Raw genomic sequence first — 57,671 nt, 5'->3', positions numbered from 1 at the left:
GCCGAAGCCCATCACCCGGTCGCCGGAGAGAACCTGGTCCCGCACCCACTGCTCGGCCTTGTCGGGCGAGCCGATCGCGTCCAGCGTGTCCAGCGCGCGGCTCGGCGCGCCGCCGTGCAGCGGGCCGGAGAGCGCGCCGAGCGCGCCGGTCAGGCAGGCGGCCAGGTCGGCGCCGGTGGAGGCGATCACCCGGGCGGTAAAAGTGGAGGCGTTGAAGCCGTGGTCGATCGTCGATATCAGGTACTGCTCGATGGCCCGGGCGTGCTCGGCGCTCGGCTCCTGGCCGGTCATCATGTAGAGGTAGTTGGCGGCGAAGCCGAGGTCGTCCCGGGGATCGACCGGCGCCAGGCCCTGGCCGACCCGGTACAGCGCCGTGATCAGGGTCGGGGCGAGGGCGCTGATGTACAGCGCGTCGGCCCGGCGCCCCGCCGCGTCGATGTCGTACACCGGGCGCAGCCCGTGCAGCGCGCCGGCGACCGGGAGCAGCGCGCGCAGGCCGGCCAGCGGGCCGCCGGCGGCGGTGGCGCGGGCGACCGGCTCCAGCAGCGGACGCAGCTCCTCGGGCAGGCGGCGCAGCGGGACGGTCTGGGCGGCGAACGCGGCGCGCTCGGCGGCGTCGGCGGGCAGCGCGCCGTCCAGCATCAGCTGCCAGACGTCCTCGAAGCCGCGCTGCTCGGCGAGGTCGATCGCCGAATACTGGCGGTAGTGGTAGAAGCCCTCGCGGCCGCGGACGTCGCCGATCCGGGTCTCGGTGACGACCACGCCGCTCAGCCCGCGGGGGACGTCGATGGTGGTGATCTCGCGACGGGCGGGGGCTGCCTCGGCGGCGGTGGTGGGCTCGACGTTGGTGGCCTGGGGCATGGGTGCAGCGACGCTCATGACGGTCTTCTTTCGCACACTCAGAACGGCTCGGTAGTTGCTAATCTCCACCTACTCGTCAATGCTGTCAATGTTGATCCAATCAATGTGGATGAGAGAGTCCAGATGCCCCGCGATCCCGAAGAACCGCTGCTCACGACGCAGCAGGCCGCTCGCCGCCTGGGCGTCAAGCCCGAGACGCTCTACGCGTACGTCAGCCGCGGGCTGATCGAGCGGGTCCGCTCGGCCGACGGCAAGGGCAGCCTCTTCCCGGCCGCCGCCGTCGAGGCGCTGGCCGCCCGCGGCACCCGCACCGGCGGCCCGCGACCGGCGAACGCGGCCGAGCCGATCCGCACCGGACTGACCCTGATCGAGGACGACCGCTTCAGCTACCGCGGCCGCGACGTGGCCGAGTTGGCGGACGGCTCCGACTTCGAGGCGGTGGCCGAGTGGCTCTGGCACGGCCGGGAGGTGCCGGACGGCACCCGGTTCACGGCGCCCGCCGCCGTGTCGGCTGCGGCGCGCGCGGCGGCCGCGGCACTGCCGGAGCGGGCCCGGCCGGCGGACCGGTTCCGCGCGGCCGTGACGGCGGCGGCGGTGGCGGACCCGCTGCGGGTGGACCTGCAGCCGGCCGGCGTGGCGGCGACCGCGCGGGCGCTGATCGCGGCGATGGTCGCCGCCGCGCCCCGCCTCGACGAAGGAGACGACCTCGCCAGGGCCTCGATCGCCGAGCTGCTCTGGCCCCGGCTGACCGTCAACTCCCCGACCCCCGAGGCGATTCGGGCGCTGAACGGCGCCCTCGTGCTGATGGCCGACCACGACGTCGCCGCCTCCACCTACGCCGCTCGCATCGCCGCCTCCACCCGCGCGCACCCGTACTCGGTCGTCTCGGCCGGCCTCGCCGTGCTGGAGGGCCCGCTGCACGGCGGCGCGGGCGCGCTCGCCTACCGGCTGATCGGCGACGCGGTGACCGGCGGCGACCCGCTCGGCGCCCTCGCCGAACGGCTGCGCACCGAGGGCTGGGTGCCCGGCTTCGGCCACCGGCTCTACCAGCGGCACGACCCACGCGCCGAAGCGCTGCTGCGGCTGCTCGCGGCACTCCCGGACCCGGGCGGCGTCCGGCCCGCGGCCGAGGCGCTGATCGGCGCGGCGGGCGAGCGGCTCGGCACCTTCGCCAACTCCGACTTCGCACTCGCCCTGCTCGCGCACCTCGCGGGCATGCCGGCGGACGCGACCGAGGCGATCGTGGCGGTGGCCCGCTCGGCCGGCTGGATCGCACACGCGCTGGAGGAGTACGAGGCACCGGCCTCCCGCCACCGCCCGCGCGGCCTGTACGTCGGCGGCAGCCCGGAGCACTGAGCACCCCGGAGCACTGGGCGGCGCTGCACCGCCACGCCACTCGGCTGACCTGGCACGCAGCCGTCACCTTCCCGCCCTAGGATGCGGCCTGACAGCGCATCAGGACGGGACAACAGCACGGGGGCAGTCATGACCGGTCAGTGGGAAGCTCTTGGTGACAGTGACAGTGACAGTGACGGTGGCGCGGACGCGCACGCCGAGGCGTACGTCGTCCAGCCCGACGGGCCGGTGCGCGGGGCGGTGGTGGTCTGCCCCGAGCTGTACGGGGTGAACGCCTACGCCCGCACGGTCTGCGCCGAGTTGGCGCAGGCCGGGTACGTCGCGGTGGCTCCCGACTTCTACTGGCGCCAGGCCCGGCGCACCGAGCTCGGCTACACGCCCGAGGAGCGCGAGGCCGGCCTGGTGCTGATGCGCGCGCTGGACCGCGACGAGCTGGTCGCGGACGCCACCGCGGCGCTGGCCGTCGCCCGCCGGTACGCGGGCGACCGGGGCGTCGCGTTCATCGGGCTGAGCATGGGCGGCCACATCGCGGTCCGGGCGGCGACGGAGCTGAAGTTCGAGCTGGCCGCCGTCTTCTACCCGGGCTGGCTGCTGAACACCGACTTCCCGCTGGTCGGCCCGGTCCCGCCGCTGGCGGACGCCGAGCGGATCGCGGCGAACGGGGTCTTCATGCTCGGCTTCCGGGGCGATCTGGACCACATCATCACCGCCGAGGAGTGGCAGCAGGCCGAGCAGCGGCTGGTCGAGGCCGGTGTCGCGCACCAGTTGATCACCTACCCGGCCGCCCGGCACGGCTTCGCCTGCTCCGACCGGCCGGCCGACTACGACCCGCGGGCCGGCGCCGACGCCTGGCAGAAGGTCCACGAGGCGCTCGCCAAGCACCTGTGAGCAAACGGGGCCCCGGGGTTGACCAACAACCCCGGGGCCCCTCCGTTACCGCGTCTCAGTTACCGCGTCACGCCCCGCGCAGCACCGCGCCGGTCGCCGCGAGCGCCGCCGCCACCGCGCTCTCGCGGGCGGCCGAGGCCTCGTCGGCGGTCAGCGTGCGGTCGGTGGCACGGAACCGCAGCGCGTACGCCAGCGACTTCTTGCCCTCGCCCACCTGCTCACCGGTGAAAACGTCGAACAGCCGCAGCGACTCCAGCAGTTCGCCCGCGCCGGAGCGCAGCGCCGCCTCCACCGAGGCGGCCGGCACCTCGGCGTCGACGATCAGTGCGACGTCCTGCGTGGCCACCGGGTAGCCGGAGACCGGCGGACCCTCGACCGGCAGCTCGCCATCGGCGGTCAGCAGGTCCAGGTCGAGCTCCATCACGCAGGTGCGCTCGGGCAGGTGCAGCGCCTTGACCACCCGCGGGTGCAGCTCGCCGGCGTGGCCGACCACCCGCTCGGTGCCGGCGACCACCAGCTCGGCGCAGCGGCCGGGGTGCCACGGCTCGTACTGGGCCGAACGCACGGTCAGCTCGACACCGGCCGCGTCGGCCACCACGCGGGCCGCCTCGACGGCGTCCGCCCAGCCGCCCTGACCACCCTTGCCCCACCAGCCGGACGGCAGCCGCTCACCGGCCAGCGCGACGGCGATCCGGCGCGGCTGGAGCGGCAGCGCCGCGTTCAGCCGGGCCAGCTCCTCCTCGCTCGGGCGGCGGTCGACGGCCGGGCGGGGGGCCACCTTCGGCTCGGCGTCGGGCAGGAAGACCAGGCCGGTCTCGAAGATCGCCAGGTCGGTGTTGCCACGCCCGACGTTGCGCCGCACCGTGCCGAGCAGGCCCGGCAGCAGCGTGGTGCGCAGCGACGGCTCCTCGTCGTTCAGCGGGTTGACCAGCTTGACGGTCCGCCGGCGCGAGTCGCTGTCGTCCAGGCCGAGCGCGTCGAACGCGGGCTCGCCGAGGAACGGGTAGTTGATCACCTCGACGTAGCCGGCGGCGGCCAGCGCCCGGCCGACCCGGCGGAACATCCGCTGGTCGGGGGTGAGGCCCTGGCCCGGCGGCACGATCGGCATCCGGGCGGGGACGGTGTCGTACCCCTCCAGCCGGATGACCTCCTCCACCAGGTCGTTCGGGTCGGTCAGGTCGAGCCGCCAGCTCGGCGGGGTGACCTCCAGCACGTCGGAGCCGGCCACCGTGCAGCCGACCTCCTGGAGCCGGCGGGCGACGGTCTCGCGGCCGTACGCCATGCCCGCCACCTTGTCCGGCAGGTCCGCGGCGATGCTGATGGTGCGCACCGGGTGCGGCGCGGCGATGTCGGTGACGCCCGCCTCGGCGGTGCCGCCGGCGATCAGCACCAGCAGGTCCACGGCGCGCTGCGCGGCCGCGCGGGCGGCCTCCGGGTCCACGCCGCGCTCGAAGCGCTTGGAGGCCTCGGACGGCAGCTTGTGCCGCTTGGCGCTGCGGGCGATCGCGACCGGGTCGAAGTGCGCGGCCTCGATGATCACCTCGGTGGTGCCGGTGACGACGCCGCTCTCCTGGTCCACGACCGGGTCGAGGATCTCGGTGGACTGGCCGCCCATGACGCCCGCCAGGCCGATCGGCCCGGAGTTGTCGCAGATCAGCAGGTCCTCGGTGGAGAGCTTGCGCTTGGTGCCGTCCAGCGTGGTGAGCACCTCGCCGGACTCGGCCCGGCGGACCTGGATCGGCCCGTCCACCCGGGCGCGGTCGTACGCGTGCAGCGGCTGACCGACCTCCATCATCACGTAGTTGGTGATGTCGACGGTCAGCGAGATCGGCCGCACGTGCATCTTCTGCAGGCGGCGCTGCAGCCAGATCGGCGACTTCGCGGCCGGGTCGATGCCGGTGACCGTGCGGGCCACGAAGCGGTCGCAGCCGGCCGGGTCGGCGACCTTGACCAGGTAGCCGTACGAGTTGGCCGGCGGCACGTCGAGCAGCGCCGGGTCGGCCAGCGGCAGGCCGTACGCGGTCGCGACCTCGCGGGCCATGCCGCGCATCGACAGGCAGTAGCCGCGGTCGGGGGTGACCGCGATGTCCAGCACCTCGTCGACCAGTTCGAGCAGCTCGATCGCGTCGGTGCCGGGGGCGTACTCCGGCGGCAGCACGATGATGCCGTCGTGGTCGTCGCCCATGCCGAGCTCACGGGCCGAGCAGATCATGCCGGCCGAGGTGTGGCCGTAGGTCTGCCGGGCGGCGATCGGGAACGGGCCGGGCAGCACGGCGCCCGGGAGCACCACGACGACCTTGTCGCCGACCGCGAAGTTGCGGGCACCGCAGACGATCTCCTGCGGCTCGCCGGTGCCGTTCGCGTCGCCGACGTTGACGAAGCAGTGCCGGATCGGCTTCTTGAAGCCGGACAGCTCCTCGATCGACAGCACCTCGCCGACCACCAGCGGGCCCTTGAGGTCGGCGCCGAGCTGCTCGACGGTCTCGACCTCCAGGCCGGCCCGGACCAGCTTCTCGCCGACCTCACGGCCGGTCACACCGGCCGGCAGGTCGACGTACTCACGCAGCCAGGAAAGCGGGACGCGCATCAGATCTCCATCCCGAACGGGAGAGTGAAACGCACGTCACCCTCGACCATGTCGCGCATGTCGGCGACGTTGTGACGGTTCATCAGGATCCGCTCCAGGCCCAGGCCGAAGGCGAATCCGCTGTAGCGGGCGGGGTCCACCCCGGCGGCGACCAGCACCCGCGGGTTGACCACGCCGCAGCCGCCGAGCTCGATCCAGCCCTCGGAGGAGCAGGTCCGGCACGGGCGGTCCGGGTTGCCGACGCTCTCGCCCCGGCAGACGAAGCACTGCAGGTCGATCTCGGCGCTCGGCTCGGTGAACGGGAAGTACGACGGCCGCCAGCGCAGCTCCAGGCCGTCGCCGATCAGCGAGGAGACCAGGTGCTCGATGGTGCCCTTGAGGTCGGCGAAGGTGATGCCCTCGTCGACCGCGATGCCCTCGACCTGGCGGAAGACCGGGGTGTGGGTGGCGTCCAGCTCGTCGGTGCGGTAGACCCGGCCCGGGCAGACCGCGTACAGCGGCGGCTCGCGGTCGAGCATGGTGCGGATCTGCACCGGCGAGGTCTGGGTGCGCAGCACCATGCCGGAGTCGGGCGAGCCGTCGGCGGCCGCCACGAAGAAGGTGTCCTGCATCGAGCGGGCCGGGTGGTCCGGGCCCAGGTTGAGCGCGTCGAAGTTGAGCCACTCCGCCTCGACCTCGGGGCCGGAGGCGATCGAGTAGCCCATCGCGACGAAGGTGTCCTCGATCCGCTCGGCCAGCGTGGTCAGCGGGTGCCGGGCGCCGCGCGGGGCGCGGTCGTACGGCAGCGTGACGTCCACCGCCTCCTCGACCAGCACCCGGGCGTCGCGCTCGGCCTCCAGCTCGGCCTGACGCTTCGCCAGCGCCTGGTTGACCGCGCCGCGGGCCTGGCCGATCAGCTTGCCGGCCGCGGCCTTGGCCTGCGGGGGCAGCGCGCCGATCTCGCGGTTCGCGAGCGAGAGCGCGGAACGGTCGCCGGTGTGCGCGACCTTGGCCTGCTTCAGCTCGTCCAGGGTGCCGGCGGCGGCGAAGGCCGCGACGGCCTCGTCGCGGGCGCGCTCGACCTCTTCGGGCTTCAATGCCTCAACCTCTACCGGGTCGTAGGACTTGTTGGGTGCCGACATCTCTATCTTTCCCGTGCTCCTGCTCGTCCGTGCTCGGATACCGCGGATGGGCGACCACCGCGGATATGCAACCGCCACGCCCTGCGTGGCCGGGCAACGGGCACGCCGACTCCGGAAGGTGGAGCGGGAAGGGTGTCCGCGGCTCAGCCGCACAGGGCGTTACACCAGGTCGAGTGTAGTCGCCTGACACGCACCGCCCCTTTTCGAGGCTCGGTTCGCCTCCGGGCGCTTTGACCCGGTGCCGACACTCCTCGCTCCGGCGCTCCCTCGTTCCTCGGTCGCTTGTCGCTCGTCGCTTTCGGCACCGGCGCGCCCTTCGGCTCACTCGCACGCGCCCTCGGTGTCGCCTGGTGGCCCTCTCGGCTCGCCCGCCGGGCCCCTGCTGGTCGTCTCAGACCATGTAGTCGGGCACTCCGGCGGGCAGGATAAATCGGAACCGCGCGCCGCCGCCGGGCGCCCGGTCGATCCGGATGGCGCCGCCGTGGGCCTCCACGATCCCCTTGACGATGTAGAGGCCGAGGCCGGTCCCGCCGCGCTTGCTGCCGCGCCAGAAGCGGGTGAAGACGCGCGGCATCGACTCCTCGGGGATGCCGCTGCCTTCGTCGCTCACGGTGACCGCTGTCCCTTCCACGACCCGGGGCGGGGTGCCCGGGTGCTCCCAGCGCGCCGGCTCGACGAGTTCCTTGGCCGGCGCCACCTCGATGGTGACAGTTCCCTCGCCATGCCGCACCGCGTTTTCCAGCAGGTTGCCGAGCACCTGGTCCACCTTGTCCGGGTCGGCCCACTGCTGCGGCAGACCCTCGGCGAGCCGGATGTCGAAGCGCTCGGCCGGGATCCCGGCCGCCACCCGCCCGGCCACGTGCCGGCGCACCGCGGCGGCCAGGTCGACCACCTGCTTGCGCAGCTCCAGCCGGCCCGCGTCGATCCGGGAGATGTCGAGCAGCTCGGCGATCAGCCGGGTGACCCGGTCGGCGTCCGCGTTCACCGTCTCCAGCATCACCCGCTTCTGGCCGTCGGTGAACCGCTCCCACTTGTTCAGCAGCGTCGCCGTGAAGCCCTTGACGCTGGTCAGCGGGGAGCGCAGCTCGTGCGCGACGGTCGCGATCAGCTCGGCGTGCGCCCGTTCGGTGCGCAGCCGGGCCTCGGTGCCGCGCAGCGCGACGACGAGCTGGCGCACCGGCCCGCGCGGCACGGTGCGCACGAAGCGGGCGGAGACCAGCACCTCGCGCCCGGTGCCGGGCAGCAGCAGGTTGCGCTCGGGCTGCCGGGTGCGGATCGCCAGGCCGCCGTACGGGTCGGTCAGCTGCCACCAGCGGCGGCCTTCGAGGTCCTCCAGCGGCAGCGCGTCGTCCAGCGGCCGGCCGAGCACGGCGGCGGGCAGGATGCCGGTGAGCCGGCCGGCGGCGCGGTTGAAGCAGACCACGAGGCCGTCACCGTCGGCGACCACCAGGCCGTCCGGCAGGTCGTCAGGATCCAGCGGCAGCCCGGCCACCACGGCCCCCGGCCGATCCTCGCTGCCGACCATGGGTGTCCTCCTGATTCGACCGGCCCGTCCGGCCGGCCGCTGCCCCATCCCCGTCTGTTCCCGTCGGCACCGACCCTAGCGCTCCGTACCCGGCTCGCGACAGCCTGCGGGCGAGAGAGTAGCCCCAGGGCCGACCGGACGACCTACCGCTGCGCCCGGGCGGAGGCGTAGAGGCAGACGGCGGCGGCCGTGGCGAGGTTGAGGCTCTCGGCGTGCCCGTGGATCGGCACGCGCACCACCTCGTCGGCGAGTGCGCGGGTCTCCTCCGGCAGGCCCCAGGCCTCGTTGCCGAAGACCCAGGCGGTCGGCGCGCCGAGCGTGCCCTCGTCCAGCTCCTGGTCCAGGTCGCGCTCCCCCGCGCCGTCGGCGGCGAGCACCCGCACGCCGCTCTCGCGCAGCCGGGCGACCACCGTCTCGATCGGCACGCCGACCGCCACCGGCAGGTGGAAGAGGCTGCCGACCGAGGCCCGTACGGCCTTCGGGTTGTAGACGTCGACCGAGGCGTCGGTGAGCACCACGGCGTCCGCGCCCGCCGCGTCCGCGGTGCGCAGCACGGTGCCGGCGTTGCCGGGGTCGCGCACGTGCGCGAGCACCGCGACCAGCTTCGGCCGGGTCCGCAGCACCTCCTCGAACGGGGTGTCCAGGAACCGGCAGAGCGCGACGATGCCCTGCGGGGTGACGGTGTCGCAGATGTCGGCGATCACCTCGTCGGTCGCGGTCAGCACCGGCAGACCGGCCTCCCGGGCGGCCGTGACGATGTCCTCGTGCCGCTCGGCCGCCTCGACGGTCAGGTAGATCTCGACCACCGCGTGCTGGTTCGCGTCACCGCCCGCGCCGCCCGGCAGCAGCCCGAACGCCACCGCCTCGCGCACCGCCTGCGGGCCCTCGGCCAGGAAGCGCCGGTCCTTGCCGCGCTGGGCCCGGCGGGCCAGCTTGCGCGCGGCGATCACCCGCGGCGAGCGGAGCGAGCTGAGCTGGGGGATGTCGGTGCTGGCCATGGTCTCTTTCGCACGGGGTGGCTTAGCGGTGGGTGACGCGTACCGGTGGATAACGACGGACCCGCAGGCTCACGGGGAGCCTGCGGGTCCGGGTGCTACGTCGATCAGGCGGCGTCGGCGGCGGCCTTCGGCGCGTTGACGTCGGTCGGCAGCGCCTTCTGGGCAACCTCGACCAGCGTCGCGAACGCGTTCGCGTCGTTGACGGCCAGGTCGGCCAGCATCTTGCGGTCGATCTCGATGCTGGCGGCCTTCAGGCCCTGCACGAAGCGGTTGTAGGTCATGCCGTTGGCACGGGCCGCAGCGTTGATGCGCTGGATCCAGAGCTGACGGAAGTCGCCCTTGCGCTTCTTGCGGTCGTTGTAGTTGTAAACGAGCGAGTGGGTGACCTGCTCCTTGGCCTTGCGGTACAGGCGCGACCGCTGGCCGCGGTAACCCTTCGCCCGCTCAAGGATGACCCGGCGCTTCTTGTGGGCGTTCACTGCCCGCTTGACGCGTGCCACTTCATTACTCCTAGGGGTTGGACCACGGACTACTTCACGTGGTCCGTCAATCGAATCGGTCGGGAAGGATCAGCCGGTCTCCGCGGCCTGACGGCCGCGGCGGGCGATCACTTACCGAGAAGCTTCTTGATCGTCTTGGTGTCGCCGGGGGCCATCTCGGCGGTGCCAGTCAGACGGCGGGTCACCCTGGAGGACTTGTGCTCCAGGAGGTGGCGCTTGCCAGCGCGCTCGCGGAGCACCTTGCCAGAGCCCGTGATCTTGAAGCGCTTGCTGGCGCCACTGTGCGTCTTCTGCTTCGGCATGTCGCCGTATCTCCTCGTCGGTCCGCCCTGGCCCGCGTGTCACCACGCGAGCCCGGGCGCTGGGTGTTCTCCGGTCCCGGGGCGGGAGCCCTGGAACCGTGGTGGCCGGATCACTCACGGACCGACCGGAGCCCTGGTGGACTCAGGCGTCCTGAGCGACCTCGGCCGGCTCCTCGGTCTCGGCAGCGCTCTCGGCGCCGGCCTCGACCTCGTCCTCGTCCACCTCGGCCTCGTCGGCTTCGGCCTCAAGGGCGGCGTTCTCCGCCTCAAGGGCGGCGTCGTCAGCCTCGGCGGTGTCATCGGGGCCAGTGGTGCGACCCTGGCGCTCGGCCTTGCGGGCGTCCTGCGCCGCGCGGGCCTCGGCCATCGCCTCGGTCTTCTTCTTGTGCGGGCCGAGAACCATGATCATGTTACGGCCGTCCTGCTTGGCCGAGCTCTCCACGAAGCCCAGGTCCTGGACGTCGTTGGCGAGCCGCTGGAGCAGTCGGAAGCCCAGCTCGGGGCGGGACTGCTCGCGACCACGGAACATGATCGTGATCTTGACCTTGTCGCCCTGCTTGAGGAACCGAACGACGTGACCCTTCTTGGTGTCATAGTCGTGCGGGTCGATCTTCGGCCGGAGCTTCATCTCCTTGATGACCGTGTGCGCCTGGTTCTTGCGCGCTTCACGGGCCTTCATGGCCGACTCGTACTTGAACTTGCCGTAGTCCATGAGCTTGCACACCGGCGGCCGGGCGGTCGCCGCGACCTCGACCAGGTCGAGGTCGTACTCCTGCGCAAGCTCCAGCGCCTTGGCAAGCGGCACGATGCCGACCTGCTCGCCGCTGGGACCGACGAGTCGCACCTCAGGGACGCGAATCCGGTCGTTGATGCGGGGCTCGGTGCTGATGGGGCCTCCTTGGTTGCACCTTCTGCGATGCGGCCGTCAGGGAGGCGGTCGCACGTAGTGGACTTCGACCACTGGGCGGGGCTTCATTCGTGCCGCGCTGCCCCTGGCACCGCCGCACGAAAAAAGCCCCGCTCGATACAAGCGGGGCTCCACACAACCGGGGGACGGCACCCGGTGAGGGGTGCTGCGGCGACGAGCTCGCCGAATGGCTGCCGTCGCGGACCGGGACCCGTCCACCGTGAGGTCGATCGGGTGGGAGACTTTCGCGGTTGCCCTCTCGGGCCTCCCGTGGTGGAGCCTCCACTTGCTGGCCGGGCACGATGAAGCGCCTGGCCGGTCATTAGGAACTTTACACTACCGGTCCCGGTGACGTCGCCGGGTACGCTCCGGAGGGTACGGATCCACCTTATGGAATGAGCCTCCCTTGAGCAGCGAGCCCACTCACGAGCCCACCGGCCACGACGACGAGGCGATCGGCTTCGACGACCTCACCCGTGACATCGCCGAGGTGCCGGCCGTCGAGGTGATCACCACCGTCGCGGTGCACCTGATGAGCGCGGCGGCCGTGAAGTGCGGCCTCGCCGAGGGCGGCGAGAAGGACAAGGACCTCGACGAGGCCCGCAAGCTGATCACCGCGCTCGCCGGGCTGATCACCGCCGGCGCGCCGGAGGTCAGCAACTTCCACGCCGCCCCGCTGCGCGACGGCCTGCGCTCGCTCCAGCTCGCCTTCCGCGAGGCCTCGCTGGTGCCGGACGCGCCGGGCGCCGGGCCGGGCGAGAAGTTCACCGGGCCGGTCTACTCCTGAGCCTGCGGCTCCTGAGTTCCTGAGCCTGCGGCTCCTGAGTCAGGACCGCAGGTAGAAGCCGTTCCCCGCGGGCTGCGCGTCGGCGGGGAGCAGCGCCAGGTCCAGGCCGCGGGCCAGCCGCACCCGCAGCACCGGGTCGGCCGCGATCGCCCCGGCCAGCCGCTGGGCCAGCTCCTGCACCGGCGCGCCGGGGGCCGGGGCGAGCGCCAGCACGGCGTCCGTCTCGGTTCCCGGGCGCAGCTCGGCGCGCAGCACCTGCGGCTCGGCCGCGAGCAGCGCCGTCACCGCCGCGCGGACGTCCGGGTCCTCGACCGGCGGCAGCCAGACCCGGTTCTCCGCCACCGCGCGCATCCGCGCGCCGGTCAGCTCGTAGGTCACCGGCCCGGCCGGGTCGATCAGCAGGGTGTCGGCGCGCTCGGCGTACGCCGTCATGACGGCCTGCGGGGCGGCCACCGGCGCCGGGCGGGCGTCGGCCTGCCAGGCGGCCAGCGAGGCCAGCGAGGTGAACGCGGGCAGCGCCCGGCGGCCGTCCGGCGCCTGCAGCACCGGGACCGCCATGTCGCTGGTCTTCTCGTGCTTGAGGCCGTTGGCGTCGGTCTCCACCTCGCCGAGCAGCGCCACGATCGGCACCATCAGCCGGGCACCGGTCAGCGCCGCCAGCAGCGGACCCTCGGCGGACCGGTCGGTCGCCCAGGCGGTCAGCGCCCGGGCCAGCGCCGGGTCGGCGGTGCCGTCGTCCTCGGCGAATCCGGGGTTGGGGATGTTCTTCCGCGCGCCCGGCAGTTCCTTGTTGCTCTCCACCCGGCGAGCCTAGCCGCTGGCGTCCGACGCTCCGCGCACAGTGGAAGCATGACCGAAGTACTGCTGGCGGTCGGGACGCAGAAGGGCCTCTTCCTGGGGCGCAGCCGGGACCGGCTCGACTGGGAGTTCTCCGGGCCGCACTTCCCGATGAACGCCGTCTACTCGATCGGCATCGACCGGCGCGGCAGCGCGGGCACGGGCGGCGGGGGCGGCGCGGACGGGAGCGGCGCGGGCGCCGGCGGCACCCGGCTGCTGGTCGGCGCCGACAGCAGCCACTGGGGGCCGTCCGTCTGGCACTCCGACGACCTCGGCGCGTCCTGGCGGGAGCCGGCCCGGCCCGCGGTGCGGTTCCCCGAGCACACCGGGGTCGCGCTGACCCGGGTCTGGCAGCTCCAGCCGGCCGGTCCGGAGGCACCCGGCGTGGTCTACGCCGGCACCGAACCGGCCGCGCTCTTCCGCTCGGCCGACGGCGGCGAGAGCTTCGAGCTGGTCGAGGCGCTCTGGGCGCACCCGCAGCGCGAGCAGTGGGGTGCCGGCTTCGGCGGCCAGGGCCTGCACACGATCGTGACGGACCCCCGGGATCCGGCCGCGCTGACCGTCGCGATCTCCTCCGGCGGCGTCTACCGCACGGCGGACGGCGGGCGCAGCTGGGCACCGTCCAACACCGGCATCCGCACGAGCTTCCTCCCCGACGAGTACCCGGAGTTCGGCCAGTGCGTGCACAAGATCGCACCGGATCCGACCGACCCCGACCGGCTCTTCCTGCAGAACCACGGCGGCGTCTACCGCAGTGACGACGCGGGCGCCCACTGGTCCCCCGTGGAGACCGGCCTGCCGGCGGTCTTCGGCTTCGCCGTGGCCACCCACCCGCGCCGCGCCGACGTGGCCTACCTCGCCGTACTGGAAGCCGACTTCATGCGGATGCCGCCCGACCACCGGCTGCGCGTCCACCGCACCGAGGACGGCGGCAAGAGCTGGCACCCGCTCGGCGCCGGCCTGCCCGAGGGCGACCACTACGGCGTGGTGCTGCGCGACGCGCTGCGCACCGACGACGCCGACCCGGCCGGCGTCTACTTCGGCACCCGCACCGGCGAGCTCTACGCGAGCGCGGACGAGGGCGACAGCTGGCAGCTGATCAACGCGCACCTGCCGGACATCCTCTGCGTGCGGGCCGCCGTCATCTGATGGCGAAGACGTCCTGAGCGAGCCCTACCCATCGGTAGCGCCCTGTGGCAGTGTGCCGCCCATGACGAGCTCCCCCGCGGCCGACCGGAGCCGCTACGACCGTGCCACCGCACACCTGGACGCTCCCCTGGCGATCGTCGATCTGGCGGCGTTCGACGCGAACGCCGCTGATCTGGTCCGCCGGGCGGGCGGGAAACCGATCCGGGTGGCCAGCAAGTCCGTGCGCTGCCGGGCACTGCTGGACCGGGTGCTGGCGATGGACGGGTTCGCCGGGGTGATGTCCTTCACGCTCGCCGAGTCCGTCTGGCTGAGCCGCTCGGGGGTGGCGGACGTGCTGCTCGCGTACCCCTCGGCCGACCGGGCGGCCTTCGGCGAGCTCACCGCCGACCCCAAACTCGCCGCCGGGATCACGGTGTTGATCGACGACCCGGCCCAGCTCGGGCTGATCGACGGCGCGCGGCAGGGCGGCGAGGAGGTCCGGGTCTGCCTGGAGCTGGACACCGCGCTGCACCTGCTCGGCGGCCGGATCCGGGTCGGCGCCCGGCGCTCGCCGCTGCGCACGCCGGAGCAACTGCGCGAGCTGGCCGCACTGGTGCAGCAGCGGCCGGGGTTCCGGGTGGTCGGGCTGATGGCGTACGAGGGGCACATCGCGGGGGTCGGCGACACGATCGCCGGGCGGCCGGTGCGGTCCCGGATGATCCGCGCGATGCAGGCGAAGGCCCGGAGCGAACTCGCCGAGCGGCGCTCGGCGGTGGTCCGGGCGGTGCGCCAGGTCGCGGACCTGGAGTTCGTCAACGGCGGCGGCACCGGCAGCGTGGAGAGCACGGTGGCGGAGGCCGCCGTGACCGAGGTGGCGGCCGGGTCCGGGCTCTTCGTGCCGCGGCTCTTCGACAACTACCGCTCGTTCCACGGCCGGCCGGCGGCGCTCTTCGCACAGCCGGTGGTCCGCCGGCCCGGGGTGGGGGTGGTCACCGTGCTCGGCGGCGGCTACCCGGCGTCCGGCCCGGCGGGCGCCGACCGCTCGCCGGTGCCGTACCTGCCGCAGGGCCTGCGCTACGACCCGCAGGAGGGCGCCGGCGAGGTGCAGACACCGCTGCTCGGCTCCCCGGCGGACGACCTGCTGATCGGCGACCGGGTCTGGTTCCGCCACGCCAAGGCGGGCGAACTGTGCGAGCGCTTCGCCGAGTTGCACCTGATCTCGGGCGACGTGGTGGTGGAGTCGGCGCCCACCTACCGCGGCGAGGGACGCACGTTCCTCTGACTCTGAACGGACGAGTGCCACCCTGTCGCCCGCGTGGGCGACAGGGCGGCACTCGTGCACCGGTGGCGGGCCGTCAGGTGTTGGCGCCGCCGGCACCGCCGCCGCTGCTGCCGGTACCCGCGCCGGTGTAGTCCTTGATCCCGCTGATGATGGTGTCCATCACCGAGACGCTCGGGGCCTTGGACGCGATGTCGAAGCCGAGCCGGACCGAGACCAGGCTCTTGCCGTCGGCCGTCGGGAAGACCACCGACTCCACCGTGCCGTCGTTGCCCTGCGACGCGCTGACCTGCCAGCGGACCAGGTAGCCGCTGCGGCCGTCCACGGTGACCGGCTCGGACTTGAGCTCCTGGTGGGACTTGCTGTTCGGGTAGGAGGCGTTGGCCGCGTCCACGATGTCCTTCTTGGCGGCGGCCTGCGGGTCGGTGCCCTGGATCTGGCCGGTGTTGACGCCGCCGAGCGAGCAGGTGGTGCCGGCCGAGCCGCCGCTGCCGCCACTACCGCCGGAGCCACCCGAGCCACCGCTGCCGCCGGACCCCGTGCTGCCCGGGCACTGGTACTCGCCGATGACCAGCTCGGCCGAGCCGGTGGTGTCGGTGCCGCCCTTCCAGCCGGCCGGGATCGGGAGCGCGATGCCGCTGTTCAGGTCCGCGGCGACGCCGCTGCTGCTCAGGCCACCGCCGCCACCGCCACTGCTGCCGCCGCTGCCGCTACCGCCGCTGCCGCCGCCGAGGCCGGGGATGTTCGGGAAGCCGGGGAAGGCGTTCCCGCCATTGCCACCGCTACCGCCCGAGCCGTCGCCGGAACCGCCGCCGCTGCCGTTCTGGCCGCTGCCGCCGTTTCCGTTCTGATTACCGTTACCGTTCCCATTTCCGCCACCGGGGAACTGGCGCTTGTGGCCGGGCAGATTGCCGTTCTGCGGCGCGGCGACGGCCTGGGCCTGCTGGTTGTGGTGATCGGTCGCGAGATAGGTCACACCGGAGCCGATTCCCAGGCCGAGCAGACCGGCCACGGCGGCCGCGATCACCACCGACTTGGACATCCGCTTGAAGACGGACGGCTTCTTCGGCCGGGCATACGGATCGGCGTACGGTCCGGCGCCGTACAGCACGTCGGCCGGGCCGCCCGCCGGGAAGCCGGCCGCCGACTCGTACGGCGCGCCGCCGGGTGCGCCCTCGGCCCCAGGCTCGACCGCTTCGACCGGCCCGACCGAGTCCCCAGACTCCGCCGCCGCGCTCGGCGCTGTCGGCGCGGTCGGCGGCGCCGGGAACCGGACGGTGCCCGGGTCCACGATCTCGCCCTCGATCACGTTGCCGGTGGTGGGCAGGACGGCGGTGTGCTCCAGGTCCGGGTCCGCGGCCTCGCCGGGCGCGGCGGGGCCACCGGCCGCGCTGCTCGCCCGGGTCTCGGCGGTCCAGCCGGTGCCGTCCCACCAGCGCTCGGGCCGGGGGTGCGTGGTGGTGTCCTGCGGGTCCGGGTACCACCCGGCCGGAATCTTCGAATCGCTCACACCAGGAAATGTAGGCGGCCACGGATAAACGCGATATCAACTGAGCGGTCCAATCGGCCTATTTCGGATGAGATTCCGGTGAGAGTTGACGATCAGGGGCCGGATCGGCCCGCCCAAGGTGGAATGACAACGGTCACCAATGCAGCCTTTGGATCTTCCTCCGATCTGGGGTTCACTTCCCTTCAGGGCATCCGTCCTCGACCCCACCTGCGCTCAGGAGACGACCGCGATGGCCGGCCACACGGACCAGCAGCACGACCATGACCACGGCCACGAGCCCGGCCACGAGCACGAGCACGGGTCGGCAACCGCTCACGGCGACCACGGGCACGCCCACGGTGGCCACGGTCACAGTCACGGTCACGGCGGCCACTCGCACGGCGTGGCCGCCGATGCCGACCGCCGCTGGCTGACCAGTGCGCTCGCGTTGATCGTGGCCTTCATGGCCGCCGAGGTCGTGGTCGGCTTCGCCGCCAAGTCGCTCGCGCTGATCTCCGACGCCGCGCACATGCTGACCGACGCCGCCTCGATCGTGCTCGCCCTGATCGCGATGCGGCTGGCCGCCAAACCGGCTCGCGGCGGCTACACGTACGGCCTCAAGCGGGCCGAGATCCTCTCCGCCCAGGCGAACGGCGTCACGCTGCTGGTGCTCTCCGTCTGGCTGGGCTACGAGTCGATCGGCCGGCTGATCGAGCCACCGAAGGTCCAGGGCGGCCTGGTCCTGGTCACCGCGCTGGTCGGGATCGTCATCAACATCGCCGCCGCCTGGTGCATGTCCAAGGCGAACCGCAGCTCGCTCAACGTCGAGGGCGCGTTCCAGCACGTGGTGACCGACCTGTACGCCTTCATCGCGACCGCGGTGGCCGGCGCGATCATGCTGACCACCGGGTTCCTGCGGGCCGACGCGATCGCCTCGCTGATCGTGGTGGCGCTGATGCTGCGGGCCGGGATCGGGCTCGTCCGGGCGTCCGGGCGGATCTTCCTGGAGGCCGCACCGGCCGGTGTCGACCCCGACGCGCTGGCCGACCGGCTCGTCGTCGCGCCGCAGGTGGAGGAGATCCACGACCTGCACGTCTGGGAGATCACCTCCGGCCAGCCCGCGCTCTCCGCGCACATCCTGGTCGCGCCCGGCGGCGACTGCCACGCCGTGCGCCGTGACCTCCAGCGCCGGCTGCGCGAGGAGTACCAGATCACCCACGCCACGCTCCAGGTGGACCACCTCGGCGAGGACGACGACCAGCAGCTGCTCCAGATCACCGACGCGGCCGACGTCGTCGCGACCGTCGAGCACTGCGCCGACTCGCACGGCCCGGTCCACCGGGCCGGCCCGCACACGCACTGACGGCGCACGTACGGACGGCGCACGCACCGCACCGACCACACGCCCCCGGTGACCGGAATTCCCGGCCCGGACCGGGCGTTGCGACGATCATGACCACAGTGCTGCGGTACACCGCGTTCACCTGTTCCCCCGACGGCGGCAACAAGGCGGGCGTGGTGCCGGACGCCACCGGCCTGACGGACCAGCAGATGCTGGCCACCGCGGCCGAGCTGGGCTACTCCGAGACCGCGTTCCTCACCCCCGACCCGCAGGGCCGCGAGCGCACCTACCTGGTCCGCTACTTCGCGCCGACGCTGGAGGTGCCGTTCTGCGGCCACGCCACCATCGCCGCCGCGGTCGCCGTGGCCGACCTGACCGGCCCCGGCGATCTGGTCTTCGAGACGAAGGCGGGCACCGTCCCGGTCACCGTCGCCGCCGGTCCGGACGGCGTCCTGCGCGCGACGCTGACCAGCGTCGAGCCGCACGTGCTCGACGTCCCGGAGGCCGACGTGCAGGAGGCGCTCGCCGCACTCGGCTGGCCGGCCGCCGACCTCGACCCGAAGCTGCCGCCGCGGATCGCCTACGCCGGCGCCCGGCACCTGGTGATCGCCGCCGCGACCCGGCAGCGGCTGGCCGAGCTGGACTACGACTTCGACCGGCTGGCCGCCTTCATGACGGCTCGCGACCTGGTCACCCTCCAGCTGGTCTGGCGCGAGTCGGCGGCCGTCTTCCACGTCCGCGACCCGTTCCCGGTCGGCGGCGTGGTGGAGGACCCGGCCACCGGCGCTGCGGCCGCCGCGTTCGGCGCGTACCTGCGCGAGCTCGGCGAGACCGGCGAGACGGCCGAGCTGACGCTGCATCAGGGCGAGGACCTCGGCAGCCCCGGCCTGCTGACGGTCGAGCTGCGGGCCGGCGACCTCCGGGTACGGGTCACCGGCGCGGCGGTGCGGCTGCAGGCCTGAACGCGGCTACGCCTGAGTCCGGCTGCGCGGTGTCTTCCGTGAGAACTGTCAGTGGCGTGCGGGATGATCAGGGCGTGACCCTGATGCTGCTCGACACCGCCAGCCTCTACTTCCGGGCCTACTTCGGCGTGCCCGAGTCCGTGAAGTCCCCGGACGGCGTTCCGGTGAACGCCGTCCGGGGGCTGCTGGACTTCATCACCCGCCTGGTCCAGGACCACCAGCCCGACCAGCTGGTGGCCTGCATGGACGCGGACTGGCGCCCGCAGTGGCGGGTGGACCTGATCCCGACCTACAAGACGCACCGGCTCGCCGCCGAGCAGCCGGCCGGCGCGGACGGCGTCGAGGAGATCCCGGACACGCTCTCCCCGCAGGTCCCGATCATCGAGCAGGTGCTCGACGCCCTCGGCATCGCCCGGGTCGGCGTACCCGGCTACGAGGCGGACGACGTGATCGGCACGCTCGCCACCCGGTCGAGCGGCCCGGTGCGGATCGTCACCGGCGACCGCGACCTCTTCCAGCTGGTGGACGACGCCCGCGGGGTGGTCGTGCTCTACCCGATCAAGGGCGTCGGCGCCGCACAGTTCACCGACGAGGCCGCCCTGCGCGAGAAGTACGGCGTGACCGGCTCCCAGTACGCCGACATGGCCGCCCTGCGCGGCGACCCGAGCGACGGCCTGCCCGGCGTCAAGGGCATCGGCGAGAAGACCGCCGCCCAGCTCATCGCCGAGTACGGCGACCTCGCCGGCATCCGCGCCGCCGCCGCCGACCCCTTCTCCAAGCTCACCCCGGCCCGCCGCAGGAACCTGCTGGAGGGCGCGGCCTACCTCGACGTGGCGCCGACCGTGGTGCGGGTGGCGACCGACATCGAGCTGCCCGCCTTCGACCCCGAGCTGCCGACCGAACCGCTGGATCCGATGACGCTCGAAGCGCTCGCCGCCCGCTGGGGCCTGGGCAGCTCGCTCGGCCGGCTGCTGGACACACTCGCAACGAAGGGCAACTGAGCAGATGACATCCGAGAACGGGTACCTGTTGGACAACCGGCAGCGCGAGGCGGGCCGGCGCTTCACCGCGCTGGCCGAGCTGTTCGATCCGTGGACGCTGGAGCACCTGGACCGGCTCGGGCCGCTGAGCGGCAAGCACTGCTGGGAGGTCGGCGCGGGCGGCGCCGCGCTGCCGGCTGCGCTGGCCGAGCGGGTCGGCCCGGCGGGCCGGGTGCTGGCCACGGACATCGACACCTCCTGGCTCACCGATGCGGACCAGGATTCGCAGCGCGCCGGGTTCGAGGTGCTGCAGCACGACGTGGCCCGGGACGAGCCGCCGGCGGGCGAGTTCGACCTGGTGCACACCCGGCTGGTGCTGGTCCACCTGCCGGACCGGGCCGAGGCGCTGCGGCGGATGGCCGCGGCCGTCCGGCCCGGTGGCTGGCTGGTGATCGAGGACGCCGACCCGGCGCTGCAGCCGCTCGCCTGTCCGGACGAGCAGGGCCCGGCCGAGGAGCTGGCGAACCGGATACGACGCGGGTTCCGGGCACTGCTCGCCGATCGCGGTGTCGACCTCGGGTTCGGGCGGACTGTGCCGCGCCTGCTGCGCGCCGCCGGGCTGGTCGATGTGCAGGCCGAGGCGTACTTCCCGGTCACCTCACCGGCCTGCCGCGAGCTCGAGGCGGCGACCGTGCGCCAGCTGCGCGAGCAGCTGACCGGGCGCGTGCTGACCGACGGCGTGGCGATCGACCCGGACGAGATCGAGCGGCACCTGGCGAACCTGGCCACCGACGAACTGGACGTCACCACCGCGCCCCTGATCACCTGCTGGGCCCGCCGCCCCGAGCAGTAGCCGCCGGGTTGTACAGCCAAGATGGTTGGTTAACGGACGGGGTTGTGCAGACATCTTCCTGCCATGGAGCGCTCGGCTGGCGTTCTCCCGCGCGTACCCGCGAGTAGCTACGGTTCTCGGCTGTCAGGCACGACTGACCCGCCCTCAGGAGCCTCTTCCATGACCCTGCGTCGCACCGCCGCCGCGCTGTCCGCTGCCACCGCCGCGGCCGCCCTGCTCAGCGGCACCGCTGCCACCACCGCCTCGGCGGTGCCGGCCGGCAGCACCCTCTCGGTCTTCGCCTGGAACGTCGACCTCGGCACGCCGATCGTCGACTGGAGCCAGAACGAGCAGGCGAGCACCCGCACGCCGGTGATCGAGTCGATCATCCGTCAGCACAACGACGACGTGGTGATCCTGGACGAGCTGTTCAACGGCAGCTCGACCAGCGACATCATCAGCAAGCTCGCGGACGTCTACCCGTACCACACCCCCGTGGTCGGCCAGGTCTGCTCCGGCGGCGGCTGGAACGGGATCAGCGGCAACTGCTCGAACTCGCCGTTCGTGATCAACGGCGGCACGATGATCCTCTCGAAGTACCCGATCGCCGCCCAGTACGCGCACGTGTACAGCAACTCCACCAGCGGCACCTGGGACTACAACGCCAACAAGGGCGCTGTGCTCGCCAAGATCAACAAGAACGGCGTCACCAGCTGGGTGGCCGGCACGCACCTGCAGGCCGACCAGGACGGCACCTCCACCGACACCACCCAGGCCACCCGCCTCGGCCAGCTCGGCGAGGTCCGCTCCTGGGTCAACGGCATCGTCGGCGCGAGCGCCCCGGTGCTCTTCGGCGGCGACCTGAACGTGGAGTACTACCACGGCCAGTCCCGCGGCGACTACACCAACTCGCAGAACGCGGTCAACGGCGTGCTCGGCTCCCCCGCGCTCGACCCGAACCAGACGCTGACCACCATGGACTGCACGGTCTCCTCCTGGTGCCAGTACATGTCCGGTGTCGAGAGCTTCCCGGTCGACTACCGCGACGACCTGGACTACCTCGGCTACCTGAACGCCCCGAACCGCCCGGTCCCGCTCGCGCTGCCGACCGTCAAGGCCGACTTCGACCCGCAGTCCGGCTGGACCGCCGGCCAGCTGGACACCCAGTCCCCGAGCGACCACTACCCGGTCGAGGCGACCTTCCAGCTCGGCTGACCAAGCAGCAACAGCAGCAGCAGCAGAAAAGCGAACGGCCCGGGCAGCGAAGCCGCTGCCCGGGCCGTTCGCGTAAGCCGTCGCCGTCAGCCCACCGAGGAGTACGCGATGATGCCGCGGCGCAGCCCGTCCACCGCCTTGCGGGCGGTGCTGCGCAGCTGGGCGTCCTCGCCCGCGGCGTCCTGGATCTGGCCGAGCACGTCGATCAGCTGCTTCGTCCAGCGGACGAAGTCGCCGGCCGGCATGTCGGCGTCGCGCAGCACCGCGTCGAGGCTGTGCCCCAGCGCCCAGCGGTAGGCGGCCCAGGCGAAGCCCAGGTCGGGCTCGCGCTGGCCGACGCCCTCGGCGGTGTTGATCCGGTGCTGCTCCTCCAGCGCGTCCAGGTGGCCCCAGATCCGGACCATCCGGCCGAGCGCGTCCTTCGCCTTGCCCTCCGGCAGCCGGGGCGCGAGCGCGTCGTCGGCCTGCCGGGCCTCGTAGACCAGCGCCGAGGCGCAGGCGGCGAGTTCGGCTGCGGCAAGGTCCTGCCAGACGCCCTCGCGGATGCACTCGGAGGCGAGCAGGTCGAGCTCGCCGTAGAGCCGGCCGAGCCGCCGGCCGTCGTCGGTGACGGTGTCGCCGACCAGGTAGCCGAGGTCGGTGAGCAGGCCGCAGACCCGGTCGAAGGTGCGGGCGATGGTGTGGGTGCGCGAACGCATCCGGCGCTCCAGCACCTCGTTGTCCCGGTGCAGGCGGTGGTAGCGCTCGGCCCACCGGGCGTGGTTCTCCCGGTCGTCGCAGCCGTGGCACGGGTGCTGGCGCAGCTCGGCGCGCAGCCGGGTGATCTCCGGATCGTCGGCGGCGGCCGCCCGGCCCCTGCGGTAGCGGTCCGGCTCCAGGTGGCCGGCCTTGGTGCGCAGCGCCGAGGCCAGGTCGCGCCGGGACTGCGGGCTGCGCGGGTTGAAGGACTTCGGGATCCGCACCCGCTCCAGCACGGCCACCGGGTGCGGGAAGTCGATCATCGCGAGCCGCTTGACCTGCCGCTCGGCGGTGAGCACCACCGGGCGCGGGCCGTCCTGGTAGTCGGGGTGGCGGTGGGTGCGGGGCGAGCGGCTGACCGGCGGCAGGCCAGGGTCGAGCACCAGTGCGAGGCCGGCGAACTTGCCGGTCGGCACGTGGATGACGTCGCCCGGCTTGAGCGCCTCGATCGACTCGATCGCCTCGGCGCGGCGCTGGCCGGTGCCCTCCCGGGCGAGTTCGTTCTCCCGGTCCTTCAGCCGCCGGCGCAGGCCCATGTACTCGTCGAAATCGCCGAGGTGACAGGTCATCGCCTCGCGGTAGCCCTCCAGGCCCTCCTCGTTGCGCTGCACCTGCTTGGCCAGGCCGACCACCGAGCGGTCCGCCTGGAACTGCGCGAACGAGGTCTCCAGCAGCTCGCGCGAGCGGTGCCGGCCGAACTGGGAGACCAGGTTGACGGCCATGTTGTACGACGGCTTGAAGGAGGACTTCAGCGGGTAGGTCCGGGTGCCGGCCAGCCCGGCCAGCGCCTCGGGGTCGAGACCGCGCTGCCAGAGCACGACCGCGTGGCCCTCGATGTCGATGCCGCGCCGCCCGGCGCGGCCGGTCAGCTGGGTGTACTCGCCGGGCGTGATGTCGGCGTGGGTCTCGCCGTTCCACTTGACGAGCTTCTCCAGCACCACCGAGCGGGCCGGCATGTTGATGCCCAGCGCCAGCGTCTCGGTCGCGAAGACGGCCTTGACCAGCCCCTTCAGGAAGAGCTCCTCGACCACCTCCTTGAACCGCGGCAGCATGCCCGCGTGGTGGGCGGCGACGCCGCGCTCCAGCGCGTCCAGCCACTCGAAGTAGCCGAGCACGTGCAGGTCCTCGTCGGGGATCGCCGCGCAGCGGTCCTCGACGAGCGCGCGCACCTGGGCGCGCTCCTGCTCGGTGTTCAGCCGCAGGCCGGAGTTGAGGCACTGCTGGACGGCCGCCTCGCAGCCGGCCCGGCTGAAGATGAAGGTGATCGCGGGCAGCAGGCCCTCGGCGTCGAGCCGGTCGATCACCTCGGCCCGGCCGGGCGTCCAGATCCGGCCCGGACGGCCGGACGGCATCGAGCGGCCGCGGCCGCGCCCGGCGAACTTGGGGTTGCGGTCGGCCTCCGAACGGGCCAGGCGCACCAGCTCGGGGTTGACGGCCTTCGCGGGGTGGCGCGGGCTGGACTTCGGGCGACCGTCCACGTCCGGGTCGGAGAAGAGGTCGTACGTCCGGTTGCCGGCCATCACGTGCTGCCAGAGCGGCACCGGGCGGTGCTCGGAGACGATCACCTTGGTGCCGCCGCGCACGGTGTCCAGCCAGTCGCCGAACTCCTCGGCGTTGGAGACGGTCGCGGAGAGCGAGACCAGCGTGACCGAGTCGGGCAGGTGGATGATCACCTCCTCCCAGACCGCGCCGCGGAACCGGTCGGCGAGGTAGTGCACCTCGTCCATCACCACGTAACCGAGGCCGTTCAGCGTCTGCGAGCCCGCGTAGAGCATGTTGCGCAGCACCTCGGTGGTCATCACGATCACCGGCGCGTCGCCGTTGACCGAGTTGTCACCGGTGAGCAGGCCGACCTTGGCGGCGCCGTAGCGCTTGACCAGGTCCGCGTACTTCTGGTTGGAGAGGGCCTTGATCGGCGTCGTGTAGAAGCACTTGCGGCCGCCGGCCAGGGCCAGGTGGACGGCGAACTCGCCGACGATGGTCTTGCCGGAGCCGGTCGGCGCGGCGACCAGCACCCCCTGGCCGGATTCCAGCGTCTCGCAGGCCTCCAGCTGGAACGGGTCGAGCGGGAAGTCGTAGAGCTCCTGGAAGCCGTGCAGGGCGGTGGCCTGCTCCTTGGCACGTCGGCGGGAGGCCGCGTAGGCCTCGGCCGGGCTCATCGCGTCGTCATCGGACAACGGGGCGCTGCTCCTGGTGTGGTGGTCGGGACGAGGGTCTGTCTCGTGGTGTTCCAGCATCTCAGCCTGAGGTTACCCGGCAGGGCTGACATTGATCGCACCGATTTATTGCCCGTAAATGGGCGGCTTCGATCAACATCGATCAGAGTCTGTCCAGCTGTAGCCACTCGTCAACACAGCGTTGTCGCCCTCCCTAGAGTCGGGGCAGCCGACGACGACCTGACCCACGACCTGACCTGGAGAACAGCATGGCGAATCTGGAAACCGCCCTGAAGGAAGCGATGACCATCGAGGGCGCGATCGGCGTCGCCCTCGTCGACTACGGCAGCGGCATGGCGCTGGGCGCGCTCGGCGACGGCGCCCAGCTGGACCTGAACGTCGCCGCCGCCGGCAACACCGACGTGGTCCGGGCCAAGATGCGGACCATGGAGATGCTCAATCTGCACGACAACGAGATCGAGGACATCCTGATCTCGCTCAGCAACCAGTACCACCTGATCCGGCCGCTCACCACGAAGACCGGCCGCGGGCTCTTCCTCTACCTCGCGCTCGACCGCGGCCGGTCCAACCTCGCCATGGCCCGCCACCAACTCAAGATCATCGAAAGCTCGTTGGAGGTCTGAGCCCACCACGGACTCAGAGCAGCGCGCGGATCCCCTTGGCCAGCCGCTCGTACTCCTCGGGCCGGTTGTAGACCTGGGCGCTGACCCGCAGCACCCCGCCGCCCGCCCAGGGCCGCACCGCGATCCGGGTGCCGAGCCGCTCCAGCGCGGCCGTCATCAGCGGCCGCACCTCATCCTCGCGCTCCGCCACCCCGACCGGCAGCCGGACCGCGCGCATCGAGACGCCCGGTGAGGCCGGCAGCGCGGGCAGCCCGGCCAGCTCGACGAGCAGCCGCTGCCCGTACGCCGCGAGTTGCGCGTTGTGCTCGCGCACCCGGGCCACGCCCAGCCGGTCCAGCACCGCCAACCCGGTCGGCGCGGCCAGCCAGCCCGTGTAATCGACCGTCCCGCGCCACTCCACGTTGAGCGGGAACCCCTCCTGGTGCGCCCAGGAGTACATCAGCGGGCGGATCCGGTCGCGCCACTGCTCGGCGACCGCGAGCACCGCGGTCGGGCGCGGGGCGAACGCCCACTTGTGCAGGTTGCCGAACCAGAAGTCGGGCCGGGCGACGTCCAGTTCCGGATCCAGCATGCCGGGCGCGTGCGCGGCGTCCACCATGGTGATCACACCGCGCTCGGCGAGCGCGCGCAGCAGCGCGGGGGTGGCGACCTCCCGGGCGGTCGGCGAGGTGACCCGGTCCAGGATCGCCAGCCGGGTGCGCGGGCCGACGGCGGCCAGCACCGCCTCGGCGACCGCCTCGCCGTCCGCGTCGAGCGGCAGCGCGACGGTGCGCAGCACCGCGCCGCACTCGACCGCCCGGCGCTCGGCGGCCAGGTTGACCACGCCGTAGCCGTGGTCGGTCACCAGCAGTTCGTCCCCCGGCTCGAACGGGATGCTGTCCAGCGCCACCGCGACCGCCTCGGTGACGTTGGTGACCAGCGCGAGGCCCTGCGGATCGGCGCCGAGCGCCGCGGCGATCGCGCCGCGGGTCGCGATCACCCGGTCGGGCAGCTGCTGGAAGAAGCCGTCGGGGTCGGCCTCCTGCTCGTCCCGCAGCAGGGCCTGGGCCTGCCGGACCTCGATCGGGACGGTGCCGTAGGAGCCGTGGTTGAGGTGGGCGACGGCGGGATCGAGGGCGAAGAGCGCAGCGGCGCCCTCGATCGGCGCCGGCGGCTCGGCCTGGTCAAGTGATGTGTGACATTTCACACTGCATAGTTCTAGCCGAACCACCGCTCACACGGCAACCATCGGGCCGTGACCGACGCAGAGAGCCCCCGACTCCCCGACCGCTCAGGCCCCGCTGGCCCACTCCCCGATGGCCCACTCCCCGATCAGTTTCTCGCGCTGAGCGCCCGCACCGGCCGCTTCGGCTTCGGCGCGCCGCGCGCCTTCACCTTCTCCTCGGACGGTACCCGGCTGCTCTTCCTGCGGTCCACGGGTCCGCAGGATCCCGTCGACCGGCTCTGGCTGCTCGACCTGACCAGCGGTCAGGAGCGCGAACTGGCCGACCCCGCCGCGCTCGCGCCCGGCCGCACCGGCGCGGTCGCCGATCTGCCCGTGGTGGAGCGCCGGTTGCGCGAGCGCAGCCGGCTCTGGGCGCCGGGCATCGGCAGCTACGCCGGCACCCCCGACGCCTCCGCCGCCGTCTTCACGCTGGACGGGCGCCTGTTCCGCGTCACCGAGCTCGGCGAGTGCACCGAACTGCCCGTCGCCGGACCGGCCTTCGACCCGCGCCCGAGCCCGGACGGCAGCCGCACCGCGTACGTCGCCGACGACGCGCTCCACCTGACCGGCGCCGCCGAGCCGCTCAGCCCGCCGGACGGCGCCCGCTGGGGCGTGGCCGAGTTCGCCGCCGCCGAGGAGCTGAACCGGCACCGCGGCCACTGGTGGTCCCCCGACGGCAGCGCGGTGCTGGCCGCCCGGGTGGACGAGTCCGCGCTGCCCCGCCGCCACTTCGCCGACCCCGCGCACCCCGAGCGCCCGGCCGAGTCCTTCGCCTACCCGCAGGCCGGCGGGCCGAACGCGGACGTCCAGCTCTGGGTGCTCGGCCTGGACGGCGGCCGGGTACGGCTGGACTGGGACGCCGAGCGGTACCCGTACGTCTGCGCCGTCGCCTGGGAGGCGGACATCCTGCTGACGGTCGCCGACCGCCTCCAGCAGACCGTGCTGCTGCTCAGCGCCGACCCCGCCACCGGCGCGACCAGCGAGCTCTCCCGCACGGTGGACGAGTACTGGGTGGACGACCTGCCCGGCACCCCGGCCCGGCTCGCCGACGGTCGGCTGCTCACCGCCGCCGACACGCCCGACGGCAAGGTGCGGGCGCTCGCCGTGGACGGGAAGATCATCAGCCCTGACTCGCTCCAGGTGCGCCGGGTGGTCGGCCGCGTGGGCGACCGGCTGCTGATCGAGGCGGGCGAGGGCGATCCGGCCGACCAGCAGGCCTACCTGCTCGACCCGACCGACGGCGGCGTGCAGCAGCTCACCTCGGGGCCTGGCGTGCACTCCGCGCTGGCCGCCGGTGACAGCCTGCTGGTGACCTGGGCCTCGCCGTCGGGCATCCGGCGCCGGGTGCGGCGCGGCGAGCTCTCGATCATGCTGACCGACCTCTCCGAGCCGCTGCCCTACCTGGTCCGCCCCAAGCTGGCCCGGGTCACCGAACACCGGCTGCCGACCTCCGTGGTGTACCCGAGCGGGCACGTCGCCGGGCAGCGGCTGCCGGTGCTGCTGGACGTGTACGGCGGTCCGGGCTTCCAGGCGGTGGCGAACGAGCCGCGCCGCTGGCAGCTGCGCCAGTGGTGGGCCGACCAGGGCTTCGCGGTGGTCACCACGGACAACCGCGGCACGCCGTACGTCTCGCCGGCCTTCAGCAAGGCGGTCTTCCGCGGCTTCTCCAAGGTCACCCTCGACGACCAGGTCGCCGCGCTGCTCGCGCTCGGCGAGCGCGAACCGGATCTGGACCTCGGCCGGGTCGGCGTGCGCGGCTGGTCCTACGGCGGCTACTTCGCGGCGATGGCGGTGCTGCGCCGCCCGGACGTCTTCCACGCGGCGGCGGCCGGCGCCGCACCGACCGACTTCCGCACGTACGACACCGCGTACACCGAGCGGTACCTGGGCCTGCCGGCCGAGAACCCCGAGGGTTACGCGGCGGACTGCCTGCTGACCGACGCACCCACGCTGAGCCGTCCGCTGCTGCTGATCCACGGCCTGGCGGACGACAACGTGCACCCCTCGCACACGCTGCGGCTCTCCGAGGCGCTGCACCGGGCCGGCCGCCCGCACAGCGTGCTGCCGATCCCGGGGCTCAGCCATCTGACCCCGAACGGCGCGAACGAGCGCATCACGGCGGCCGAACTGGCCTTCCTGCGCGGCGCCTTGGGCTGAGGCCCCGCACGGTCACCGAGGGGGCGGGCTCTCAGAGCCCGCCCCCTCGATCTCGTGTTCAGGTGGTCCAGCTCAGGTGGTCCGGGTCAGGTGGTCCGGGTCAGCGTCAGCAGGCCACCCTGCGGGACCTCGACCGTGAGCTCGGTGGCCGAGGGCATCGTGGCAGTCACCTCGATCACCGTGCCGAGGCAGTCCCGCACCGAAACCAGCAGCCGCTCCTGCGGCTCGGCGAAGGTGAGCCGGACCAGCGGGTCGGTGTCGGCGTTAGCGACGAGCAGCAGGTCGAACCCGCCGGTGACGTCGATCGGCAGCGCCGCGTACCGGCCGAACGCGAGCGTGCCGCCGTCGCGGGCCTCGATCAGCGGGTAGCCGAGCTCGGGCCGGTGCGGCCGGAACTCGCCGCGCTGCAGCAGCTCGACGTGCTCGCGCGCGACCGAGAGCCAGAACCGCAGCGCCGCCAACTGCTCCTCGCTCTGCGTGCCGAGATCCACCGAGACCTGCGGCGTGGCGAACAGCACCGACTGCAGCAGCACCGCGATCCCGACCGGCGACTCCTCCGGGTGCCAGGTCAACGGATCGGCGTGGACGGCCAGTTCACCGGCAGTCAGCCGCAGGTCAGCCGTCCGCTGGCGGTTCTCGGCCGCGTTGTGCGGGCAGTCGGTGGCCCGCACCATCGTCGCGTACGGCCACAGCCCCGGGCCGACGTACGGCTGCCGGTGCTCCACCAGCACCGCCGGGCGGGCCGCCCGCAGCCGCGCGTCCAGATCGGCCAGCAGCAGCCGCACCCCTTGTGCCACCGCCACCTGGTCGGTGGCGTGCCGGGCGAAGGTGTCGATGAAGTCGATCTTGAGACCGTCCACGCCGTACCGCTCCACGCAGGCGCTCAACCGGTCCACCAGGTGCGCGCGCACCTCGGCGTCGGCCGGGTCCAGCACGGCCGTCTCCAGCTGCGGCAGCCTGGCCAGCGTGCGGTCCGCGAACCGCCGGCCGGCCTCGCTGCGGTCGCCGGCGAACGGCAGCGCGTGCCAGAGCAGGTAGGCCAGGCCGAGCGCCTGCACCCGCTTCACATGGCCGGCGAAGTCCGGGAACGGCCCCTCGGCGGGCTGCCAGTCGCCGGTGGTGGCGTACGAGCGGGAGACCTCCTCGGTCTGCCAGCCGTCGTCCACCAGCAGCGCCCGGAAGCCGAGCGGGGCGGCCAGCGCGGCGAGCCGCTCGGCCTCGGCGGCGGTGATCTCCAGGTGCCGGACGTACCAGGTGCAGAAGACCGGCTCGAAGGCCGCGGCCGGCACCCGCACGGCGCGCGGCTCCCCGACCTCGGCCCACCAGCTCGCCATCTCCCGGACGGTGTCGGCGAAGTGACGTCCGGTCAGATCGAGCCGCAGCGCGAGCGGGCCGTCGTGCTCGACCCAGAGGCTGAAGTCGCCGGTCTCCTCCACCGCGCCTTCGCCGATGCTCACCGGCAGCACCCGCTCGGCGACCGCGTACGTGCACAGGGCCGCGTCGCCGGCCCCGACCAGGCTGCCGACCGGCACGCCGGCGGAGAGCGAGGCGGTCCGCGGCGTGCGCCAGGAGGGCGGCAGCCAGCGCGAGTTGGTGTCCGGGGTCCAGAGCGCGGCGGCGCCGGTGCAGGGCAGCCGCCACTCCACCCGGACGCGCACCGGCAGCTGGTCCGCCGGATCGGCGGCGCCGGCCGGCGCGGCCTCGATCAGCAGCAGCCGCTCGGTGCCGGTGACCCGCACCGTCAGATCGTCCGCGCCGATCACGGTGGCCCGCACCCGCAGGCCCGGGACCTCGGTCGGGATCTCCCGGGAGTACTCGGCACGGTGCGAGGGCGGCGCGCTGCCGTCCCAGCTCAGAGGGGACACGGGAACTGCCTTTCGTAGAGGTTCTCGCTGGACCCCGGACACGCCGGAGCCCGGACATGCTGGAATCCGGACATGCTGGAGCCCGGCCGGGCGCCGCCCTCGTGAGGTTCCCCGCAGCGCCCGACCGGGAGTTTCGTGTGGCTGGTCACCCAGCACTCAGCTGGTCACCCAGCTCTCGGACCGGAGCCCAGCTCAGCTCTCCGGGAAGTGGCAGGCCACCTGCCGCTCCCCCGGTCCGGTGCCCAGCTGCAGCAGCGGCGCCTCGGTGCGGCAGATCTGCTGCGCCTTCGGGCACCTGGGGTGGAACGTGCACCCGGAGGGCGGGTTCGCGGGGCTCGGCGGGTCGCCCAGCAGCACGATCCGCTCCCTGGCCCGCTCCGCCGCCGGGTCCGGCAGCGGCACCGCGGAGAGCAGCGCCTTGGTGTAGGGGTGCGCCGGGTTGGCGTACACCTGCGCCTTGTCGCCGATCTCGACGATCCGGCCCAGGTACATCACGGCCACCCGGTGGCTGATGTGCTTGACCACCGCCAGGTCGTGCGCGATGAAGACGTACGCGACACCCAGCTCCCGCTGCAGCCGCTCCATCAGCCCGACGATCTGCGCCTGGATCGAGACGTCCAGCGCGGAGACCGGCTCGTCGGCCACCACCAGCGCCGGCCGGGTGGCCAACGCGCGGGCGATGCCGATCCGTTGGGCCTGCCCGCCGGAGAACTGGTGCGGATAGCGCTCCAGGTGCTCCGGCGCCAGGCCGACCAGCTGGATCAGATCACGCACCTCACGGCGGATCTCGGCGGCCGGCGTGCCCTGTGCCCGCAGCGGCGCCGAGACGATCTGCCGGACGTTCTGCCGCGGGTTCAGCGAGGCGAAGGGGTCCTGGAAGATGATCTGCAACTCGCGCCGCAGTGGCCTCAGTTGCCGCTGCCCGAGCCCGGTGATGTCGCGCCCCCGGAAGGCCACCCGGCCCGCCGTCGGATCGAGCAGCCGGACCAGCATCCGCCCGGTGGTGGACTTTCCGCAGCCGGACTCGCCGACCAGGCCGAGCGTCTCACCGGCCCGCACCTCGAACGAGACGCCGTCCACCGCCCTGACCCCGGCCCGCCGGCGCAGCCCGCCGCGCGGCCCCGGGAACGTCATCCCGAGGTTCTCGACCGTGAGCAGCGCGTCATCCTGACGATCCGTCACCTTCACGGCCGTCGGTGCCGTCTCCGTCATATCGACTCCACCTCCTCGCGCACACAGGCGCTCTGGTGCGCCGCGGCGACCAGTCGCAGCGGCGGCCGGGCCGCCGTGCACTCCGGGCGCTGCTCGGCCGCGTAGACGGCGCAGCGCGGGTGGAACGCGCAGCCGTCCGGCGGCGCGAGCAGCGAGGGCGGGCTGCCGGGGATCGCCCGCAGCGCCTCCCCCTCGGCGGCGTCCAGCCGCGGCAGCGACTCCAGCAACCCGCGGGTGTACGGGTGCCGCGGTGCGCCGAACAGCCGGTCGGCGGGCGCCTCTTCGACGGCCGCGCCGCCGTACATCACGAGCACCTGGTCGGCCACCCGGGCGATCACGCCCAGGTCGTGGGTGATCATGATGATGCCCAGCCCGCGCTCGTCCTTGAGCTTCATCAGCAGGTCGAGCACCTGCGCCTGGACGGTGACGTCCAGCGCGGTGGTCGGCTCGTCGGCGATGATCAGCTCGGGCTCGCAGGAGAGCGCGAGCGCGATCATCGCGCGCTGGCGCATCCCGCCGGAGAACTGGTGCGGGTACTCGTGCGCCCGCCGGGCCGGTTCGGGGATCCCGACCTCGCCGAGTGCCTCCACCGCGCGCGCCCAGGCCACCTTGCGGCTGGAGCCGAAGTGCTCGTGGTGCGCCTCGGCGATCTGGTCGCCGATGGTGAAGTACGGGTGCAGCGCGGTCAGCGCGTCCTGGAAGATCATCGCCATCCGCCGGCCGCGCAGCTTGCGCACGGTCTCCGGTGGGGCGCCGATCAGCTCGGTGCCGTCGAACTTCACCGACCCGGTGACCTCGGCACCCCGGTGCAGGCCCATCACGGCCAGCGAGGTGACGGATTTTCCGGAGCCGGACTCGCCGACCAGACCGAGGGTGCGCCCCCGTTCGACGGTGAAGCCGACCCCCTTGACAGCCCGGACCAGGCCCTCGGCGGTGTTGAACTCGACGGCGAGGTCGCGCACTTCGAGCAGCGTCACGACAGTCTCGCTCTCGGGTCGATCCAGGCGTAGACGATGTCCACGACCAGGTTGGAGGTGACGATGAAGAAGGAGGCCAGCAGCGTGATGCCCATCACCACCGGCTGGTCGGACTTGAAGAGCGAGTCGGCGAAGAGCTTGCCGACGCCCGGCAGTCCGAACAGCTGCTCGGTGATCACCGCGCCGGCCAGCAGGCCGCCGAGGTCCATGCCGAGCATGGTGACCACGGCCGTGAGCGCGGGGCGCAGCCCGTGCTTGCCGACCACCCGGCGCTCGCGCAGGCCCTTGGCCCGCGCGGTGCGCACGTAGGGTTCGCCCAGCGTCTCGATCACCGAGTTGCGGGTCATCCGGGCGTACAGCGCCGCGGTCGCCAGCGCCAGCGTGATCCACGGCAGCAGCAGGTTCTGCGCCCAGCCCACCGGGTCGTCGGTGAAGTTGACGTACCGCGGGTAGGGCAGCAGGCCCAGCACCGAGCAGAGCAGGTAGAGCAGCACCATGGCGGTGAAGTAGACCGGCACCGCGGCCGCGCCGATGGTGCCGACCATCAGCGTGCGGTCCACCCAGCTGTTCTTGCGCAGTGCGGAGATCACGCCCGCCAGCACGCCCAGCAGCACCCAGAAGAGCGCCGCGCCGATCGCCAGCGAGAAGCTGGTCGGGAACCGGTCCATCATCAGGTCCCAGACCGGCCGGCCGCTCTGGAACGAGTAGCCGAAGCACGGGAAGTCGCAGTGCACGGCCGCGTTCCCGGTGCCCATGGTGCGCCCGGCGAAGATGGCCACCACGTACCGCAGGAACTGCAGGATCAGTGGCGCGTCCAGCCCCATCTGCTTGCGGACCAGCGCGATCTGGTCGGGCGAGCACTCCTTGCCGCAGAACTGCACGGCCGGATCGCTCGGCAGCAGGTAGAAGATGGTGAAGGTGACCGCGCAGATCACCAGCAGGGTGCCGGCGATGCCGAGCAGTCGGCGGATCAGGAAGGCGGTCATCGGCTACCGCCCTTCGGGTCGAGGACGTCGCGCAGCGCGTCGCCCAGCAGCGTGAAGGCGAGCACCACCAGGAAGAGGCAGGTGCAGGGGAGGATGAAGAACATCGGGTCGTTCTTGTAGTACAGCCAGGAGTCGGAGATCATCTGGCCCCAGGACGGGGTCGGCGGACGGACGCCGACGCCCAGGTAGGTCAGGCCGGCCTCGGAGCCGATCAGGCCCGGGATCGCCAGCGTGATGTAGACGATGATCGTGCTGGTCAGGTTGGGCAGGATCTCGGTGAGCAGGATCCGGAAACTCGGGGTGCCGCTGGCGCGGGCCGCCTCGACGTACTCGCGGTGCTTGAGCGAGATCGTCTGACCCCGGATCACCCGGGCGATGTACGGCCAGGTGAAGAGGCTCATCACGATGATCAGCAGCACCACCCGGTTGGCGTTCTGCACCACCGAGAGCAGCGCGATCATGAAGATCAGGCTCGGGAAGGACATCATGATGTCCATGAACCGGCTGATCACCATGTCGGTCCGGCCACCGAAGTAGCCGGCCGTGACGCCGAGCGCCACCCCGACCACCGTGATCAGCAGCGCGGCGCTGAACGCCACCAGCAGGCTGATCTGTGCTCCGTAGAGCAGCCGGGCGAAGACGTCGTGGCCGAGCATCGGCTCGACGCCGAGCCAGTGCCTACTGCTCATCCCGCCCAGGTTGCCGCGCGGCAGACCACCCAGGTACGGGTCGATCGCGCGGGTGTCGGTGGTGGTCGGGCCGTATCCGGAGATCGCGGTCAGCAGCGGGGCCAGCAGCGCGGCCAGCACGAAGAAGACGATGATGCCCAGGCCCACCATCGCGGCGCGTTGCCTCCGTAGCCTCCCCCAGGCCGAGCGCCAGGGGGAGGCCGGCGCCTGAGCCTTCGTCAGCTCAGGCGCCGGAGCGGTACCGGTGGTCATTTCACCGACTTCAGGCCGACGGTGGCGAAGTCGATCTGGGCGGACCAGACCGGCTGGGCGTAGGCCCCGGCGATGTTGGAGCCGACCAGCAGCGGCTTCTTCTGCCAGGTGAGCGGGACGGCGGGCGCCTCGTCCATGATCTTGCCGTCGAGGGCCTGCCAGGCGTCGTTCTGGGCCTTGACGTCGGTCAGGGTGGCGATCCGGTCCATCTCGGCGTCCACCGCCGGGTCGCTGAAGCGGGCCTTGTTGCCGTTGTTGCCGGTGTCGGTGATGATCCGGCTGTCGAAGAGCATCGGGAAGAAGGTCGCGGCCGACGGGTAGTCGGGACACCAGCCGCTGATCGCCAGGCCGGTCTGGGTCTTCTTGTCGCCGACCGTCGCGTTCACCACGCTCGCGTCCAGCGCGTTGATGGTGACGTTGACGTTGATGTTCTTCAGCGAGGCCTGGATCGCCTCGGCCTGCTGCTTCTGCGCGGCGGAGACGGTGATGGCGGTGGAGAAGCCGCTGCTCATCCCGGCCGCGGCCAGGTACTGCTTGGCCTTGTCGAGGTCGCCGCCGGTCGGGATCTTGAAGTGGTCGACCGAGGTGCCGCCGGTCAGCTCGGGCGGCAGGAAGGTGGTGGCGATGTCGGCCAGCGCCGGCCCACCGACCGAGGACTGGAACGCGCCCTTGTCGATCGCGTACTCCACCGCCAGCCGGGCGTTCTGGTTGTTGAACGGCGGCTTGGAGTTGTCCATCGTCAGCATCGACGTGCAGTTCTCGTTCTCGCTGACCAGACGGGCCTTGACGCTCGCGTCGGTGAGCACGTCCGGCACCTTGCTGGGCGTCAGGTCCGCGTACATGATCGCGCTCTGGTCGTCGCCCTGGTCGGCCACCAGCCGGTCCGCGACGCCGGTGGGGCTGAGCGTCTGGTCCATCACGATCTTGTCCGGGTACGCCTTGCGGACCGTGTCGGTGGACGCGTTCCAGTACGGGTTGCGCACCAGCACCAGCTGCTTGCCGCGGTCGTACGTGTCGATCTTGTACGGACCCGAGGAGACCGGGTGGTTGTCGTAGTTGGCGCCCGTCTCCTTGGCGATCGGCACCGGGGCGAACGTCGGCAGCGTGACGGTGTAGCCGAACTCGGCGACCGGGCGCTTGAGGTGGAAGATGATCGTCTTGGCGTCCGGCACCTCGATCGAGGCCGGACCCAGGCGCTGGCCCTGGAGCGGACCGGCGTAGCCGGCCGGCACACCGGCGAGGTACTGCTTGGCGTAGTCCGGACCACCGGGCAGCTCGGGGGAGAACGATCTCTCGACGTTGTACTTGATGTCGTCGGCGACGATCGGTGAGCCGTCCTCGTACTTGAGGCCGTCCTTCAGGTGGAAGGTCCAGGTCTTGTCACCGTCGGTCGGGGTGCCGAGGTCGGTGGCCAGGTCCGGGGTGATCTGCAGGCCGGCGGCCCCGGGGCCGGCCTTGAAGGTGGTCAGCGTGCGGTAGAGCGTGCGGATGCCGAAGTCCATCACCGGCTCGGTCCAGTTGCGGGTCGGATCGAGGTGGTCGAAGTCCTGGTTGGAGAGGATGTGCAGGGTGCCGCCCTTCACCGGCGTGCCGCCGATGATCCCGTCGCCCGCGGTGGTGATGCCCTGGCCGTTGTTGGTACCGCCGTCACCGCCGGTGTTGTTGCTGGAACACGCCCCGAGGCCGAGGGTCAGTGTCGCCGCGATCGCCGCCGCTAGGGCGGCGTGGATACGCCTGGTCATGTGTGCACTCCGCAGATCGGGTCCAGCGCAGATCGGGTCTGGCGCCATAAGGAGGCCGGTGTGGCGGCCGTTCAGCACCGGGGGCTAGCGCTGCAAGGTGTGACCCGTAACATAGTAATGTGAAATTGCACTGCACAAGAGGTGGTGCAGTCCGTTACCCAGCTGTGTCCAAAGCGACCGTCAACTTCCCTGCGCCACAACAACCGAGGAGTCCCCACATGACCTCGCAGGCCTCGCAGCCGTCCCCCGTCCTCAACACCGGCAGCCACGACCTGCCGGTCTCCCCCGCCCTCGAAGCGTTCATGGGCACCGCCTGGGCCACCACCCCGCTGCCCGCCACCGACCGGGTGCCCGGCTACGAGGTCACCCCGGCCCGCCGCGCCAGGCTCTCCGCCGCGTTCCCCGGCGAGCGCCTGATCGTCCCCGCCGGGCAGCTCAAGGTGCGCAGCAACGACTGCGACTACCGGTTCCGCCCGCACAGCGCGTACACCTGGCTGACCGGCCTCAGCGGCGAGGACCAGGTCGGCAACGTGCTGGTGCTCGAGCCCGCCGGCCCCGAGGGTCACGAGCCGGTGCTCTACCTGCGCCCCCGGTCGCCGCGCAACGGCTCCAACTCCGAGTTCTTCCGCGACCGCCGCTACGGCGAGTTCTGGGTCGGCCGCCGCCCCGACCTGGCCGAGGCCGCACAGCTCACCGGCCTGCGGGTGGACCACCTGGACGACTTCGAGAAGCTGCTGACGGGCGGCCAGGTCGCCACCCGGCTGCTGGCCGGCGTCGACCCGGTGGTGGACGCGCTGGTGGACGCGCAGCTCAGCGGCGTCGAGCGGGTGCAGCTCGCGGTCACGCTCTCCGAGCTGCGGCTGGTGAAGGACGCCTGGGAGGTCGGCCAGCTCCAACTGGCGGTCGACCACACGGTGCTGGGCTTCGAGGACGTCGTCCGCGCGCTGCCCGCCGCGCTGCGCCACCCGCGCGGCGAGCGCTGGATCGAGGGCATCTTCAACCTGCGGGCCCGCGCCGAGGGCAACGGCACCGGCTACGAGACCATCGCCGCCTCCGGCGCGCACGCCGACGTGCTGCACTGGATCCGCAACGACGGCAAGCTCGACCCGAACAAGCTGCTGCTGCTCGACGCCGGCGTGGAGACCGACACGCTCTACACCGCCGACATCACCCGCACCCTGCCGCTGAGCGGCACCTTCTCGCCCGTCCAGCGCCAGGCGTACGAGCTGGTGCTGGCCGCCCAGGACGCCGGCATCGCCGCACTGCGCCCCGGCGCGAGCTTCCGCGACTTCCACCGCGCCGCGATGAAGGTGATCGCCGAGGGCCTGGCCGACTGGGGCGTGCTGCGGATACCCGCCGAGCAGGCCCTGCGCGAGGACAGCGGCCTCTACCGCCGCTACACCCTCTGCAGCAGCGGCCACATGCTCGGCCTGGACGTGCACGACTGCGCGAAGGCCCGCTCCGAGACGTACCTGGACGGCGTGCTGGAGGCCGGCCAGGTGCTGACCGTCGAGCCCGGCCTCTACCTCCAGCCGGACGACGAGACGCTGCCGCTGGAGCTGCGCGGGATCGGCGTGCGGATCGAGGACGACCTGGTGATCACCGAGGACGGCGCCCAGCTGATGTCGGGCGCGCTGCCGCGCACCGTGGCGGGCATCGAGGAGTGGATGGGGAACCTGCTCGGCTGACCGCGAGGGCCTCGCGTGCGCCAAAGGGCGGGCGCTCCGTGTGGAGCGCCCGCCCGTCGCCGGCTGCCTACGAGAAGATGACCGAGCGCATCTTGTGCGTTTTGTCGAGCTTCGTGCCGGGCTTCATGACGTAGTAGGTGTCACCGTTGCAGTCGGTGTCCAGGAAGACCGTGGCGGTGGCGTCGGTGAAGTTCTCCGGCGCGAAGGCCGGGTCCTGCTCGGTGGCCCCTGCCAGGTTGATGCACACACGGCTCTCCGGGTCGCCGGCTACTGCGGGGAGGCCCTTCCCGTACTTGTAGAGGAAGTCTCCGCTGGCGGCGTGGGCGGAGCCGGGGACGGCGATGAGGAGCGTGAGAGCGCCGAGGGCGGCGACGGCGGTTTGACGGAAACGCACGAGGGATTCCTTACTGGGGACAGGTGTCACGCCCGGGAGTCCCCGAGCGCTGCACACGAACGGTCCCCCGGGCCAGGGCTCCTCAGACACGTTGTCCCTCTGCTGGCCCTATGGCTGGTTGCACTGAACAGGCGCTCCATGTCGTTTACTTGACAGATCATCAGTAAATGTCCGGCGCGCTGCCGCGCACGGTGGCCGGCATCGAGGAGTGGATGGGGAACCTGCCCGGCTGACCCCCACCGATCAGTGGCGGGCGCTCTGTGCGGGGCGCCCGCCACGCTCACACCGCGCCCGCGAGGCCCGCACCGCCCTGCCTCGCCCTGCCTCGCAGATCCGGCCGACCAGGCCACAGTCCGGTCAACTCCTGCTCGATGGTCACTGGTTACCGGTATGAACGATCCCGACACGATTCGGCACCGCGCCGGGTCGAGGAGGGGCGGGCGCAGCAGTGAAGACGTCACAACTGGTCGGCCGGCTGGTCCTGCTGACGCTCGGCGCGGGCGTGCCGAGTGCCGCGGGCATCACGTTCGGCTCGCTGGTGGTCCGGCATCCGGTGGCGGCCGCCGTGGTGCTGGTGCTCTACGAGGCGCTGATCCTGCTGGTCGGCTTCGCGGGCAAGGTGTTCGGCGGGCTGCAGGCGCGCTGGGTCGAGCGCGCGGTCGCGGCCGTCGACAGCCGGGTGCTGTGGTGGGCCGCCCGCTCCGAAGGCGTCTACCTACGGCAGCTGCGGTCGAGGGTCCGGGACATGGAGACCGTGGGAATCGCCACCCAGGGCGAGTTCGTGCTGCGGATGCACCAGGTGTACGTGGACGTCAGCCTGGCGCCGCAGGCGCTGCACGCGGCGGGCGGCGAGCCGTACCTGGGCGCCGTGCCCAGTGCGGAGGCGACAGTGGGGCTGGGCCGCCGCCGGAGCCTGGAGTCGATCCTGCGGGACGCGGACAAGGAGGAGGCGGCCCGGGTCCTGGTCGTGCTGGGCGGCCCGGGGTCGGGCAAGACCACGCTGGCCCGCAGCACTGCTCTGGCGCGTTGCGAGGGCCGCTTCCGCCTGGGCCGACGACGGCTGCCGGTCCTGCTCTACCTGCGCGACCACGCCCGGGAACTGCTGGCCGACGAGCCGCCGGGGCTGGCCTCGGTGGTCGTCTCCGCCGGCTGGCTGGGCGGGAAGGTGCCGGCGCAGTGGCTGGAGCGCCGGCTCGACCGCGGCGGGTGTGTCGTGCTGCTGGACGGACTCGACGAGGTCGCCGATCCGGCCGAGCGCGGCCGGGTGGTGGCGTGGGTCGTGCGGCAGACCGAGCGTCACCCGCAGAACGTCTACGTCGTGACCTCGCGGCCGCACGGCTACCTGTCGAATCCGCTCCCCAACGCCGAGGTGCTCCAGGTGCGGCGGTTCACCCGGGAGCAGATCGAGCGCTTCCTGCACCAGTGGTGCTTCGCCGTGGAGCGCCGGGCACGGTCCGGCGGCGAGCACGAGGTGCGGGCGGCGGCGGACGCTGCCGCGTCCGATCTGCTGACCCGCCTGCGGGCGCGACCGGCGCTGTACGACCTCGCGGCCAACCCGCTGCTGCTCACCATGACGGCGAACGTGCACCGCTATCGCGGCCAGTTGCCGGGCAGCCGTGCGGAGTTGTACGCGGAGATGTGCGACGTGCTGCTGCACCGCCGCGCCGAGGCCCGCGGGCTGAGCGACGCGACCGGTCTCAGCGGTCCGCACAAGCAGCACGTGGCGCAGTACCTGGCGCTGGCCATGATGCGGGCCCGGGTTCGCGACTGGCCGGCGCGGGAGGCCGCCAGAGCGATCCGCCGGGCGCTGCGGCAGGTCCCCGGCGAGGTCGGCGCCGAGGTGTTCCTCGAGGAGGCCCGCAAGAGCGGCCTGCTGGTCGAACGCGAGCACGGCGTCTACGGGTTCGCGCACCTGACCCTCCAGGAGTACCTGGCCGCGAGCCAGCTCGGCATGCCGCGTGCCGACACCGCCGTGCTGACCGGGAGCGTCAACGACCCGTGGTGGCGCGAGACCATCCTGCTCTGGGCCGCCGACAACGACGCGACCGAGGTGATCACCGCCTGCCTGGTCTCCGCCACCGTGCCCGCCCTGGCACTGGCCTTCGACTGTGCCGACCAGGCCAAGATCGTCGATCCGGCCGCCCGGGCGGACCTGGACGCGCTGCTCGCCACGCCCGAGGCCGGCCAGAGCAGCGACCCCGCCCGCCGATCGCTGCTCGTCGGCGTCCAGGCGACCCGGGCGCTGCGCGAGACCATCAGGCTCACCGACACCACCGCGCTCTGTGCCCGACCCGTGTCCCAGGCGCTGTACGACCTGTTCGTGCAGGACAAGCTGGAGCACGGGCGCCACCAGCCCGATCTGGAACCCACTGTCTGGGGCGCGGACCGGGGTGGTCAGGCGGTGGCCGCGGGCATGCAGGCGAGGGACGCCGAACGGTTCGTCAACTGGGCCAACACCGTCACCGGGGACGGCGGCTACCGGCTGCCGACTGCGGCCGAACTGGCCGACCCCGCCGCGACCGCGGCCGCCGACCTGAGCCGGCACACCGTCTGGTCCGACGACGGCACCGGCACGGTGCTGCACCAGCCGCCGCGGGTGCCGTGGCCCTACCAGCCCGTCGACGCACACCGCGACGCCACCGCCGCCACCGACAAACGCACAACCTCGCTCTACCGGCAACTCTCGCTGACGCCGTCCGCGCGACGCGCGCGGGTCGAGCAGTGGACCTGGGCGCTTCAACGCACCCTGCTACGCGCCTCGGAACTCCGTGACGACCCGCGAGGTGCCAGGGAGAGCGACCTTGGCATCGGTCTCACACTCGCGCTCGCCCTGATCAGGTCCACCGAAACGACGACCGAACGCGCGCGCAAACTCACCAAGGCCTGCGACGACGGCCTCGACCTCATCCGCGATCCGAACGATCCGAACGTCAGCCGCAGCCTCACCCGTTCCAGAGGCACTAGCGCACGCCGGCGCGTCGTCAACCAGTTCTTCCAGATCCACGCCCTCGGCATGCACCTGGACAGCGTCGTCACGCGCACTCGCAGCCTCGGCGAGGCTCTCGGCATCAGGCACCAGCTCAGCGCCATCCCCGCCCTTGATCCTCTCACCACTGTGGTGACCTCCAGCGCAGCCGACCTCGTCGGCATCGCCTACCGCCTCACCGACCTACGCAACCACACCGACGAGCTCCTCAGAGCCCTCGACCATACCCGCGCCGAAGCCCACGGCATCGCCAACGCCAACACCCGCGCCCCCAGCCCGGACAGCTCTCGTGCCCTCGCCGACGCCCTCGACAGTGCCGCCGCGGCCCTCGCCGGCAGCCTCCCGGGCCCGCAGTACCTCGGCCCCGAACCGGGCGCCATCGAGGCCCTCGGCCGTGTGGCCCCCGCCGTGGCGCTCGGCCCCGACCTCGACCTCGTCATCGAGCTCGCCCTCGACCCCGATCTCGACCGTGACCTCCGCTCCGGAACGCTGAAGCTCGCCCTCACCGCCTTCCTCACCCTGGTCGCCACCCTGCCACCGGCTCAGCTGAGCGGAAACAAGAACGAGCTGCTCAAGATCCTCGACCAGCTCCTCACCCGCACCGGCACGGAGACCGCCGCTCCGAGGCAGCGGCCGCCAGAGGATCCGGCAGTCGCCGTCCGCCAGGCCAACCACCTGCTGCAGACAGGTCATCGGGGTGCGTCGCACCCGCTGCTCGACGCGGCGCGCACGCTCGTGGCGCAGACCTCGGAAGTCCTGTCCGCCCTGCGGGAGCGGAGGACGCCCACCGACGACCGAACGATGGCCTGTATCCGCACGGCGCTGCTCGCCGCCGTGGCAGCGCTTCGAAAGACCGGTCGGCACCCGCAGGAAGTGCAGCTGCTGGAGTCTGCCTGGCAGAGCCTCACCGCGAGCAACGGCGACCGCTCCAACCGGCCGGTGCCCAACCAGATCCTGCTGATCGCTCGCGCCGATCAGTAGCCACCGCCGCCGTGGAAGAACGCGGGGGCGGGCTATGTTGGGGCTGTCGACCACCGATACGCCTGCCCCGCCCCCGGAGGAAATCCCCGATGAGCCTGTCCGACATCCCGCTGCAGACCCTGTCCGGTGAGCCCACCAGCCTCGCCGACTACAAGGGCAAGGCGGTGCTGGTCGTCAACGTCGCCTCGAAGTGCGGCCTGACCCCGCAGTACGCCGGCCTGGAGAAGCTCCAGGAGCAGTACGCGTCGCGCGGGTTCACCGTGCTCGGCGTCCCCTGCAACCAGTTCGCCGGGCAGGAGCCGGGCAGCGCCGAGGAGATCCAGACCTTCTGCTCGACCACCTACGGCGTCACCTTCCCGCTGCTCGGCAAGCTCGACGTCAACGGTGACGACCGCCACCCGCTCTACGTCGAGCTGACCAAGACCGCCGACGCCGCCGGCGAGGCCGGTGACGTCCAGTGGAACTTCGAGAAGTTCCTGCTCGCCGCCGACGGCACCGTCGCCGGCCGCTTCCGCCCGCGCACCGAGCCGGAGGCCGCCGAGCTGGTCGCCGCGATCGAGGCGCAGCTGCCGGCCTGAGCCGTGCCCGCCTGAGCCATGCCCAGCCTCTGACCTCGCGGCCGCAACCGGGCCGCGAGGTCCACGGCTCAGGCCACCAACGCCAGGATCAGCGGCAGGGGAACGAAGAACAGACCGGCCAGTCCCAGGACCAGCGTCACAGCGCCGAGCGGCGGTAGGGCGAGCATCGGCAGCAGGAACGACCCGCGCGCCGTCATCGGATCGGCCCGCCCGGGCACCAGCAGGAGGGTCAGCGTGGGCTTGGGCTTCCAGCCCTCGTAGAAGCGGGTGTGCTCGTACGTCGCGAGGCCACCGTTCACTGCGGTGTACTCGTACACGTGCTTGCCGGCGTAGGCGCTCCGCTCGTACCGGGCCTCGACCCGAACACCTCTGGTCATCGTGCACCAGAGGTCGCCGGCCACCTCCCGGACGAACAGCGCCAGCCGTCCGGCCCCCGCCAGCAGCGGCAGCCCGAGCCAGCCGATCAGCGCGGTCCCGACGTCCCCGAGCGCGAAGTACACCACGCTCTGCACCGCACAGGCCGCCACCACCGCGAGCACCGCCAGCTGCCTGCGGCTGAACCGCCCGCGCAGCGGCCGCCGCTGCCGGGCCGGCGGCTGCTCGGCGCGCTCGGTGGTGACCGGCGGCGTGTCCGTCACCCCGCGCTCGTGCACCAGCCGCACCTGCTCGCTGACGGCCACCGCCAGCGCCCCGGCCTCCGCCGCCCGGCAGCGCAGCTCGAACGCCGTCTGCGACCCGCGCACCTCCAGCCGCAGGCTGCCCCGCAGCGACCCGTCGCCCAGTGCCACCGCCGCGCCGACCGCGCCGTACGGGATCCGCGTCACCATCCCGGCGCGCTCCCACAGCACGGCCGCCTCGGCGACCCGCACCGTCGTCCGCCCGGCGCGCACGATCAACGACGGCGGCGCCGATCCGCCCGAACCGTCCGCTGTCTTCGACATGCCCACTCCCCCTGCGCGACGACCTTGATCATCCCGCCCGGCAACCCGGCTGCCAAGGGGCTTCGCTTCAGCCCCGCTCCGCCGCCGCTGCAATCACCGGTTCCCGCTGGCCGCCCTGTTCCGCCCGCTCCCCGCACTCCGCCCGCTCCGCCGCGGCGCCCCAGCGGCGGGCCAGGACGGCGCAGACCATCAGCTGGATCTGGTGGAAGAGCATCAGCGGCAGCACCAGCACGCCCACCGCATGGGCGGGGAAGAGCACCGTCGCCATCGGGACCCCGGCCGCCAGGCTCTTCTTCGAGCCGCAGAAGACGATCGCCGTCCGGTCCGCACGGCCGAAGCCGAGCCGGCGGGCGAGCAGCGTCGTCGCGCCCAGGACCAGCGCCAGCAGCGCCGCCTCCAGCACCGCGAGGACGGCCAGCCGGGGCACCGAAACCTGGTGCCAGATGCCACCCACGACCGCCTCGCTGAAGGCGCTGTAGACCACCAGCAGGATCGAGCCGCGGTCCACCAGACCGAGGATCCGGCGGTGTGCGGCCAGCCAGCCGGTGATCCGGCGGCGCAGCAGCTGGCCCGCCAGGAACGGCAGCAGCAGCTGTCCGGCGATGCCCACCATCGACCCCGCGCTGATGCCGCCGTGGGTGTTCAGCAGCAGCGCGGCGAGCAGCGGGGTGGCCACGATGCCGACCAGGCTGGAGAAGCTCGCGCTGCACACGGCGGCGGCGGTGTTGCCGCGGGCGATGGAGGTGAAGGCGATCGAGGACTGCACGGTGGACGGCAGCAGGCAGAGGAAGAGCAAGCCTTGGTACAGCTGGAGCGGGAGCACCGCGGGCACCAGCAGCCGGGCGGCCAGCCCGAGCAGCGGAAAGAGCCCGAAGGTCACCGCGAGCACCAGCGTGTGCAGCCGCCACTGCCGCAGGCCGTCCAGCGCCTCGCGGGCCGACAGCCGGGCGCCGTAGAGGAAGAACAGCAGCCCGACCGCGCCGACGGCGACGTACGAGACCCCGGTCGCCGCGGCACCGCGCGCCGGGAGCAGCAGCGCGAAGCCGACCGTGGCGAGCAGCGCGGTGATGAACGGCTCCAGCGGCAGGCGCAGCCGGAAGTGGAAACGGCGGCGGGAGGCCGTCGGACCGGGCACGGGCATGGGGGCGCTCCATCACGGGGCTGGGGTCTGCGGGGTGTGCCTCCTACCCTGGTCGGCCTGCCGCTGATTGTGAATCCCGTTGGCCGGACTCACTGTGATCATGTAATGCGATAACCGCACTAAAATGCGAGGCATGTTCGATCCGGTCCAGCTCAGGTCCTTCCTCGCCGTCGCCCAGACCGGCGGGTTCACCCGCGCCGCGCAGCGGCTGGGGCTGCGGCAGTCCACCGTCAGCCAGCACGTCCGGCGACTGGAGGAGGCGACCGAGCGGCGGCTCTTCGAGCGCGACACCCACTCGGTCGAGCTGACCGCCGAAGGGGAGGCGATGCTGGGCTTCGCCCGCTCGATCCTGGAGGCGCACCAGCAGGCGGCGGCCTACTTCGCCGGGGCACCGGTCCGCGGCCGGGTGCGTTTCGGGGCCTCGGAGGACTTCGTGCTCACCGAGCTGCCGCAGCTGCTGCGCACCTTCCGGCGCGGGCACCCGGAGGTCGACCTGGAGCTGACGGTGGGCCGCAGCGCGGTGCTGACCGAGCAACTCGCGGACGGCCGCCTCGACTTGATGCTGGGCAAGCGAATAGCCGGCCCAGCCGCCCCCACTAGCCCGGACAGCGCGACCGACCGGGTGGTCTGGCGGGATCCGCTGGTCTGGATCGGCGCGGCGGACTTCCGCCCGGAGCGCGGCCGTCCGGTGCCGCTGATCGTCTACCCGGCGCCGAGCGTCACCCGGGCCCGGGCGCTGGCGGCGCTGGACGAGGCCGGTCGTCCCTGGCGGATCGCCTGCACCAGCGCCAGCCTCTCCGGCATCCGCGCCGCCGCGCTCGCCGGCCTGGGCGTCGTGGCCCACGCCCACAGCCTGATCCCCCCGGGGCTGCACGCCCTGCCCCCACACCCCGAGCTGCCGGAGCTCGGCGAGACCGAGTTCATCCTGCGCACCGGCCGCGGCACCCCGCGAGGCCCGGCCGCCGCCCTCGCCGACGCGATCCTGACCGGCGGCGAGCACCTGCGCCGCCTGCAGTGAGCCCCCTGCACAGGCAGCGCCGCAACGCCCCGGCAGGCACGGCACCGGGCGTCGACGGATAGTGGGAACCGGGGATCCGCCACGCCATCCGAACGCTCGGAGCGACCCATGGACCGCTATCCGCCGATCGCCGACCACGGCATCGTGGGCGACCTCCAGACCGCCGCACTGGTCTCGTCCCAAGGGGCGGTCGACTGGTTCGCGGCCCCCCGCTTCGACTCGCCGAGCGTCTTCGCCTCGCTGCTCGACCACGATCGCGGCGGCCACTTACTTCTCGCCCCGGAGCACCCCGAGGGCACCTGCCGGCAGCTCTACTACCCCGACACCGCGGTGCTGGTGACCCGCTTCATGTCCCCGGACGGTGTCGGCGAGGTCGTCGACTGCATGGTGCCCGACGAGTCCGCCGTGCCCAGCGACCGGCACACGCTGATCCGGGTCGTGCGGGTGGTGCGCGGCACGGTGCGCTTCGTGCTGGAATGCCGGCCGCGCTTCGACTACGGGCGCGCCCCGCACGAACTGGACCTGCAGGCGGCCGGCACGATCAACCCCAGCCACACGGCGGTGTTCCGCGCCCCGGACGCGACCGGATACCTGCAGAGCACCTTCCACCTGGAGCGCGACGGGCACGACGTGCGCGGCGAGGTCACGCTGGACGCGGGCCACAACGCCGCCGTCGCCTTCACCGTCTGCGGGCCGGAGGGCGCCGCACCGGCCCCGATCAGCGAACCCGCCCTCAGCGACCAGATCCTGCGGATCGCCGAGTTCTGGCAGCACTGGCTGCGCAGCTCCACCTACCGCGGCCGCTGGCCGAACATGGTGAACCGCTCCGCCATCACCCTCAAGCTGCTCACCTACCACCCCACCGGCGCCCCGGTCGCCGCCGCGACCATGGGCCTGCCCGAACAGGTCGGCGGCGAGCGCAACTGGGACTACCGCTACACCTGGATCCGCGACGGATCGCTCTCCGCCCGCGCCCTGCTCGACCTCGGCTTCGTCGAGGAGGCGGGCCGGTACACCCACTGGCTGGGTGAGCGCATGCACGAGCGGGCCGACTCCCCGGGCGAGCGGCTGCAGATCATGTACCGGGTGGACGGCGACCCGAACATCCCCGAGGAGATCCTCGACCACTGGGAGGGCTACCGCGGTTCGGCCCCGGTGCGGGCCGGCAACGCCGCGATGGACCAGCTCCAGCTCGACATCTACGGCGAGGCACTGCTCGCCCTGGCCCAGGGGCGCGAGGTGGGGGTGGAGACCGGTTACCACGGCTGGAAGGGCCTGGCGTCCACCCTGGACTGGCTCTGCGACAACTGGGACCGCCCGGACGAGGGCATCTGGGAGACCCGCGGCGGGCGCCAGGACTTCACCTACAGCCGGGTGATGTGCTGGGTCGCCCTGAACGCCGGCCTGCACCTGGCCACCGAGTTCAGCCGCCCCGCCGACACCGCCCGCTGGACGGCGGCCCGCGACACGATCCTGGAGCAGGTGATGGTCCGCGGCTGGAGCGAGCAGGAGCAGGCCCTGGTCCAGCACTACGACGGCGACGTGCTGGACGCCTCGCTGCTGATCATCCCCCGGGTCCGGTTCCTGGCCGCCAGGAGCCCGGGCTGGCTCAACACGCTGGACGCCATCGACCGGAAGCTGGTCTCCGACAGCCTGGTCTACCGGTACGACCCGGCCGCCTCGCCCGACGGACTGCGCGGCTCCGAGGGCACGTTCAGCCTCTGCACCTTCCTCTACGTCGACGCGATGGCCCGGGCGAACCGGACCACCCAGGCGCGCTACGCCTTCGAGAAGATGCACACTTACGCCAACCACGTCGGCCTGTTCGCCGAGGAGATCGGCCTGGCAGGCGAGCAACTGGGCAACTTCCCACAGGCGTTCACCCACCTGTCACTCATCATGGCCGCCACCACCCTGGACGACGCGCTCGACCGCGAGCAGCGCCGGCCCTGAGGCGCGTCAGCCATGGCCACCCCCGCCACACCCGCGGCAGCCGGCGGGCCCGAGCCGCCCGGTGGGCCCGAGTTCCGCGCCCTCTACGAGCGCGTGCGACGCCGGGCCGGCCGGGGCAGTGCCGACTGGAGCAGTGCCGACTGGGGCAGGGCCGACCGCGGCGCGCTCGCGTCCCTCACCCCGGCCCGGCGGCTGGCGGCGGCCCGCGAGGTCCGCACCGGGCGTGCCGTGACGCTGGCCGCCCCGGTGTCGGCCGAGCCGGGGCCGGACAACCCCGAGCCGTGCGAGCACCGGATGACCGGGCCGAGCGGCGAGCAACCCGACCCACTGGCCCTGCGGTTCGCGACCGACCGCTTCGCCATGAACGTGCACGGCGACGCCGACAGCCACCTCGACGCGCTCTGCCACGTGATCTACGGGGACACGCTGTACCACGGCGTGCCCGCCGACACCCTGACCCCCGACGGTGCGGGCGCGCTCGCCGTCGACGACCTGGCGCGCGACGGCATCGTGGGCCGCGGGGTGCTGCTCGACATCCCACGGCTGCGCGGCGTGCGGTGGCTGGAACCGGGCGAGACGGTGAGCGGCGCCGAACTCGCCGCCGCCGAGGCCGCGCAGGGCGTGCGGGTCACCGAGGGCGACCTGCTCTTCGTCCGGCTCGGTCACCGCCGGCGCCGGCGCGAACTCGGCACCTGGCCCACGGCGACGGCGCGCGCCGGGCTGCACCCCGCGGCGGTGGAGTTCCTGGCCGAGCGGGCGGTGGCGGCGCTGGGCAGCGACGGCAACAGCGACGCCGCGCCGAGCAGCACGCCCGGCCTCGCCTTCCCGGTGCACGTCCTGGCCATCCATGCGATGGGCCTGCACCTGCTGGACTACCTGCAGTTCGAGGACCTGGTGCCGCTGTGCGAGCAGCAGGGCCGGTGGTCGTTCCTGTGCGTCATCGCGCCCCTGCGGCTACCCGCGGCCACCGGATCACCGGTCAACCCGATCGCGATCCTGTGAACACCGTTGAGCAGAAAGAGACTTGGCATCCAGAAAAGTGAACCCCCGCGAACGGAGGCCGCCATGGCGACCGACCAGCACTACGACGTCATCATCATCGGCACCGGCGCCGGCGGCGGCACGCTGGCGCACCGGCTGGCCCCGTCGGGCCGGCGGGTCCTGCTCCTGGAGAAGGGCGGCTACCTGCCCCGCGAGATCGACAACTGGGACTCCGGCGCGGTGTTCCTGAAGGGCAAGTACCTCGCTCAGGAGACCTGGTACGACCGGCACGGCCACCCGTTCCAGCCGGAGGTCAACTACTACGTCGGGGGCAACACCAAGTTCTACGGCGCGGCGCTGTTCCGGCTGCGCCCCGAGGACTTCGGTGAACTGCGCCACCACGACGGCCTGTCGCCCGCCTGGCCGATCCGTTACGAGGACCTGGAGCCCTACTACACCCAGGCCGAGCACCTCTACCTGGTGCACGGCCGACACGGCGAGGACCCCACCGAGGGCCCGGCCGGCGCGCCCTACGCCCACCCCCCGGTCGAGCACGAGCCGCGCATCCAGCAGCTCAGCGACGACCTGGAGAAGCAGGGCCTGCACCCCTTCCACCTGCCGATCGGCGTGAACCTCACCCAGGACGCGGACGGCCGGGCCACCCACACCAGCGTCTGCATCCGCTGCAACCGGGTCGACGGCTTCCCCTGCCTGGTCAACGCGAAGTCGGACGCCCAGGTGATCTGCGTCGACCCCGCGCTGGAGCACGACAACGTCACCCTGGTCACCGGCGCCGACGTCCGGCGACTGGAGACCGACCCGACCGGGCGCACCGTCACCGCGGCGGTGACCGAACTCGCCGACGGCTCGACCGAGCGCTTCACCGCCGACCTGGTGGTGGTCGCCTGCGGCGCGGTCAACTCCGCCGCCCTGCTGCTGCGTTCGGCGAACGACCGGCACCCCGGCGGGCTCGCCAACAGCTCCGACGTGGTGGGGCGCCACTACATGCGGCACAACAACCTGGCCCTGATGGCGGTTTCACGCGAGCCCAACCCCACCCGGTTCCAGAAGACCCTGGCCCTGCACGACTGGTACTTCGGCGCCGACGGCTTCGACTACCCGCTCGGCGGCATCCAGATGCTCGGCAAGTCGGACACCGAGCAGATCCGCGGCGAGGCGCCGCGCTGGGCCGGGAAGCTCTCGCCGGACCTGCCCTTCGAGGTGCTCGCCCACCACGCGGTCGACTTCTGGCTCTGCGGGGAGGATCTCCCGCTGCCCGACAGCCGGGTCACCCTGGACGGCGAGGGCAACGTCCACCTGTCGATCGACGAGAGCAACAACATCGCCGGCCTGCACCAGCTGCGGCACCGGCTGCAGGGCATGCTCGGGCAGCTCGGGATGCACGAGCACCGCCTGCTCGACCACAGCCTCTACCTGCACAAGGGCATGCCGATCGGCGCCACCGCCCACCAGGCCGGGACCGTGCGTTTCGGCACCGACCCGAAGAGCTCGGCGCTGGACACCACCTGCAAGGCCCACGACCTGGACAACCTCTACGTCGTGGACACCAGCTTCTTCCCCAGCATCGGCGCGGTGAACCCGTCACTGACCGCCATCGCCAACGCCCTGCGGGTCGGCGACCACCTGCTGGAGCGCCTGGGCTGACCCTCCGGGCAGGCCGGTCCTCCCGCGCCTCACGGCTCCTGCGTGTCGGCGTCGGTGAGCGGCTCCAACTCGCCCTGCGTGTCGAGCCGGTAGAGCAGCACCAGGGCCGGCCCCACCAGCAGGACGGCGACCACCGTGACGATCACCAACCAGCGCAGCGTGGGCGCGGCCCCGGCCGCCTGCGACACCGTCAGCGTGGTCGGCAGCAGGTAGGGCCGCTGCGCCAGCCCCCAGGCGCCCACCGCCAGCGCCACGCCTGCCACCGCGGTGTAGCGGCACCAGCGCAGCTCCCGGCGCACCAGCAGCAGCGCGGTGGCCAGCCCCGCCGCGAGCGCCACGAGGAGCACGGCCAGCCCGGCGCCGTGGGTGAGGCCGTGCCAGACGTAGTCGGCGTCATGACGGGTGGCGAACAGCCCGATGACGGCCAGCACGACGACCGCGCCGAGGCTCGCCAGCGCCCGGAGCCGGAAGTAGCCGACCAGGTCCTCGGCCTGGAAGCGGCGCGCGTCCGCCGTCAGGAAGACCGCGCCCAGGAACGCGACGGCCCCGATGGCGAGCAGCCCGGTGATGATCGAGCTCGGGTTGGCCCAGGCGTCCGAGGCGGCCGTGGTCCCGACCGCGACCCGGCCCGAGGCGACGGAGCCGACGACCGTACCGAAGAAGAACGGCGTGAGCAGCGAGGAGACGGCGAACGCCGCGCCGTAGACGCGCCGCCGGGCCAGCCGCCGGGTGGGCTTGCGCAGCGCGAAGCCGGCCCCGCGCAGCACCAGGCCCACGGCGGCCAGGGCCAGCGGCAGCCACAGCGCGCTGAACACGGCCTCGAACATGGTCGGGAAGCCGGTCCACAGCAGCACCAGGACGAAGACCAGCCAGACGTTGTTCACCTCCCACACCGGCGCCATCGCGTGGTCGATCAGCCATCGGGGCCGCTCACCGCGCCGGGCGCCGCCGGCCAGCAGGTCCCAGAAGCCGGCGCCGTAGTCCGTCCCGCCGGCGCAGGCGTAGGCGGCGACGGCCAGCAGCAGCACCCAGGCGATCGCGTCCGCGGTCACGCCGCACCCCCTGCGCCGTCGCCGCTGCGCGGGTCCGGCCGGACCGCCGCGCCCGCCACCGCACCCCTGGGGCCGTAGGGGGTGTCGGCCTCCGGCTCCGCGACGGCCGCTGGTACGCCGGTGCCCGCGCCCACGCCCGTGCCCGTCCCCGCGCCATCCCGCACGCCGGCCTGGTCGGCCCGGCGCCACCGGCTGCTCATCGTCAGCACCACCGCGAGGAACGCGGCGAAGACGAGCGCGTAGACGACCACCACGACGGCGAACATGGTCCACAGCGAGGCGGCGCGGGTCGGGGTGACCGCGTCGGCGACCCGCATGTTGAAGTAGACGATCCAGGGCTGGCGGCCGACCTCGGTGGTGATCCAGCCGCACTCCACGGTGACCAGGCACGCCACTCCGGCGAGGGCCGCGCACCGGAAGAACCAGCGCGAGCGCGGCAGGTCCCGGTGGCGCAGCCGGCACCAGCCGTACCAGAGCGCGAGCAGGATCAGCACGCTGCCGATGCCGGCCATGGTGTCGAAGGCCCAGTGCGCGATGGTCGCCTCGGTGGCGGTGGGGCGGTCGTCGGCGGCCACCGAGGTCAGCCCGGTGACCTGGGTGCTGGGCTTGAACCCGGCCAGGATCGAGTCGAGTTGGGGGATCCTGAGCCCGCCGGAGACGGTCCCGTCGGAGTTCAGGCGGCCGTAGATGTACTCCGGGACGTGCGTGCCGGTGTTCTGGACGATCTCCATGGCGCCGAACTTGACCGGCTGCTTGTGGAAGACCGAGCGCGCGATCGAGTCGCCCAGCACGAACTGGACCGGGGTGAGGATCGCGGCGACGGTGAACGGCACCGTGAAGCCCAGCCGGTGGTAGTGGTCACGGCGCCCGCGCAGCCAGCCCACCGCGTAGACCCCGGCCACCAGGTAGCTCGCGGTCAGGAACATCGCCACCACGAAGTGCCAGTACTCGGGGCCGAACATCGGCGTGAAGATCGCCTGCCGCACCGTGACGCCGACGGGGTTGCCCTGCGCGTCGAGCGTGAAGCCCTGCGGGGTGTTCATGAAGGAGTTGGCCGCGATGATGCCGAACGCCCCCAGCAGCGCGGTGAACGGCAGCGGCACGCCGAGCCAGAAGTGGACCCGGGGCCGCAGCCGGCGCCAGCCGTAGAGGTAGATCGCGATCAGCACGGCCTCCAGGAAGAACGCCCAGGCCTCGACGCCGAATCCGAGGCCGAAGACGTCCCCCCAGCGCCCCATCATCCGGGGCCAGAGCAGCCCGAACTCGAAGGAGAGCACCGTCCCGGTCACGACGCCGATGGCGAACTGCACGGCCATCACCGCCGACCAGCGCCGGGCCAGGGTGAGCGCGACGGGGTCGCCCTGGCGCAGCGCGCGGTGGTGCATCAGCAGCGTGACGAACGGCAGCGCCACGCCGAGCGGGACCAGCAGGATGTGCGAGGCCAGGGTGAAGGCCATCAGCTGGCGCGCCGGCAGCAGTTGCGCCGGGTTGTCCGCCAGCAGCTGCGCGGTGGTGAGCATCTCAGCCGCCGGTGGCGAAGCCCGGGAAGAGCGTCATCCCGCCGTCCACGTAGAGCGTGGTGCCGACCACGTAGTCGAGCAGGTCGCTGGCGAGGGCCACCACGACGTTGGCGATGTCGTCCGGATCACCGACCCGGCCGTAGGGGATCAGCCGCAGCAGATCGGCCTCGGCCTCGGGGGTCTCCCACGCGGACTTGTTGATCGGGGTGCGGATCGCGCCCGGGGCGACCGCGTTCACCCGGATCCGCTTCGGCGCCAGCTCCTGGGCCAGGGTCTGCATCAGCATGCCCACCCCGCCCTTGGAGGACGCGTAGTTGACGTGGCCGCCCCACGGGATGACCTGGTGGACCGAGCTCATGCAGATGATCTTCCCGGCCGACCGGGACACCTCGGGGACCACTCCCCGGCGCAGGAACTCCCTGGTCGCCGCCCGCGCACAGAGGAACTGCCCGGTGAGGTTGACGCCGATGACCTTGTCCCACTGTGCGATGGTCATGTCCGTCACCGCGGCGTCCCGCTGCAGGCCCGCGTTGGCCACCATGATGTCGATGGTCCCGAACTCCTCGACCATCGCCGCGACCATCGCGTCGACCTGCTCCTCCTCGGAGACGTCGGCCTGGTGGGCATAGGCGCGCACCCCGAAGCCCTGGATCTCGGTCACCACGGCGGCGGCCTCGTCCGGCCCCGCGACGTAGTTGACGACGACGTCCGCCCCGGCCCGGCCGAGCGCGACCGCGGTCGCCAGGCCGATCCCGGAGTTGGCACCGGTCACCAGCGCCTTCTGCCCCTTGAGGAGCTGCCCGGCCACCGCCCCGCCGCTCACCCCGCCATTCGCCGCCACGCGCTCTCCTTCGGTCGGACGGCCGAGCGGTCCCGGCCGGTGCGCCCCAGTGCTCCTCTGGGACCCAAGCACCGGCGAGGGCATCCGGCGCGAACCGGCACCCGGGACGCACCCGTTCGGGGAGATTCGCCACACCATCGGCCTAGGGAGTGTCCGGCGGATCTTGCCGGGCGCCGGTCAGGCGCCGTGGGCTTCGATCAGGGTTCCGAGGCCGTCGAGAACGCGCTGCAGGCCGAAGCGGTAGGCGTGGTCGGGGCTGTAGGCCGCCCCTTGGGCCGCGCCCGCGGCGGCGCCGACGCGGGCGGTGACGGGGTACCTGTCCTGGTCGAAGACGCGGCTGAGCAGGGGGGCGTTGGCGGCCCACCACTGCTCCTCGCTCATGGCACTGTCCTGGCGGACGGCGGCCGCCTGCGCCGCCGAGCGCGCGGCGGCGTGCACGAAGCCGAGCAGGAAGGTCAGCGCCGCGTCCATCTCGACGTCGTCGAGCCCGAGACCTTCGAACGCTCCCAGCTCGTGCTCGTACTTGGCCATGACCCCGGGGCCGAGCGGGGGCCGGCTGGTGGCGACCTCGGCGATCCAGGGGTGAAGGTCGAACATGTCCCGGTTCTCCTGCGCGACAGCCGTGAGGCGCTCGCGCCAGGGCCTGCCGGACAGCTCGCTGCGGGGCATCCGGCCGTAGACCGTGTCGAGCATCAGGTCGAGCAGTTCCGCCTTGCCGGGCACATAGGTGTAGAGCGACATCGGCACCACCCCCAGGATCTGGGCGACCTGGCGCATCGTCACGGCACCCAGCCCGTCGGCGTCCGCCAGCTCGATCGCGGCCGCGACGACCCGCTCGACGCTCAGGCCCTGGCGCGGGCCGCGCCGGGCATCCGCAGGGTCTCCGGGCTCGCGCCAGAGCAGCTTGAGGGTACGTGCGGGGTCGCCGGCGCTGCTGCGTTGAGTGGGCATGGGAGCATCCTCCCGCGCTTCCACTCTGTACGTTGTACACTGTACTGCGTACAGGATAGATTGGCGCCCACCCCCGTGGAGTTACCCATGAAGATCACCGCTTCGGCCGTTTCGCTCAACGTCGAAGACGTCGACGCGTCCGGCACCTTCCTGACCAGTCACTTCGGCTTCCGGCAGGAGATGGCCGCGGACGGCTTCGTCTCGCTGACCCGCGAGGACGCCGGCATGAACGTCGTCTTCCTGCGCCGCGGCCTGACCTCGCTGCCCGAGGACCAGCGCGACGACCACGCGGACGGCGTGATCCTCGCCTTCGTCGTCGACGGTCTTGAGGCCGAACTGGCCCGCCTGATCGCCGAAGGAGTCGCCATCACGATGCCGTTGCGCGAGGAGCCCTGGGGCGAGCGCGCCTTCCAGGTCACGGACCCCAACGGGGTCATCGTCCAGCTCGTGGACTGGAACGGATCCGCCGGCAGCTGATCCAGCCAGGGGGGTGGGTGCCGCGATACGCCGCACCCACCCCCTCCGGGTCAGAACCAGTGCAGGCAGTGCGGCTGCCGCTCGGCGCGGAAGAGGAGGTCGGCGCGGAGGGCCGCGTCCGGGCCGTGGGCGCGGATGTGTCCGGCACGGACGAGCGTGCTGGGTGCGGTGCCCCCGAGGTAGATCGAGCCGAGGTCGCTCGCGTCCAGGGAGAGGTCGGGGTCCCGATCCGTGGGGACGCACTCGGCCTTGCCGTCCCGGACGGTCAGCAGGTAGCGGTGGTGCTCGCCGAGGAACGGGTCGTCGACGTCGAGGACGAGCTCACCGTCCGCGAACCAGCCGCGTGCGGTCAGCGCCCGCGGTATGTCCAGCAGCCGCACCCAGAGCCAGTCGGAGTCGTTGCTCACCTGGGCGGCACGGAAGTCCGTCAGCTGCCAGCGCAGCGGGTGCCCGGGCGGGAAGTGCTTGAACACGACCTGGGAGACGAGGTCGTGGCCGAGCAGGAACTCGATCAGGGCGGTGGTGACGGCGTCGTCGGTGGCGATGGTCTCGTCGACCGTCAGGATCCGGTCGCTGAGCGAGTAGCTGGCGTACCCGTCCGGGACGCCGTCGGCGTCGCGGTGGACGGCGACGTAACGCGGCGCCGGAACGACCGGGGGTTGGCCCGCGCCGAGGGCCCACCAGCGGTGCGGCCGGGAGAGTGCGCCGGGCTGTGCGCGGCGGTACCGGTCATAGACGTCTTCGAGGATCTCGCCGCACTCGGCGCGCCGCATCACCTCGACCGAGCTGCTGTCCTGGCCGGCACCGCAGTCGGCACCGGAGCCGGCCGCCGGGGCGTCTGCCCGTCCGGGCGCCCGCAGTGCGGCGAGGGCGCCCTGGTGGCGTGCCACCGTGATCCGTCCCGTGTAGGTCGCCGGCCCGTAGCCGAACCTGCGGTAGATCACGGCCTCGGAGGCCAGCAGGACGGAGAGGAACTCCCCGCGTGCCCGCAGCTCGGTGAGCTGGTGCCGCATCATCGCGGTGAGCACGCCGCGGCGTCGGTGCGAGGGCAGGACGCCGACGGCGGTGATGCCGGCGGCCGGGGCGATGACCTCGCCGGGCAGGGTGAGTTCGAAGGAGTACGCGGTGGCGGTCCCGACGGGCCGCCCGTCCGCGGTCTCGGCCAGCAGCCCGCGGTCCATCTCGAAGGCCGACCACCAGAGGCCGCCGCCATGCTCGTTCGGGGTGTCCAGGTGGAACCCGAACGCGGCATGGACTGTCTTGACGAAGACGTCGCGGTCCTCATCGGTCGTGGGACGGATTTCCATTGTTGCTGCTGCCTCCCCTGTGATTCGGGCACCACGACGGGCGGCGCCCGGCCCACAGTGCAGCGTTGACGCGTAGCCGGGTCAAGTGAATTTCACCGGGCCCGGGAGCCGGGGGTCACCCCCGCTGGGCCCAGTCCTCGGCCAGCAGCCCCAGGATCACCTCATCCACGAACTCCCCGTACACCCAGGCGGCTTGCTTCAGCGTGCCCTCCAGGGCGAAGCCGACCCGGGTGGCGGCCGCGATCATCGCGGCGTTGTCCGCGAGCGTCTCCACCTGCAGGCGGTGCAGGCCGCGCACGGTGAAGCCGTACAGGCAGAGCGCGCGGACGATGTCGGTGCCGAGCCCACGGCCACGGAACGCCGGGAGTACGGACAGGCCCAGGTGCGCGGTCCGGTTGTGCGTGTCGATGCCCCAGAGCACCGCGTCGCCGGCCAGCTCCTGGGAGGCGAGCTCGACCACCGAGAAGAGCGCCACGTCGTCCGCGGGCGCCACCGGCTCGTACCGGGAGGCGCCGATACCCGGCGGGATAGGCCGCCAGGGGTGGGAGCTGGCGCGCGACTGGGTCACGACGTCCTCGTACAACTCGGCGTGCAGGATCGGGACGTCGGCCGCGTGGCGGGCCCGCAGGCCGACCCTGTCGGTACGGATCATGCGGCCATTGCATCGTGAAGGGCCTGG

Annotated in this window: 47 protein-coding genes (1 of these 47 running past the window's edge); 20 read left to right on the top strand and 27 right to left on the bottom strand. The window is 72.5% G+C overall.

The window, feature by feature from the left end:
• Positions 1–879, bottom strand: the 5' portion of a protein-coding gene (locus AC060L_RS07670) for a citrate synthase (RefSeq protein WP_483797804.1). Its footprint begins 354 nt before the window's first position; only the first 879 of its 1,233 coding nucleotides appear in the window; it begins with the start codon at positions 877–879; the stop codon falls past the left edge of the window.
• Between the two features lie 105 nt (positions 880–984).
• Between AC060L_RS07670 and AC060L_RS07665 the strand changes: the two genes are divergently transcribed.
• Both AC060L_RS07665 and AC060L_RS07660 read left to right on the top strand, forming a co-directional pair.
• Positions 985–2,217 carry a citrate synthase gene (locus AC060L_RS07665; protein ID WP_483797803.1) on the top strand — a complete coding sequence of 411 codons (1,233 nt, stop codon included), beginning with the start codon at positions 985–987 and terminating at the stop codon, positions 2,215–2,217.
• 129 nt (positions 2,218–2,346) lie between these two features.
• The gene (locus AC060L_RS07660) at positions 2,347–3,105 is read left to right on the top strand and encodes a dienelactone hydrolase family protein (protein WP_483797802.1); all 759 of its coding nucleotides are present in this window, start codon (positions 2,347–2,349) and stop codon (positions 3,103–3,105) included.
• Positions 3,106–3,172: 67 nt separating this feature from the next.
• On the opposite strand, the gene pheT is transcribed toward AC060L_RS07660, so the two are convergent.
• The 7 genes from pheT to infC form a co-directional block, all read right to left on the bottom strand.
• Positions 3,173–5,692, bottom strand: coding sequence for a phenylalanine--tRNA ligase subunit beta (gene pheT / locus AC060L_RS07655; RefSeq protein ID WP_483797801.1), 2,520 nt, complete (start codon positions 5,690–5,692; stop codon positions 3,173–3,175).
• Entirely contained in the window at positions 5,692–6,813 is a 1,122-nt protein-coding gene (gene pheS / locus AC060L_RS07650) for a phenylalanine--tRNA ligase subunit alpha (protein WP_483797800.1), read from the bottom strand. Before pheS ends, pheT begins: the two co-directional genes overlap by 1 nt.
• A 391-nt stretch (positions 6,814–7,204) precedes the next feature.
• Positions 7,205–8,338, bottom strand: a complete 1,134-nt coding sequence (locus AC060L_RS07645) for a sensor histidine kinase (RefSeq protein WP_483797799.1) — start codon at positions 8,336–8,338, stop codon at positions 7,205–7,207.
• Between the two features lie 143 nt (positions 8,339–8,481).
• Positions 8,482–9,336 carry a TrmH family RNA methyltransferase gene (locus AC060L_RS07640; RefSeq protein ID WP_483797798.1) on the bottom strand — a complete coding sequence of 285 codons (855 nt, stop codon included), beginning with the start codon at positions 9,334–9,336 and terminating at the stop codon, positions 8,482–8,484.
• Between the two features lie 104 nt (positions 9,337–9,440).
• Positions 9,441–9,836, bottom strand: a complete 396-nt coding sequence (gene rplT, locus AC060L_RS07635) for a 50S ribosomal protein L20 (RefSeq protein WP_483797797.1) — start codon at positions 9,834–9,836, stop codon at positions 9,441–9,443.
• 107 nt (positions 9,837–9,943) lie between these two features.
• Positions 9,944–10,138, bottom strand: coding sequence for a 50S ribosomal protein L35 (rpmI, locus tag AC060L_RS07630; RefSeq protein ID WP_184934509.1), 195 nt, complete (start codon positions 10,136–10,138; stop codon positions 9,944–9,946).
• 142 nt (positions 10,139–10,280) lie between these two features.
• Complete coding sequence (gene infC / locus AC060L_RS07625) at positions 10,281–11,027, bottom strand: translation initiation factor IF-3 (RefSeq protein ID WP_483798015.1); 747 nt, start codon at positions 11,025–11,027, stop codon at positions 10,281–10,283.
• Positions 11,028–11,451: 424 nt separating this feature from the next.
• Between infC and AC060L_RS07620 the strand changes: the two genes are divergently transcribed.
• Positions 11,452–11,832, top strand: a complete 381-nt coding sequence (locus AC060L_RS07620; RefSeq protein WP_483797796.1) for a DUF1844 domain-containing protein — start codon at positions 11,452–11,454, stop codon at positions 11,830–11,832.
• Between the two features lie 39 nt (positions 11,833–11,871).
• Here AC060L_RS07620 and AC060L_RS07615 read toward each other — a convergent pair whose 3' ends face one another.
• Positions 11,872–12,633, bottom strand: coding sequence for an SseB family protein (locus tag AC060L_RS07615; protein WP_483797795.1), 762 nt, complete (start codon positions 12,631–12,633; stop codon positions 11,872–11,874).
• Between the two features lie 48 nt (positions 12,634–12,681).
• Here AC060L_RS07615 and AC060L_RS07610 point away from each other — a divergent pair, with 48 nt between their 5' ends.
• Together AC060L_RS07610 and AC060L_RS07605 are read left to right on the top strand one after the other, a co-directional pair.
• A complete protein-coding gene (locus AC060L_RS07610; protein ID WP_483797794.1) occupies positions 12,682–13,818 on the top strand; it encodes a WD40/YVTN/BNR-like repeat-containing protein in 1,137 nt (378 codons plus the stop codon).
• Between the two features lie 61 nt (positions 13,819–13,879).
• Positions 13,880–15,079, top strand: coding sequence for an amino acid deaminase/aldolase (locus tag AC060L_RS07605; protein WP_483797793.1), 1,200 nt, complete (start codon positions 13,880–13,882; stop codon positions 15,077–15,079).
• 73 nt (positions 15,080–15,152) lie between these two features.
• Here the strand turns inward: AC060L_RS07605 and AC060L_RS07600 are convergent, their stop codons facing one another.
• Positions 15,153–16,586, bottom strand: coding sequence for a DUF2510 domain-containing protein (locus AC060L_RS07600; RefSeq protein WP_483797792.1), 1,434 nt, complete (start codon positions 16,584–16,586; stop codon positions 15,153–15,155).
• 229 nt (positions 16,587–16,815) lie between these two features.
• Between AC060L_RS07600 and AC060L_RS07595 the strand changes: the two genes are divergently transcribed.
• From AC060L_RS07595 to AC060L_RS07575, 5 genes are all read left to right on the top strand, one after another.
• Positions 16,816–17,928 (top strand): cation diffusion facilitator family transporter, encoded by a 1,113-nt coding sequence (locus AC060L_RS07595; protein ID WP_483797791.1) that lies wholly within the window; start codon positions 16,816–16,818, stop codon positions 17,926–17,928.
• Positions 17,929–18,017: 89 nt separating this feature from the next.
• Entirely contained in the window at positions 18,018–18,869 is an 852-nt protein-coding gene (locus AC060L_RS07590) for a PhzF family phenazine biosynthesis protein (protein ID WP_483797790.1), read from the top strand.
• Between the two features lie 83 nt (positions 18,870–18,952).
• Positions 18,953–19,870, top strand: coding sequence for a 5'-3' exonuclease (locus tag AC060L_RS07585; RefSeq protein ID WP_483798014.1), 918 nt, complete (start codon positions 18,953–18,955; stop codon positions 19,868–19,870).
• Positions 19,871–19,874: 4 nt separating this feature from the next.
• A complete protein-coding gene (locus AC060L_RS07580; RefSeq protein ID WP_483797789.1) occupies positions 19,875–20,702 on the top strand; it encodes a methyltransferase domain-containing protein in 828 nt (275 codons plus the stop codon).
• Between the two features lie 159 nt (positions 20,703–20,861).
• Positions 20,862–21,896 carry a sphingomyelin phosphodiesterase gene (locus AC060L_RS07575; protein WP_483797788.1) on the top strand — a complete coding sequence of 345 codons (1,035 nt, stop codon included), beginning with the start codon at positions 20,862–20,864 and terminating at the stop codon, positions 21,894–21,896.
• A gap of 86 nt (positions 21,897–21,982) precedes the next feature.
• Here AC060L_RS07575 and AC060L_RS07570 read toward each other — a convergent pair whose 3' ends face one another.
• Positions 21,983–24,793: a DEAD/DEAH box helicase gene (locus AC060L_RS07570; protein WP_483798013.1), complete on the bottom strand. Its 2,811-nt coding sequence runs from the start codon at positions 24,791–24,793 to the stop codon at positions 21,983–21,985.
• A gap of 266 nt (positions 24,794–25,059) precedes the next feature.
• Here AC060L_RS07570 and AC060L_RS07565 point away from each other — a divergent pair, with 266 nt between their 5' ends.
• On the top strand, positions 25,060–25,434 hold the full coding sequence (locus AC060L_RS07565; protein ID WP_483797787.1) for a hypothetical protein: 375 nt from the start codon (positions 25,060–25,062) through the stop codon (positions 25,432–25,434).
• A 13-nt stretch (positions 25,435–25,447) separates the two neighbouring features.
• Here the strand turns inward: AC060L_RS07565 and AC060L_RS07560 are convergent, their stop codons facing one another.
• A complete protein-coding gene (locus AC060L_RS07560) occupies positions 25,448–26,620 on the bottom strand; it encodes an aminotransferase class V-fold PLP-dependent enzyme (RefSeq protein ID WP_483797786.1) in 1,173 nt (390 codons plus the stop codon).
• Positions 26,621–26,668: 48 nt separating this feature from the next.
• Here AC060L_RS07560 and AC060L_RS07555 point away from each other — a divergent pair, with 48 nt between their 5' ends.
• Positions 26,669–28,795, top strand: a complete 2,127-nt coding sequence (locus AC060L_RS07555; RefSeq protein WP_483797785.1) for a S9 family peptidase — start codon at positions 26,669–26,671, stop codon at positions 28,793–28,795.
• A gap of 86 nt (positions 28,796–28,881) precedes the next feature.
• Here the strand turns inward: AC060L_RS07555 and AC060L_RS07550 are convergent, their stop codons facing one another.
• The 6 genes from AC060L_RS07550 to AC060L_RS07525 all read right to left on the bottom strand — a co-directional run bounded on the left by AC060L_RS07550 (position 28,882) and on the right by AC060L_RS07525 (position 36,518).
• Positions 28,882–30,660 (bottom strand): alpha-galactosidase, encoded by a 1,779-nt coding sequence (locus tag AC060L_RS07550; protein WP_483797784.1) that lies wholly within the window; start codon positions 30,658–30,660, stop codon positions 28,882–28,884.
• A 192-nt stretch (positions 30,661–30,852) separates the two neighbouring features.
• Positions 30,853–31,872 carry an ABC transporter ATP-binding protein gene (locus AC060L_RS07545; protein ID WP_483797783.1) on the bottom strand — a complete coding sequence of 340 codons (1,020 nt, stop codon included), beginning with the start codon at positions 31,870–31,872 and terminating at the stop codon, positions 30,853–30,855.
• Positions 31,869–32,849, bottom strand: a complete 981-nt coding sequence (locus tag AC060L_RS07540; protein WP_483797782.1) for an ABC transporter ATP-binding protein — start codon at positions 32,847–32,849, stop codon at positions 31,869–31,871. Before AC060L_RS07540 ends, AC060L_RS07545 begins: the two co-directional genes overlap by 4 nt.
• Positions 32,846–33,835, bottom strand: a complete 990-nt coding sequence (locus AC060L_RS07535) for an ABC transporter permease (RefSeq protein ID WP_483797781.1) — start codon at positions 33,833–33,835, stop codon at positions 32,846–32,848. Before AC060L_RS07535 ends, AC060L_RS07540 begins: the two co-directional genes overlap by 4 nt.
• Entirely contained in the window at positions 33,832–34,776 is a 945-nt protein-coding gene (locus tag AC060L_RS07530) for an ABC transporter permease (RefSeq protein WP_483797780.1), read from the bottom strand. Before AC060L_RS07530 ends, AC060L_RS07535 begins: the two co-directional genes overlap by 4 nt.
• Positions 34,773–36,518 carry an ABC transporter substrate-binding protein gene (locus AC060L_RS07525; protein ID WP_483797779.1) on the bottom strand — a complete coding sequence of 582 codons (1,746 nt, stop codon included), beginning with the start codon at positions 36,516–36,518 and terminating at the stop codon, positions 34,773–34,775. The genes AC060L_RS07530 and AC060L_RS07525 overlap by 4 nt, the downstream gene beginning before the upstream one ends.
• Before the next feature lie 218 nt (positions 36,519–36,736).
• On the opposite strand from AC060L_RS07525, the gene AC060L_RS07520 reads away from it, so the two are divergent.
• Positions 36,737–38,206: an aminopeptidase P family protein gene (locus tag AC060L_RS07520; RefSeq protein WP_483797778.1), complete on the top strand. Its 1,470-nt coding sequence runs from the start codon at positions 36,737–36,739 to the stop codon at positions 38,204–38,206.
• A gap of 67 nt (positions 38,207–38,273) precedes the next feature.
• Here AC060L_RS07520 and AC060L_RS07515 read toward each other — a convergent pair whose 3' ends face one another.
• Complete coding sequence (locus AC060L_RS07515) at positions 38,274–38,600, bottom strand: hypothetical protein (RefSeq protein ID WP_483797777.1); 327 nt, start codon at positions 38,598–38,600, stop codon at positions 38,274–38,276.
• Positions 38,601–39,048: 448 nt separating this feature from the next.
• Between AC060L_RS07515 and AC060L_RS07510 the strand changes: the two genes are divergently transcribed.
• Complete coding sequence (locus tag AC060L_RS07510) at positions 39,049–42,567, top strand: NACHT domain-containing protein (protein ID WP_483797776.1); 3,519 nt, start codon at positions 39,049–39,051, stop codon at positions 42,565–42,567.
• Positions 42,568–42,656: 89 nt separating this feature from the next.
• Entirely contained in the window at positions 42,657–43,145 is a 489-nt protein-coding gene (locus AC060L_RS07505) for a glutathione peroxidase (protein WP_483797775.1), read from the top strand.
• A gap of 68 nt (positions 43,146–43,213) precedes the next feature.
• Here AC060L_RS07505 and AC060L_RS07500 read toward each other — a convergent pair whose 3' ends face one another.
• Positions 43,214–44,086 (bottom strand): hypothetical protein, encoded by an 873-nt coding sequence (locus AC060L_RS07500; RefSeq protein WP_483797774.1) that lies wholly within the window; start codon positions 44,084–44,086, stop codon positions 43,214–43,216.
• Positions 44,087–44,153: 67 nt separating this feature from the next.
• A complete protein-coding gene (locus tag AC060L_RS07495; RefSeq protein ID WP_483797773.1) occupies positions 44,154–45,227 on the bottom strand; it encodes a bile acid:sodium symporter family protein in 1,074 nt (357 codons plus the stop codon).
• 133 nt (positions 45,228–45,360) lie between these two features.
• Between AC060L_RS07495 and AC060L_RS07490 the strand changes: the two genes are divergently transcribed.
• From AC060L_RS07490 to AC060L_RS07475, 4 genes are all read left to right on the top strand, one after another.
• Positions 45,361–46,245: a LysR substrate-binding domain-containing protein gene (locus tag AC060L_RS07490; RefSeq protein ID WP_483797772.1), complete on the top strand. Its 885-nt coding sequence runs from the start codon at positions 45,361–45,363 to the stop codon at positions 46,243–46,245.
• Between the two features lie 108 nt (positions 46,246–46,353).
• On the top strand, positions 46,354–48,198 hold the full coding sequence (locus tag AC060L_RS07485) for a glycoside hydrolase family 15 protein (protein ID WP_483797771.1): 1,845 nt from the start codon (positions 46,354–46,356) through the stop codon (positions 48,196–48,198).
• A 12-nt stretch (positions 48,199–48,210) separates the two neighbouring features.
• The gene (locus tag AC060L_RS07480; protein WP_483797770.1) at positions 48,211–49,200 is read left to right on the top strand and encodes a cyclase family protein; all 990 of its coding nucleotides are present in this window, start codon (positions 48,211–48,213) and stop codon (positions 49,198–49,200) included.
• A 63-nt stretch (positions 49,201–49,263) separates the two neighbouring features.
• Complete coding sequence (locus AC060L_RS07475; RefSeq protein WP_483797769.1) at positions 49,264–50,844, top strand: GMC oxidoreductase; 1,581 nt, start codon at positions 49,264–49,266, stop codon at positions 50,842–50,844.
• 29 nt (positions 50,845–50,873) lie between these two features.
• Here the strand turns inward: AC060L_RS07475 and AC060L_RS07470 are convergent, their stop codons facing one another.
• The 4 genes from AC060L_RS07470 to AC060L_RS07455 form a co-directional block, all read right to left on the bottom strand.
• Positions 50,874–51,896, bottom strand: a complete 1,023-nt coding sequence (locus tag AC060L_RS07470; protein WP_483797768.1) for a cytochrome d ubiquinol oxidase subunit II — start codon at positions 51,894–51,896, stop codon at positions 50,874–50,876.
• Positions 51,893–53,416: a cytochrome ubiquinol oxidase subunit I gene (locus tag AC060L_RS07465; protein ID WP_483797767.1), complete on the bottom strand. Its 1,524-nt coding sequence runs from the start codon at positions 53,414–53,416 to the stop codon at positions 51,893–51,895. The genes AC060L_RS07470 and AC060L_RS07465 overlap by 4 nt, the downstream gene beginning before the upstream one ends.
• A gap of 1 nt (position 53,417) precedes the next feature.
• Positions 53,418–54,257, bottom strand: a complete 840-nt coding sequence (locus AC060L_RS07460) for an SDR family oxidoreductase (RefSeq protein ID WP_483797766.1) — start codon at positions 54,255–54,257, stop codon at positions 53,418–53,420.
• Between the two features lie 177 nt (positions 54,258–54,434).
• Positions 54,435–55,208, bottom strand: a complete 774-nt coding sequence (locus AC060L_RS07455) for a TetR/AcrR family transcriptional regulator (RefSeq protein ID WP_483797765.1) — start codon at positions 55,206–55,208, stop codon at positions 54,435–54,437.
• An 87-nt stretch (positions 55,209–55,295) separates the two neighbouring features.
• Between AC060L_RS07455 and AC060L_RS07450 the strand changes: the two genes are divergently transcribed.
• Positions 55,296–55,685 carry a VOC family protein gene (locus tag AC060L_RS07450; RefSeq protein WP_483797764.1) on the top strand — a complete coding sequence of 130 codons (390 nt, stop codon included), beginning with the start codon at positions 55,296–55,298 and terminating at the stop codon, positions 55,683–55,685.
• A 50-nt stretch (positions 55,686–55,735) separates the two neighbouring features.
• Here AC060L_RS07450 and AC060L_RS07445 read toward each other — a convergent pair whose 3' ends face one another.
• Both AC060L_RS07445 and AC060L_RS07440 read right to left on the bottom strand, forming a co-directional pair.
• Positions 55,736–56,992, bottom strand: coding sequence for a GNAT family N-acetyltransferase (locus AC060L_RS07445; RefSeq protein ID WP_483797763.1), 1,257 nt, complete (start codon positions 56,990–56,992; stop codon positions 55,736–55,738).
• A 115-nt stretch (positions 56,993–57,107) separates the two neighbouring features.
• Entirely contained in the window at positions 57,108–57,644 is a 537-nt protein-coding gene (locus AC060L_RS07440; RefSeq protein WP_483797762.1) for a GNAT family N-acetyltransferase, read from the bottom strand.
• Positions 57,645–57,671 lie beyond the last annotated feature (27 nt).

The organism is Kitasatospora sp. NEAU-69, from assembly GCF_057158765.1.
This window is presented reverse-complemented; position numbering and strand designations above follow the sequence as displayed.

Coding starts and splice junctions, on each gene's coding strand:
- AC060L_RS07545 (WP_483797783.1), bottom strand. CDS start 31,872: ATGACGGAGACGGCACCGACGGCCGTGAAGGTGACGGATCGTCAGGAT.
- AC060L_RS07525 (WP_483797779.1), bottom strand. CDS start 36,518: ATGACCAGGCGTATCCACGCCGCCCTAGCGGCGGCGATCGCGGCGACA.
- AC060L_RS07660 (WP_483797802.1), top strand. CDS start 2,347: ATGACCGGTCAGTGGGAAGCTCTTGGTGACAGTGACAGTGACAGTGAC.
- AC060L_RS07605 (WP_483797793.1), top strand. CDS start 13,880: ATGACGAGCTCCCCCGCGGCCGACCGGAGCCGCTACGACCGTGCCACC.
- AC060L_RS07490 (WP_483797772.1), top strand. CDS start 45,361: ATGTTCGATCCGGTCCAGCTCAGGTCCTTCCTCGCCGTCGCCCAGACC.
- pheS (WP_483797800.1), bottom strand. CDS start 6,813: ATGTCGGCACCCAACAAGTCCTACGACCCGGTAGAGGTTGAGGCATTG.
- AC060L_RS07535 (WP_483797781.1), bottom strand. CDS start 33,835: ATGACCGCCTTCCTGATCCGCCGACTGCTCGGCATCGCCGGCACCCTG.
- AC060L_RS07595 (WP_483797791.1), top strand. CDS start 16,816: ATGGCCGGCCACACGGACCAGCAGCACGACCATGACCACGGCCACGAG.
- AC060L_RS07580 (WP_483797789.1), top strand. CDS start 19,875: ATGACATCCGAGAACGGGTACCTGTTGGACAACCGGCAGCGCGAGGCG.
- AC060L_RS07495 (WP_483797773.1), bottom strand. CDS start 45,227: ATGCCCGTGCCCGGTCCGACGGCCTCCCGCCGCCGTTTCCACTTCCGG.
- AC060L_RS07565 (WP_483797787.1), top strand. CDS start 25,060: ATGGCGAATCTGGAAACCGCCCTGAAGGAAGCGATGACCATCGAGGGC.
- AC060L_RS07455 (WP_483797765.1), bottom strand. CDS start 55,208: ATGCCCACTCAACGCAGCAGCGCCGGCGACCCCGCACGTACCCTCAAG.
- AC060L_RS07520 (WP_483797778.1), top strand. CDS start 36,737: ATGACCTCGCAGGCCTCGCAGCCGTCCCCCGTCCTCAACACCGGCAGC.
- AC060L_RS07585 (WP_483798014.1), top strand. CDS start 18,953: ATGCTGCTCGACACCGCCAGCCTCTACTTCCGGGCCTACTTCGGCGTG.
- AC060L_RS07475 (WP_483797769.1), top strand. CDS start 49,264: ATGGCGACCGACCAGCACTACGACGTCATCATCATCGGCACCGGCGCC.
- AC060L_RS07445 (WP_483797763.1), bottom strand. CDS start 56,992: ATGGAAATCCGTCCCACGACCGATGAGGACCGCGACGTCTTCGTCAAG.
- AC060L_RS07570 (WP_483798013.1), bottom strand. CDS start 24,793: ATGAGCCCGGCCGAGGCCTACGCGGCCTCCCGCCGACGTGCCAAGGAG.
- AC060L_RS07645 (WP_483797799.1), bottom strand. CDS start 8,338: ATGGTCGGCAGCGAGGATCGGCCGGGGGCCGTGGTGGCCGGGCTGCCG.
- AC060L_RS07485 (WP_483797771.1), top strand. CDS start 46,354: ATGGACCGCTATCCGCCGATCGCCGACCACGGCATCGTGGGCGACCTC.
- AC060L_RS07480 (WP_483797770.1), top strand. CDS start 48,211: ATGGCCACCCCCGCCACACCCGCGGCAGCCGGCGGGCCCGAGCCGCCC.
- AC060L_RS07440 (WP_483797762.1), bottom strand. CDS start 57,644: ATGATCCGTACCGACAGGGTCGGCCTGCGGGCCCGCCACGCGGCCGAC.
- AC060L_RS07505 (WP_483797775.1), top strand. CDS start 42,657: ATGAGCCTGTCCGACATCCCGCTGCAGACCCTGTCCGGTGAGCCCACC.
- AC060L_RS07575 (WP_483797788.1), top strand. CDS start 20,862: ATGACCCTGCGTCGCACCGCCGCCGCGCTGTCCGCTGCCACCGCCGCG.
- AC060L_RS07500 (WP_483797774.1), bottom strand. CDS start 44,086: ATGTCGAAGACAGCGGACGGTTCGGGCGGATCGGCGCCGCCGTCGTTG.
- AC060L_RS07530 (WP_483797780.1), bottom strand. CDS start 34,776: ATGACCACCGGTACCGCTCCGGCGCCTGAGCTGACGAAGGCTCAGGCG.
- AC060L_RS07640 (WP_483797798.1), bottom strand. CDS start 9,336: ATGGCCAGCACCGACATCCCCCAGCTCAGCTCGCTCCGCTCGCCGCGG.
- AC060L_RS07465 (WP_483797767.1), bottom strand. CDS start 53,416: ATGCTCACCACCGCGCAGCTGCTGGCGGACAACCCGGCGCAACTGCTG.
- AC060L_RS07665 (WP_483797803.1), top strand. CDS start 985: ATGCCCCGCGATCCCGAAGAACCGCTGCTCACGACGCAGCAGGCCGCT.
- AC060L_RS07590 (WP_483797790.1), top strand. CDS start 18,018: ATGACCACAGTGCTGCGGTACACCGCGTTCACCTGTTCCCCCGACGGC.
- pheT (WP_483797801.1), bottom strand. CDS start 5,692: ATGCGCGTCCCGCTTTCCTGGCTGCGTGAGTACGTCGACCTGCCGGCC.
- AC060L_RS07450 (WP_483797764.1), top strand. CDS start 55,296: ATGAAGATCACCGCTTCGGCCGTTTCGCTCAACGTCGAAGACGTCGAC.
- AC060L_RS07610 (WP_483797794.1), top strand. CDS start 12,682: ATGACCGAAGTACTGCTGGCGGTCGGGACGCAGAAGGGCCTCTTCCTG.
- rpmI (WP_184934509.1), bottom strand. CDS start 10,138: ATGCCGAAGCAGAAGACGCACAGTGGCGCCAGCAAGCGCTTCAAGATC.